The sequence below is a fragment of the Amycolatopsis rifamycinica genome (genome assembly GCF_000695625.1).
Lineage (GTDB): Bacteria > Actinomycetota > Actinomycetes > Mycobacteriales > Pseudonocardiaceae > Amycolatopsis > Amycolatopsis rifamycinica.
In genome coordinates this window covers 1-55,346 of the sequence record NZ_JMQI01000083.1, presented here as the reverse complement: position 1 = coordinate 55,346, position 55,346 = coordinate 1, and the positions used below count along the sequence as shown (strand labels likewise).

55 protein-coding genes (1 of these 55 running past the window's edge) are annotated in these 55,346 nt (G+C 70.7%); 29 read left to right on the top strand and 26 right to left on the bottom strand.

The window, feature by feature from the left end; translation table 11 throughout:
* The 3 genes in view from DV20_RS41480 to DV20_RS41470 are tightly spaced (at most 44 nt apart) and all read right to left on the bottom strand, a layout consistent with a single transcriptional unit that may run on beyond the window.
* Positions 1 to 110, bottom strand: partial view of a PLDc N-terminal domain-containing protein gene (locus tag DV20_RS41480; RefSeq protein WP_043789246.1) — the 5' portion only. It extends 250 nt beyond the left edge of the window; only the first 110 of its 360 coding nucleotides appear in the window; its start codon is at positions 108 to 110; its stop codon lies beyond the left edge, outside the window.
* A 37-nt stretch (positions 111 to 147) separates the two neighbouring features.
* Complete coding sequence (locus DV20_RS41475; RefSeq protein ID WP_235191156.1) at positions 148 to 906, bottom strand: cytochrome P450; 759 nt, start codon at positions 904 to 906, stop codon at positions 148 to 150.
* Positions 907 to 950: 44 nt separating this feature from the next.
* Positions 951 to 1,628 (bottom strand): GNAT family N-acetyltransferase, encoded by a 678-nt coding sequence (locus tag DV20_RS41470; RefSeq protein ID WP_043789244.1) that lies wholly within the window; start codon positions 1,626 to 1,628, stop codon positions 951 to 953.
* 52 nt (positions 1,629 to 1,680) lie between these two features.
* On the opposite strand from DV20_RS41470, the gene DV20_RS41465 reads away from it, so the two are divergent.
* Positions 1,681 to 2,523, top strand: a complete 843-nt coding sequence (locus DV20_RS41465; protein WP_043789242.1) for a PaaX family transcriptional regulator — start codon at positions 1,681 to 1,683, stop codon at positions 2,521 to 2,523.
* On the opposite strand, the gene DV20_RS41460 is transcribed toward DV20_RS41465, so the two are convergent.
* Positions 2,510 to 2,905, bottom strand: coding sequence for a RidA family protein (locus tag DV20_RS41460; protein ID WP_043789240.1), 396 nt, complete (start codon positions 2,903 to 2,905; stop codon positions 2,510 to 2,512). The two genes, DV20_RS41465 and DV20_RS41460, sit on opposite strands and share 14 nt — an antisense overlap.
* A 67-nt stretch (positions 2,906 to 2,972) precedes the next feature.
* On the opposite strand from DV20_RS41460, the gene DV20_RS41455 reads away from it, so the two are divergent.
* On the top strand, positions 2,973 to 5,315 hold the full coding sequence (locus tag DV20_RS41455) for a bifunctional salicylyl-CoA 5-hydroxylase/oxidoreductase (RefSeq protein ID WP_043789238.1): 2,343 nt from the start codon (positions 2,973 to 2,975) through the stop codon (positions 5,313 to 5,315).
* Positions 5,312 to 6,472, top strand: a complete 1,161-nt coding sequence (locus DV20_RS41450) for an acyl-CoA dehydrogenase family protein (protein WP_043789236.1) — start codon at positions 5,312 to 5,314, stop codon at positions 6,470 to 6,472. Before DV20_RS41455 ends, DV20_RS41450 begins: the two co-directional genes overlap by 4 nt.
* Here the strand turns inward: DV20_RS41450 and DV20_RS41445 are convergent.
* From DV20_RS41445 to DV20_RS41410, 8 genes are all read right to left on the bottom strand, one after another.
* On the bottom strand, positions 6,423 to 7,043 hold the full coding sequence (locus DV20_RS41445; protein ID WP_043789472.1) for a DUF2306 domain-containing protein: 621 nt from the start codon (positions 7,041 to 7,043) through the stop codon (positions 6,423 to 6,425). The genes DV20_RS41450 and DV20_RS41445 overlap by 50 nt on opposite strands.
* Positions 7,044 to 7,213: 170 nt before the next feature.
* Positions 7,214 to 8,617: a GH1 family beta-glucosidase gene (locus DV20_RS41440; protein WP_043789233.1), complete on the bottom strand. Its 1,404-nt coding sequence runs from the start codon at positions 8,615 to 8,617 to the stop codon at positions 7,214 to 7,216.
* A 34-nt stretch (positions 8,618 to 8,651) separates the two neighbouring features.
* Complete coding sequence (locus DV20_RS41435) at positions 8,652 to 9,653, bottom strand: ABC transporter ATP-binding protein (protein ID WP_043789231.1); 1,002 nt, start codon at positions 9,651 to 9,653, stop codon at positions 8,652 to 8,654.
* On the bottom strand, positions 9,650 to 10,636 hold the full coding sequence (locus tag DV20_RS41430) for an ABC transporter permease (protein ID WP_043789229.1): 987 nt from the start codon (positions 10,634 to 10,636) through the stop codon (positions 9,650 to 9,652). Before DV20_RS41430 ends, DV20_RS41435 begins: the two co-directional genes overlap by 4 nt.
* A 1-nt stretch (position 10,637) precedes the next feature.
* On the bottom strand, positions 10,638 to 11,618 hold the full coding sequence (locus tag DV20_RS41425) for an ABC transporter permease (protein WP_043789227.1): 981 nt from the start codon (positions 11,616 to 11,618) through the stop codon (positions 10,638 to 10,640).
* On the bottom strand, positions 11,615 to 12,754 hold the full coding sequence (locus tag DV20_RS41420; protein ID WP_043789470.1) for an ABC transporter ATP-binding protein: 1,140 nt from the start codon (positions 12,752 to 12,754) through the stop codon (positions 11,615 to 11,617). Before DV20_RS41420 ends, DV20_RS41425 begins: the two co-directional genes overlap by 4 nt.
* A 3-nt stretch (positions 12,755 to 12,757) precedes the next feature.
* On the bottom strand, positions 12,758 to 14,428 hold the full coding sequence (locus tag DV20_RS41415) for an ABC transporter substrate-binding protein (protein WP_043789225.1): 1,671 nt from the start codon (positions 14,426 to 14,428) through the stop codon (positions 12,758 to 12,760).
* 205 nt (positions 14,429 to 14,633) lie between these two features.
* Positions 14,634 to 15,821 (bottom strand): ROK family protein, encoded by a 1,188-nt coding sequence (locus DV20_RS41410; RefSeq protein WP_043789221.1) that lies wholly within the window; start codon positions 15,819 to 15,821, stop codon positions 14,634 to 14,636.
* 133 nt (positions 15,822 to 15,954) lie between these two features.
* Between DV20_RS41410 and DV20_RS41405 the strand changes: the two genes are divergently transcribed.
* The 5 genes from DV20_RS41405 (at position 15,955) to DV20_RS41385 (ending at position 23,574) form a co-directional block, all read left to right on the top strand.
* Entirely contained in the window at positions 15,955 to 17,190 is a 1,236-nt protein-coding gene (locus DV20_RS41405) for an ROK family transcriptional regulator (protein ID WP_043789218.1), read from the top strand.
* An 827-nt stretch (positions 17,191 to 18,017) separates the two neighbouring features.
* Positions 18,018 to 19,229: a glycoside hydrolase family 16 protein gene (locus DV20_RS41400; RefSeq protein WP_043789468.1), complete on the top strand. Its 1,212-nt coding sequence runs from the start codon at positions 18,018 to 18,020 to the stop codon at positions 19,227 to 19,229.
* A gap of 75 nt (positions 19,230 to 19,304) precedes the next feature.
* Positions 19,305 to 20,372 carry a glycoside hydrolase family 75 protein gene (locus DV20_RS41395; RefSeq protein ID WP_235191154.1) on the top strand — a complete coding sequence of 356 codons (1,068 nt, stop codon included), beginning with the start codon at positions 19,305 to 19,307 and terminating at the stop codon, positions 20,370 to 20,372.
* The gene (locus DV20_RS41390; protein ID WP_043789215.1) at positions 20,369 to 22,222 is read left to right on the top strand and encodes a ricin-type beta-trefoil lectin domain protein; all 1,854 of its coding nucleotides are present in this window, start codon (positions 20,369 to 20,371) and stop codon (positions 22,220 to 22,222) included. Before DV20_RS41395 ends, DV20_RS41390 begins: the two co-directional genes overlap by 4 nt.
* On the top strand, positions 22,219 to 23,574 hold the full coding sequence (locus DV20_RS41385; protein ID WP_043789213.1) for a chitinase: 1,356 nt from the start codon (positions 22,219 to 22,221) through the stop codon (positions 23,572 to 23,574). Before DV20_RS41390 ends, DV20_RS41385 begins: the two co-directional genes overlap by 4 nt.
* A gap of 292 nt (positions 23,575 to 23,866) precedes the next feature.
* Here DV20_RS41385 and DV20_RS41380 read toward each other — a convergent pair whose 3' ends face one another.
* On the bottom strand, positions 23,867 to 24,589 hold the full coding sequence (locus DV20_RS41380; protein ID WP_043789211.1) for a GntR family transcriptional regulator: 723 nt from the start codon (positions 24,587 to 24,589) through the stop codon (positions 23,867 to 23,869).
* A 117-nt stretch (positions 24,590 to 24,706) separates the two neighbouring features.
* Here DV20_RS41380 and DV20_RS41375 point away from each other — a divergent pair, with 117 nt between their 5' ends.
* Genes DV20_RS41375 through DV20_RS41355 form a run of 5 tightly spaced genes read left to right on the top strand, consistent with a single transcriptional unit; the run spans position 24,707 to position 28,945 of the window.
* A complete protein-coding gene (locus DV20_RS41375) occupies positions 24,707 to 25,948 on the top strand; it encodes an MFS transporter (RefSeq protein ID WP_043789209.1) in 1,242 nt (413 codons plus the stop codon).
* A gap of 10 nt (positions 25,949 to 25,958) precedes the next feature.
* On the top strand, positions 25,959 to 26,753 hold the full coding sequence (locus DV20_RS41370; RefSeq protein ID WP_043789207.1) for a putative hydro-lyase: 795 nt from the start codon (positions 25,959 to 25,961) through the stop codon (positions 26,751 to 26,753).
* Between the two features lies 1 nt (position 26,754).
* Complete coding sequence (locus DV20_RS41365) at positions 26,755 to 27,504, top strand: LamB/YcsF family protein (RefSeq protein ID WP_043789205.1); 750 nt, start codon at positions 26,755 to 26,757, stop codon at positions 27,502 to 27,504.
* Positions 27,501 to 28,112 carry a 5-oxoprolinase subunit B family protein gene (locus tag DV20_RS41360; RefSeq protein ID WP_043789202.1) on the top strand — a complete coding sequence of 204 codons (612 nt, stop codon included), beginning with the start codon at positions 27,501 to 27,503 and terminating at the stop codon, positions 28,110 to 28,112. Before DV20_RS41365 ends, DV20_RS41360 begins: the two co-directional genes overlap by 4 nt.
* Positions 28,109 to 28,945, top strand: coding sequence for a 5-oxoprolinase subunit C family protein (locus tag DV20_RS41355; RefSeq protein WP_043789198.1), 837 nt, complete (start codon positions 28,109 to 28,111; stop codon positions 28,943 to 28,945). The genes DV20_RS41360 and DV20_RS41355 overlap by 4 nt, the downstream gene beginning before the upstream one ends.
* Before the next feature lie 204 nt (positions 28,946 to 29,149).
* Here DV20_RS41355 and DV20_RS41350 read toward each other — a convergent pair whose 3' ends face one another.
* The 4 genes from DV20_RS41350 to DV20_RS41335 form a co-directional block, all read right to left on the bottom strand.
* A complete protein-coding gene (locus DV20_RS41350; protein WP_200876611.1) occupies positions 29,150 to 29,776 on the bottom strand; it encodes an alpha-ketoglutarate-dependent dioxygenase AlkB family protein in 627 nt (208 codons plus the stop codon).
* 246 nt (positions 29,777 to 30,022) lie between these two features.
* Positions 30,023 to 31,081, bottom strand: coding sequence for a zinc-binding dehydrogenase (locus tag DV20_RS41345; protein WP_043789466.1), 1,059 nt, complete (start codon positions 31,079 to 31,081; stop codon positions 30,023 to 30,025).
* A 21-nt stretch (positions 31,082 to 31,102) separates the two neighbouring features.
* Positions 31,103 to 31,432, bottom strand: a complete 330-nt coding sequence (locus DV20_RS41340; protein ID WP_043789464.1) for a hypothetical protein — start codon at positions 31,430 to 31,432, stop codon at positions 31,103 to 31,105.
* Between the two features lie 72 nt (positions 31,433 to 31,504).
* Positions 31,505 to 32,323: an LLM class flavin-dependent oxidoreductase gene (locus DV20_RS41335; protein WP_043789194.1), complete on the bottom strand. Its 819-nt coding sequence runs from the start codon at positions 32,321 to 32,323 to the stop codon at positions 31,505 to 31,507.
* A gap of 129 nt (positions 32,324 to 32,452) precedes the next feature.
* On the opposite strand from DV20_RS41335, the gene DV20_RS41330 reads away from it, so the two are divergent.
* Positions 32,453 to 33,061, top strand: a complete 609-nt coding sequence (locus tag DV20_RS41330; RefSeq protein ID WP_043789192.1) for a hypothetical protein — start codon at positions 32,453 to 32,455, stop codon at positions 33,059 to 33,061.
* Positions 33,062 to 33,069: 8 nt separating this feature from the next.
* Here DV20_RS41330 and DV20_RS41325 read toward each other — a convergent pair whose 3' ends face one another.
* Both DV20_RS41325 and DV20_RS41320 read right to left on the bottom strand, forming a co-directional pair.
* Entirely contained in the window at positions 33,070 to 33,753 is a 684-nt protein-coding gene (locus DV20_RS41325) for a metal-dependent transcriptional regulator (RefSeq protein WP_043789190.1), read from the bottom strand.
* A 40-nt stretch (positions 33,754 to 33,793) separates the two neighbouring features.
* Positions 33,794 to 34,234 carry a GNAT family N-acetyltransferase gene (locus DV20_RS41320; RefSeq protein WP_043789186.1) on the bottom strand — a complete coding sequence of 147 codons (441 nt, stop codon included), beginning with the start codon at positions 34,232 to 34,234 and terminating at the stop codon, positions 33,794 to 33,796.
* 56 nt (positions 34,235 to 34,290) lie between these two features.
* Here DV20_RS41320 and DV20_RS46045 point away from each other — a divergent pair, with 56 nt between their 5' ends.
* Positions 34,291 to 34,611: a hypothetical protein gene (locus DV20_RS46045; RefSeq protein ID WP_043789185.1), complete on the top strand. Its 321-nt coding sequence runs from the start codon at positions 34,291 to 34,293 to the stop codon at positions 34,609 to 34,611.
* A gap of 4 nt (positions 34,612 to 34,615) precedes the next feature.
* Here the strand turns inward: DV20_RS46045 and DV20_RS41310 are convergent, their stop codons facing one another.
* A complete protein-coding gene (locus DV20_RS41310) occupies positions 34,616 to 36,217 on the bottom strand; it encodes an amidohydrolase (RefSeq protein WP_043789183.1) in 1,602 nt (533 codons plus the stop codon).
* Positions 36,218 to 36,265: 48 nt separating this feature from the next.
* On the opposite strand from DV20_RS41310, the gene DV20_RS41305 reads away from it, so the two are divergent.
* From DV20_RS41305 to DV20_RS41290, 4 genes are read left to right on the top strand one after another with little or no spacing between them, the layout of a single operon-like run.
* Positions 36,266 to 37,003 (top strand): enoyl-CoA hydratase/isomerase family protein, encoded by a 738-nt coding sequence (locus tag DV20_RS41305; protein WP_043789180.1) that lies wholly within the window; start codon positions 36,266 to 36,268, stop codon positions 37,001 to 37,003.
* Complete coding sequence (locus tag DV20_RS41300; protein ID WP_043789179.1) at positions 37,000 to 38,550, top strand: ATP-dependent acyl-CoA ligase; 1,551 nt, start codon at positions 37,000 to 37,002, stop codon at positions 38,548 to 38,550. Before DV20_RS41305 ends, DV20_RS41300 begins: the two co-directional genes overlap by 4 nt.
* A complete protein-coding gene (locus DV20_RS41295; RefSeq protein ID WP_043789178.1) occupies positions 38,547 to 39,182 on the top strand; it encodes a TetR/AcrR family transcriptional regulator in 636 nt (211 codons plus the stop codon). The genes DV20_RS41300 and DV20_RS41295 overlap by 4 nt, the downstream gene beginning before the upstream one ends.
* 58 nt (positions 39,183 to 39,240) lie before the next feature.
* Positions 39,241 to 39,561, top strand: coding sequence for a hypothetical protein (locus DV20_RS41290; RefSeq protein ID WP_043789177.1), 321 nt, complete (start codon positions 39,241 to 39,243; stop codon positions 39,559 to 39,561).
* Between the two features lie 95 nt (positions 39,562 to 39,656).
* Here DV20_RS41290 and DV20_RS41285 read toward each other — a convergent pair whose 3' ends face one another.
* Positions 39,657 to 40,826, bottom strand: a complete 1,170-nt coding sequence (locus tag DV20_RS41285; RefSeq protein ID WP_043789176.1) for an acyl-CoA dehydrogenase family protein — start codon at positions 40,824 to 40,826, stop codon at positions 39,657 to 39,659.
* 225 nt (positions 40,827 to 41,051) lie between these two features.
* On the opposite strand from DV20_RS41285, the gene DV20_RS41280 reads away from it, so the two are divergent.
* Positions 41,052 to 41,738, top strand: coding sequence for a 4'-phosphopantetheinyl transferase family protein (locus DV20_RS41280; protein WP_200876615.1), 687 nt, complete (start codon positions 41,052 to 41,054; stop codon positions 41,736 to 41,738).
* A 4-nt stretch (positions 41,739 to 41,742) separates the two neighbouring features.
* Here DV20_RS41280 and DV20_RS41275 read toward each other — a convergent pair whose 3' ends face one another.
* Both DV20_RS41275 and mihF read right to left on the bottom strand, forming a co-directional pair.
* Positions 41,743 to 42,897: an isochorismate synthase gene (locus DV20_RS41275; RefSeq protein WP_152603828.1), complete on the bottom strand. Its 1,155-nt coding sequence runs from the start codon at positions 42,895 to 42,897 to the stop codon at positions 41,743 to 41,745.
* 84 nt (positions 42,898 to 42,981) lie between these two features.
* Positions 42,982 to 43,293 (bottom strand): integration host factor, actinobacterial type, encoded by a 312-nt coding sequence (gene mihF / locus DV20_RS41270; protein WP_167344432.1) that lies wholly within the window; start codon positions 43,291 to 43,293, stop codon positions 42,982 to 42,984.
* Positions 43,294 to 43,738: 445 nt separating this feature from the next.
* Here mihF and DV20_RS41265 point away from each other — a divergent pair, with 445 nt between their 5' ends.
* The 4 genes from DV20_RS41265 to DV20_RS41250 all read left to right on the top strand — a co-directional run bounded on the left by DV20_RS41265 (position 43,739) and on the right by DV20_RS41250 (position 48,462).
* Positions 43,739 to 45,367, top strand: coding sequence for a long-chain fatty acid--CoA ligase (locus tag DV20_RS41265; RefSeq protein ID WP_043789172.1), 1,629 nt, complete (start codon positions 43,739 to 43,741; stop codon positions 45,365 to 45,367).
* A gap of 100 nt (positions 45,368 to 45,467) precedes the next feature.
* Positions 45,468 to 46,757 carry an ABC transporter substrate-binding protein gene (locus tag DV20_RS41260; RefSeq protein ID WP_084093930.1) on the top strand — a complete coding sequence of 430 codons (1,290 nt, stop codon included), beginning with the start codon at positions 45,468 to 45,470 and terminating at the stop codon, positions 46,755 to 46,757.
* On the top strand, positions 46,754 to 47,650 hold the full coding sequence (locus DV20_RS41255) for a carbohydrate ABC transporter permease (protein WP_043789165.1): 897 nt from the start codon (positions 46,754 to 46,756) through the stop codon (positions 47,648 to 47,650). The genes DV20_RS41260 and DV20_RS41255 overlap by 4 nt, the downstream gene beginning before the upstream one ends.
* Before the next feature lie 29 nt (positions 47,651 to 47,679).
* Complete coding sequence (locus DV20_RS41250) at positions 47,680 to 48,462, top strand: carbohydrate ABC transporter permease (RefSeq protein ID WP_051736357.1); 783 nt, start codon at positions 47,680 to 47,682, stop codon at positions 48,460 to 48,462.
* On the opposite strand, the gene DV20_RS41245 is transcribed toward DV20_RS41250, so the two are convergent.
* Positions 48,350 to 48,847: a hypothetical protein gene (locus tag DV20_RS41245; RefSeq protein WP_200876610.1), complete on the bottom strand. Its 498-nt coding sequence runs from the start codon at positions 48,845 to 48,847 to the stop codon at positions 48,350 to 48,352. The two genes, DV20_RS41250 and DV20_RS41245, sit on opposite strands and share 113 nt — an antisense overlap.
* A gap of 55 nt (positions 48,848 to 48,902) precedes the next feature.
* Here DV20_RS41245 and DV20_RS41240 point away from each other — a divergent pair, with 55 nt between their 5' ends.
* Positions 48,903 to 49,496, top strand: a complete 594-nt coding sequence (locus tag DV20_RS41240) for a TetR/AcrR family transcriptional regulator C-terminal domain-containing protein (RefSeq protein ID WP_043789159.1) — start codon at positions 48,903 to 48,905, stop codon at positions 49,494 to 49,496.
* Positions 49,497 to 49,621: 125 nt separating this feature from the next.
* A complete protein-coding gene (locus DV20_RS41235) occupies positions 49,622 to 51,343 on the top strand; it encodes a TIGR03767 family metallophosphoesterase (RefSeq protein ID WP_043789157.1) in 1,722 nt (573 codons plus the stop codon).
* A 74-nt stretch (positions 51,344 to 51,417) separates the two neighbouring features.
* Here the strand turns inward: DV20_RS41235 and DV20_RS41230 are convergent, their stop codons facing one another.
* Entirely contained in the window at positions 51,418 to 52,182 is a 765-nt protein-coding gene (locus DV20_RS41230; RefSeq protein ID WP_043789155.1) for an SDR family NAD(P)-dependent oxidoreductase, read from the bottom strand.
* 210 nt (positions 52,183 to 52,392) lie between these two features.
* Between DV20_RS41230 and DV20_RS41225 the strand changes: the two genes are divergently transcribed.
* Complete coding sequence (locus DV20_RS41225; protein WP_043789462.1) at positions 52,393 to 52,794, top strand: PaaI family thioesterase; 402 nt, start codon at positions 52,393 to 52,395, stop codon at positions 52,792 to 52,794.
* A 71-nt stretch (positions 52,795 to 52,865) separates the two neighbouring features.
* Positions 52,866 to 54,128 carry a peptidase C39 family protein gene (locus tag DV20_RS41220; protein ID WP_200876609.1) on the top strand — a complete coding sequence of 421 codons (1,263 nt, stop codon included), beginning with the start codon at positions 52,866 to 52,868 and terminating at the stop codon, positions 54,126 to 54,128.
* A 39-nt stretch (positions 54,129 to 54,167) separates the two neighbouring features.
* Here DV20_RS41220 and DV20_RS41215 read toward each other — a convergent pair whose 3' ends face one another.
* Positions 54,168 to 54,599, bottom strand: coding sequence for a carboxymuconolactone decarboxylase family protein (locus DV20_RS41215; protein ID WP_043789151.1), 432 nt, complete (start codon positions 54,597 to 54,599; stop codon positions 54,168 to 54,170).
* 94 nt (positions 54,600 to 54,693) lie between these two features.
* Here DV20_RS41215 and DV20_RS41210 point away from each other — a divergent pair.
* The coding region (locus tag DV20_RS41210) for a sigma-70 family RNA polymerase sigma factor (protein ID WP_043789149.1) at positions 54,694 to 55,346 on the top strand (653 nt) is incomplete at its 3' end.

Sequence of the window (55,346 nt, the reverse complement as noted above, 5' to 3'; positions counted from 1 at the left end):
CCCTTCGGCAGGTTGCGGCACGACGATTCGTCCGTCGTGATCACGTCGACCAGGCAGAAGATCCACAACCCAAGCGTGACGATGCCGAGCAGGCCGTCGAAGTACAGCAATTCCCCGCCTTCCCCCAAGAAACGAACGCGGTAAGTCTTAGCAGAGCCCGCGGGCGGTTCCGCCGCGGGTCACCCGCAGCTTCGCGGGCATCCGGAGATTCGGCGACGAAACCCACGTCACTTCCCCTTCTGTCAGGCGGAAACCCCGCAATGCCCCGAGAACGCCGGCCGCGAGGGCGCGCGCGTGCCGCGACCCCGGGCACGCGCGCGGTCCGGCCCCGAACGGCGTCCCGGCGAGGGACACCGTGACGTCTTCGCCGTCGATCCGGCGGCGGGTGGCGAGCACCGGCTGCTCGGCGGGTTTTCCGGTCAGAGCCGCGAAAAGCTCGTTGCCGATGAGGCCCGCCGTGGCGTCGCAGGCTTGGACGAGCAGGCCGATCCGCGCCGCCGCGAGCTCGGCCGGCCCGCCGCAAGCCGCGATCAGCCGCGTCAACGCCGCTTCGGCGGCCGGGTCCGGCTCCACGTGCGGGTGGTACGCGGCCGCGACCGGGACGACGTCGGCCGAGACGTCCGGCAGGCCCAGGGCCTCGGCGAGCACCCCGACCGGCACCGGCCGCGCGAGCTCGGCCATCACGTCGACGACGTCGAGGCCGGCCACGATCGCGTCGGTACGCGCGAAAGCCTTGTGCTGCAGCGAATCCGCGTCGACCGAAGCCAGCTCCTCCACGGCGAGCGCCCGCCGGCGGACGTGGTCCGGGCCGTTGCTGAAGCGGGCCACGGACGCCCGCAGCCACGCGATGCTCCCCGGCGGAACGTCGACGGGCACCGGCGGGACGGGAGCGGAAAGCGAGGTCATCCGGCGAACCTAGCCGCGGAAAACGTCGGCAACGGCCGAAGTTTTCACAGGACCGAAGACATCGGGAACCACGTCGCCTGCGGCCCGCCGCACCGTGTCGCCCGGGGGACGTCGTGCTGAAACCACCACGCCTCGGTGACGCGGCCGTCCGGCAGCCGGTACGTCGGCGGGCCGGCGACGCGGACGAGCCCGGCGGCCTGCAGCGACCGCGCGCTGGCGACGTTGCCGACCTCCGCGCCGGCCCGCACCCGCGCCAGGCCGAGGTGGTCGTGCGCCAGCGTCAGCCCGGCCGCGAAGAGCACCCGCCCGTGGCCGCGGCCGCGGTAGTCCGGCGCGAGGTAGCCGCCGGTCTCCGGGCCACCGTCCTCGCCGGTGTGCACGCTCACCAGGCCCACGCAGCGGTTGGCCTCGACGTCGATCATCACCAGGTCGACGGACTGCGGATCGGGTGACGCCCAGTCCGGCCCGGTGCCGGGCACGACCCGCAGCGCGTCGGCCCGCGCCGGCTCGGCGACGATCGAGTCGCGCTGCCAGCCGAGCCACCGCTGCGCGGCCGGGTCGCTGCCGCCGGCCACCGCGGCGGCGTACTCCCACGCGGTCGGGGTGCGGAAGAGGAAGCGGCCGCTGCGCAGCACGTGGCCCTGCCGGTCGCAGGTCCGCTTGGTCATCAGACGCCCGCGGCGGGTGAGCCGGTCGAAGATCCCCTTGGTGGCTGGCAGCATCGCGGCGAAATCGTAGCGGAGCGAACCGGGCGGGAGTTGCTATCGTGGCGCGATGACGGCCGTACCCGAGGCAACCGAACTGGACGGCTCCGGCCGGTCCGCCCAGCCTCGCCAGCTCATCGTGACGGTGTACGGCCTCTACTCGCGCACCGAGGGCGGCTGGCTTTCGGTCGCCTCGCTGATCGACCTGCTCGCCGCCGTCGGCGTCGACGAGCCCGCGGTGCGCTCGTCGATCTCCCGGCTGAAGCGCCGCGGGATCCTCGAAGCGGTGCGCCGCGGCGCGACGGCCGGCTACGAGCTGTCGGACGAAGCCCGCGAGATCCTGCGCGAGGGCGACGAGCGGATCTTCCGCCGCGGCCGCGCGACCCCGGCCGACGGCTGGCTGCTCGCGGTGTTTTCGGTGCCGGAGACCGAGCGCCACAAGCGCCACCTCCTGCGCACGCAGCTGTCCCGGATGGGCTTCGGCACCGCCGCTTCCGGCGTCTGGATCGCCCCGGCCCACCTGCACGCGGCGACCGAGGAAGCGCTCACCCGGCTCGGCCTGGCCGGGTACGCCGACCTGTTCCGCGCCGAGCACCTGGCCTTCGGCGACGTCGCGGCGAAGATCCGCGAGTGGTGGGACCTCGACCGCCTCGACGAGCTGTACACGACGTTCCTCGAGGAGCACGGCCCCGCGCTGCACCGCAAGTCCGTGACGGACGAGCAGGCCTTCGCCGACTACGTCCGCGTGCTGACCGGCTGGCGGCGGATGCCCTACCTCGACCCGGGCCTGCCCGCGGAGTTCCTGCCCGCCGGCTGGTCCGGCATCCGCGCGGCCGAGCTGTTCTTCGAACTGCACGCACAGCTGGAGACGCCGGCCCGCGCGTACGTGGCGAAGGCGATCAACCTCGGCTGAGCACCGCGAAGCCCTGGACCTCGACCAGGGCCTCTTCGTCCCACAGCCGGGAGACGCCGATGCCCGCCATGGCCGGGTACTCCGTGCCCGCGAGCCGCCGCCAGACCGCGCCGATCTCGCGCGCGTGGGCGCGATAATCCGCCATGTCGACGATGTAGATCGTCACGCTGCACAGATCCGACGGGGTCCCGCCGGCCGCGCGCAGCGACGCCAGCAGGTTGCCGAGCGCTCGCTCGAACTGCTCGACGACACCGTCGCCGACGATCCGGTTCGACGCGTCCAGCGCGGTCTGCCCGGCGAGGAAGACGACCCGCCCCTCGGCCACCACCGCGTGCGAGAACCCGGACGGCTTGCCCAGCTCCGGCGGGTTGATGCGTTCCATGCCGGACACCGTACGCCATCTTTCGCGTTATTGACGGTCGTAGTCACCACGACATACCCTGGACGGCGTGCGAATCGCGGTCATCGGTGGCGGCCCGGCGGGTCTGTACTTCGCCGCGCTCGCGAAGCAGCTCGGCCCCGGCCACGAAATCACCGTCTGGGAGCGCAACGCGCCGGACGACACGTTCGGCTTCGGCGTGGTGTTCTCCGACGAGACGCTCGGCGGCATCGAACACGCCGACGCGGCGGTGCACGAGGCCATGAAGGCCGAATTCGCCCGCTGGGACGACATCGACGTGCACTACCGCGGCACGGTCACCACCTCGGGCGGCCACGGCTTCGCCGCGATGAGCCGCAAGCGCCTGCTCGGCATCCTCCAGAGCCGCTGCGGCGAACTCGGCGTCGGCCTGCACTTCCGCGAGGAGGCACCGGCCGATCTGAGCGGCTACGACCTGGTCGTCGCGGCCGACGGCGTCAACTCGGCGATCCGGAACCGGTACGCCGGAACGTTCCGGCCGAGCGTCGAAACCCGCCGGTGCCGCTACATCTGGCTGGGCACGGACCTGGTGTTCGACGCCTTCAAGTTCTACGTCCTCGAGACGCCGGCCGGGATCATGCAGATCCACGGCTACCCGTACGGCCGCGACGGCAGCACGTTCATCCTCGAGGTGCAGGAGGATGTCTGGCAGCGGACGTTCGGGCCGATCGCGGCGACGTCGCTGCCGCCCGGCGAGAGCGACGAGAAATCGATCGCGCTGATCCGCGAGCTGTGCGCCGACGTCCTCGGCGGGCACCGGATCATGGCGAACAACTCGAAGTGGGTCTCGTTCGGCACGGTCCGCTGCGAAACGTGGGTGCACGAGAACGTCGTCCTGCTCGGCGACGCGGCGCACACCGCGCACTTCTCGATCGGCTCCGGCACCAAGCTGGCGATGGAGGACGCGCTCGCGCTGGCCGCGTGCCTGCACGAGAACGACGGTGTCACCGAGGCGCTCAAGGCCTACGAGCTGGAACGGCGGCCGGTCGTCACGTCGACGCAGCGGGCCGCGCAGGCCAGCCTGGAGTGGTTCGAAAACATCGCGCAGTACGCCCACCAGGAGCCGCCGCAGTTCGCGTTCAACATCCTCACGCGCAGCCGCCGCGTCACCTACGACAACCTGCGCCTGCGCGATCCGGAGTTCGCGGCCGAGCTCGACCACTGGTTCGCCCGCAAGCTCGGGACGACGTCGCGGCCGCCGATGTTCCAGCCGTTCAAGCTCGGCGAACTGGAGCTGCCGAACCGGATCATCGTGTCCCCGATGGACATGTACTCCGCCGTGGACGGTGTGCCGGGCGACTTCCACCTCGTCCACCTCGGCAGCAAGGCCCTCGGTGGTGCCGGGCTGGTGATGACGGAAATGGTCTGCGTGTCCCCCGAAGGCCGGATCACGCCCGGCTGCGGCGGGTTGTACACGCCGGAACAGGAAACCGCGTGGAAGCGGGTCGTCGACTTCGTCCATGAGCGGACGCCCGCCCGGATCGGCGTCCAACTGGGACACTCCGGGCGCAAGGGTTCGACGAAACTCATGTGGGACGGCATCGACGAGCCGCTCCCGTCCGGGAACTGGGAGGTCTGCGCCCCCTCGGCGCTGCCGTACTCGGAACGCAACCAGGTCCCGCGTGAACTGTCCACATGGGAGCTTTCAGAGATTCGCGACCAGTTCGTCGCGTGCGCCGAAGCCGCCGCCCGCGCCGGGTTCGACGTCCTCGAGCTGCACTGCGCGCACGGCTACCTGCTGTCGTCGTTCCTCTCGCCGCTGACCAACCGGCGGACCGATGCCTACGGCGGCTCGCTCGAAAACCGGCTGCGGTTCCCGCTGGAGGTCTTCGACGCGGTCCGGGCCGCTTGGCCCGCTTTCCGGCCCATGACGGTCCGGATTTCGGCGACGGACTGGTGCGAGGGCGGTGTCGACGCCGACGACGCCGTCGAGATCGCCCGCGCCTTCGCCGCCCACGGCGCCGCGGGCATCGACGTCTCGACCGGCCAAGTCGTCAGCGAGGAACGCCCGCAGTACGGCCGCAGCTACCAGACACCCTACGCCGACCGCATCCGCAACGAAATCGGCGAGGAGTACGGGACCGCGGTGATCGCGGTCGGCGCGATCTCCTCCTACGACGACGTCAACTCGCTGATCCTGGCCGGACGCGCGGATCTGTGCGCACTGGGCCGCACCCACCTCTACGATCCACAGTGGACGTTGCACGCGGCGGCCGAGCAGGAGTATCCGATGCCGTGGCCGAAGCCGTTCGCCGCGGGCAGCCGCAAGCCGCAGACGGGCCGCTCGGACGGTCCGGAGCCGCGTCTCGACCTCGTCCGGTCCGGTCCCACCGGCACCGCCCACGCCCGCTGGCGACCGGGAGCGCCGTCATGACTTTCACGTTGAATCCCGCTCAGCAGGCCTTCGCCGCCGAAGTGCGGCGACTGGCGGCCGAGCACCTGCTCCCCCTCGCCGAGTCCGGGGTGGAGGGTGCGGTGAACCGCCCGCTGCTCAAGGAGATGGGCGCGCTCGGCCTGCTCGCGCGGCTCTTCCCCGGCGTCGCCTCGGGCACGCCGTCGAGGCAGGCGGCCGCGACGGACCTGTGCATCCTGCGCGAGAACCTCGCCACGGTGAGCACGGAGGCCGAGACGGCGCTGGCGTTGCAGGGCCTGGGAAGTTACCCGGTGCTCCAGTCCGGAAGGGACGAGCAGGTCGCGAAGTGGCTGCCCGCGGTGGCGGCCGGCGACGCGGTGGCGGCGTTCGCGCTGACGGAACCGGACGCGGGCTCGGACGCGGCCGCGCTGTCCCTGGCGGCCGAACCCGACGGCGACGGCTGGCGCCTGACGGGCACGAAGATGTGGATCTCCAACGCGCCGGAAGCCGACTTCTACACGGTGTTCGCACGCACGACACCGGACGCGGGCGCACGCGGGGTGAGCGCGTTCGTCGTCCCCGCCGACCGGCCGGGGCTCGGCGGGGAGCACCTGGACCTGGTCAGCCCGCACCCGATCGGCACGGTGACGTTCGACGGCGTCGAGGTCCGGCGCGAGGAGCTGCTCGGCGAGGAGAACCGCGGCTTCGCGGTGGCGATGCGCACGCTCGACCTGTTCCGCCCGAGCGTCGGCGCGTTCGCCGTCGGCATGGCCCAGGCGGCGCTGGACGCGACGGTGTCCTACACCGGTTCGCGTGAGGCGTTCGGCGGGCCGCTGATCAAGCAGCAGGCGGTGGCCCACACGCTGGCCGAGATGGCCACCCGCACGGAAGCGGCCCGGCTCCTGGTCTACGCGGCGGCGGGCGCGTACGACGCGGGCGAAGAGAACCTCGGCGGCCGCGCGGCGATGGCGAAGCTGTTCGCGACCGAGGCGGCGCAGTTCGTCGTCGACTCGGCGGTCCAGCTGCACGGCGCCCGCGCCCTGCGGCGCGGGCACCTGCTGGAGCACCTGTACCGGGAGGTCCGCGCGCCCCGGATCTACGAAGGCGCGTCGGAAATCCAGCGGACGATCATCGCGCGCTGGCTGGTTTCGGCTTCCGGTCGAGCCACCACTGGCTGAGCAGCAGCAGGGTGAGCACGCTCATCGTGCCCGCCAACGTGGACGCCGCTTGGATGAGCGCGCCCTGCTCCGGGTACCACGGGCCGAGGCCCAGGAACGCGAACGGCGCGTAGACCCGGCTGAGCAGGGTGTTCATCGTCATCGCGAAGCTGCGGACCATCCACTTCCGGTGGTCGGCGAACCGGCGCGCCCGGACCGCGCGCCAGCCCGCGATCGTGAAGCCGAGCCACAACAGCGCGGCGGCGACGTTGAGCGCGCCGGCGGCGGGACCGAACGGGCTGAACAAACCGATGGTCAGCGCCATCAGCGCCGACGGAATCGCCCCGCCGAAGTCGTAGACACGGCCGATCCTGCGGTGCACCACCGGGTGCGTCCGCCGCAGCCACGGCCAGACCTGCAGGATGACCCCGACGATGGCGACGCTGCCGAAGAGGATGTGCCCGACGAGGAACCAGTAGTGCGCGGCAAAGCCGGTGGGCGCGGGAACGCGCGACCGCGCCGGGTCGAAAGTGAGGTAGGGCGGCAGAGAGTACGCGAGGAACGCGGCGACGAGCAGCGCGAGCGGCACCACCCAGGGCCGCCGCCACCACCGCGGTCCGGCCGGGGCGGGCGCGGGTCTGAACTCGGTCCGGACGGTCATGACTCCCCCTTCGTCGGCTGCTTTCCGACGCTAGGGAACGCTCCGGGGAGGAGCCATGGGGTGGGCCACCACTACCCTGGTGGGGCCCACCCCACCGCCGTTCAGCTGCCCCGCACCCGCCGGACGGTGTCCCGGTAGAAGTACCCGCTCTGCTTGATCGTCCGCTCCTGCGTCTCGTAGTCCACCCGGATCAGCCCGAACCGCTTCGCGTACCCGTACGCCCACTCGAAGTTGTCCAAAAGGGACCAGGCGAAGTACCCCCGCACGTCCACCCCGGCCTGGCGGGCCGCCGCCACCGCCGCGATGTGGGAAGCCAGGTACGCCGTCCGGCCGTCGTCGCGGACGTAGCCCGTCGAGTCCGGGTCGTCGTCGAACGCCGAGCCGTTCTCCGTGATGTACATCGGCAAGCCCGGGTAGTCGCGGCCCAGGCGCGTCAGGAGCTCGGTGAACTTGCCCGGGAGGATCTCCCAGCCCATCGCCGTCGTCGGCTCGCCGAACGGGACCGCCCGGGAAGCCGGGGCTCCGTCCGCGTCCACCGGCGAGCCGTTCTCGTCCACGCCGGAGAACTGCTGGCCGAAGTAGTAGTTCACGCCCAGGAAGTCCAGCGGCGTCGAAGTCACCGACAGGTCGCCGTCCTGGATCGGGAGGCGCACTCCCCGCGAGGCCAGGTCCTCCACCACGTCCGCCGGGTACCGGCCGTGGACCAGCGGGTCCAGGTAGACGCGGACGCCGAGGCCGTCCGCCTGGCGGGCCGCGCGGACGTCCTCCGGCGAGTCCGTCGCCGGGTCGGCCGTGCACATGTTGAGCGTGATGCCGAACTGCGTGTCCGCCGGCGCGGCCTCGCGCATGCGCTGCACCGCGAGCCCGTGGCCGAGCAGCAGGTGGTGCACCGCGTGCAACCCCGCCGCGTAGTCACGACGGCCCGGCGCCATCACGCCGTGGACGTACCCGTGCATCGCCGAGCACCACGGCTCGTTCAGCGTCGTCCAGTGCCGCACGCGATCCTTCAGCCGGTCGAACACCAGCATCGCGTAGTCCGCGAACCGGTACGCCGTGTCGCGCGCCGGCCAGCCGCCCGCGTCCTCCAGCTCCTGGGGGAGGTCCCAGTGGTACAGCGTCAGCCACGGCGTGATGCCGCGGCTCAGCGTCTCGTCGACGAGCCGGTCGTAGAACCCGATGCCCGCCTCGTTGACGCCGCCGCGGCCGCGCGGCTGGACCCGGGGCCACGCCACCGAAAACCGGTAGGTGTCCGCCCCCAAGGAGCGCACCAGCTCGATGTCCGACGGCATCCGGTGGTAGTGGTCGCACGCCACGTCCCCGGTGTCGCCGTTGTCGATCGCCCACGGCTCCCGGCAGAAGGTGTCCCAAATGGACGGAGTACGGCCGTCCTCCGCGACCGCGCCTTCGATCTGGTACGCGGCGGTCGCCACGCCCCAGCGGAAGTCCGGCGGCAGGGTGTCGATCAGCGCCTGCTGCTCGGCGGTCGCGGCTGTGGTCTCGGTCAAGGCGGCTCTCCTCCAGAGGTACCGGACAGGACGGTCAGGGAGCGGTATCGGCGGCCACCGGGTGCAGCCAGCACGCCACCTCGCGCGCCGGGTCACCGGGCGTGCCCAGCAGCGGCACCCGGTCGGGGCACGGCTCGAAGGCCTTCGGGCACCGCGGGTGGAACGCGCAGCCGGACGGCATCCCGCGCGTGTCCGGCGGCGAACCGGGGATCCCGGCCAGCTCGCGCCGCGGCCCCCGCAGCGCGGGGAACGAGTTCAGCAGGCCGTGGCTGTAGGGGTGCAGCGCGTCCCGGTAGAGGTCCGCCGCCGGCGCCTGCTCGACGATCCGGCCGCCGTACATGATCGCGATCCGGTCCGAGAACTCCACCAGCAGCGAAAGGTCGTGCGTGATGAACAGGACCGAGAAGCCCAGCCGTTCCCGCAGTTCCACGAGCTGGCCGAGGATCTGGCGCTGCATGACGACGTCGAGCGCGGTCGTCGGCTCGTCCATGATGACGATCCGCGGCTCCAGCGCGAGCGCCATCGCGATCATCACCCGCTGCCGCATCCCGCCGGACAGCTGGTGCGGGTAGGCCTCCAGGCGGTCGGCCGCGATGCCGACGAGCTTGAGCAGGTCCTTCGCGCGGGCGACGCGGCCCGCCTTCGTGGTCCGCGGTTCGTGCGCCTTGATGACGTCGACGAGCTGCGTGACCACCTTGTGCACCGGGTTCAGCGAGTTCATCGCGCCTTGGAACACGATGGACGTCTCCGCCCACCGGAAGTCCCGCAGCTGCCGGTCCGTCAGGCGGAGGACGTCGTAGGGCTCGCCGTCCGCGGGGTGGTAGACCACCTCGCCGCCGCGGATGACGCCGGGCGGCGCGAGCAGCCGCGTCAGCCCGTAGGCCAGCGTGGACTTGCCGCTGCCGCTTTCCCCCGCGAGGCCGAGGACTTCGCCGCGGTGCAGGGTCAGGTGCACGTCCCGGACCGCGCGCACGGCCTCGTCGCCGACGCCGTAGTCGACGTCCAGGCCCTTGATCTCCAGCACCGGGTCCATCATGGCTTTTCCTCTCGCCCGAGCACGGGCGTGAAGCCCACCCGCATACGGTGCGTCCGTCCGTCGGCGCCCTTGACGCGGGCCTTGCCGCTGCCGCGCAGCCGGGGGCTGACGAACTCGTCGATGCCGAAGTTGAGCAGGGACAGCGCGGTGCCGAGGATGGCGATCGCCAGGCCGGCCGGCACGAACCACCACCACGCGCCCTGCGCCAGTGCCTGCTGGCTCTGCGCCCAGAACAGGATCGTGCCCCAGTTCCAGTTGGACAGCCCGGAGACGCCGACGAAGGCGAGCGTGATTTCCGACATCACGGCGAAGATCACCGTGCCGACGAAGCTGGACGCGATCACCGCGGTCAGGTTGGGCAGGATCTCGAAGAAGATGATCCGCCACGTCGACTCGCCGGTCGCCCGGGCCGCCTCGACGTACTCGCGTCCGCGCAACGAAAGGGTTTGTGCTCTCAGGACGCGCGCGCCCCACGCCCACGACGTGAAGCCGATGATGACCGCCACCAGGATGTCGCCGCCGGTGGGCACCGCGCTGCCGATGATGATGATCAGCGGCAGGGCCGGGATCACCAGGAACACGTTGGACAGTGCGGAGAGCCCTTCGCCCGGCGTGCCGCCGAGGTAGCCGGACGTCACGCCGACGATCACGGCGAGGATCGTCGCCACGATCCCGGCGGCCAGCCCGACCAGCATGACGCTGCGCGTGCCGACCACGACCTGGCTGAAGATGTCCTGGCCGAGGTGGGTGGTGCCGAACCAGTGCCGCGCCGACGGCGATTCCAGCAGGTCGCTGCTGCGCGCCGACGGGTCGTACGGCGCGATCCACTCGCCGATCACGGCGATCACCAGGAAGAAGACGATGACGGCGAGGCCGGTGACCGTCTTGCCGCCGGTGAGGAACCGGAACCGGCGCCGCCGGGCGGCGACCGCTTCGAGCGGGAGGGCTTGGGCGGCTTTGACGTCCGCCGCGGGTACGGCCATGTCAGCCCTCCTTCCGGGTGCGCGGGTCGAGCGCCAGGTAGGCGACGTCGGCGAGCAGGTTCGCCACCAGCACCGACAGCGTGATGATCAGGAAGATGCCCTGCATCAGCGGGTAGTCCTGCGAGCCGACGGCCTGGAACAGCTGGTAGCCGACGCCCGGGTAGGAGAAGACGATCTCCACCAGCAGCGTGCCGCCGACGATGAACCCGAGGGCCAGCGCGAAGCCGGACACGCTGGGCAGCAACGCGTTGCGGGCGGCGTACCCGACCATCACCCGGCGTTCCGGGAGGCCCTTGGCGTGCGCGACGGTGACGTAGTCCTCCGAGGCGACGGTGACCATCATGTTCCGCATGCCCAGGATCCAGCTGCCCATCGAGCTGATCAGGATGGTCAGCGCGGGCAGCAGGCTGTGCTGGATCGCGCTGCCGATGAACGAGCCGTCCCAGCCCGGGATGGTGCCCGGGTCGTACCCGCCGGACGACGGGAAGAAGCTGTCCGGGCCGGCCAGCAGCGTCAGCGCGATCAGGCCGAGCCAGAAGTACGGGATCGACGAGAGGAACGTCGTCACCGGCAGCAGGCCGTCGACCCACGAGCCGCGCTTCCAACCGGCGACCACGCCGAGCCCGGTGCCGATCGCGAAGCCGACGACCGTGGTGATGCCGACCAGGATGATCGTCCACGGCAGGCTGTCGGTGAGCAGGTCGGACACCGGCGTCGGGAAGAACGTGAACGAGATCCCGAGGTCGCCGCGGAAGAGCTGGCCCCAGTAGTCGAAGTACTGGGAGATCAGGCTTTCGTTCTTGTCGAGTCCGAACAGGACGTACAGCGACTGCATCGCCTCGGCGCTGATCATGCCCTGGTTCCTGGCGATCAGCGACTGCACCGGGTCGCCGGGGATCAGCCGCGGGATGAAGAAGTTGATGGTGACGGCGGCCCACGCGGTGAAGAGGTAGAAGCCCAGCCGTTGCAGCAGGTACCTCATCGGGCGGCCCCGTCGTACAGCCAGCACGCGGCCCAGTGGCCGGGCGCGTCGCCGACGTCGAACCGCGGCGGCAGCTCCGTCGTGCACCGCTCCATCGCCACCGGGCACCGCGGGTGGAACCGGCACCCGGCCGGCGGTTCGATCAGGCTCGGCGGCTCCCCACCCGAATCCGCCACTTTCACGTGAAAGTGGCGGTTGTCCACACCCGGGGCCGCCACTTTCACGTGAAAGTGGCGGTTGTCCACAGTGGGGTCGGGGGCGGCGGTGATGCGGTCCGGGTCCGGGGCGGATTCGATGAGCAGCCGGGTGTACGGGTGCGCCGGCCGCTGCGTGATGGTCTCGCTGTCGCCGCCTTCGACCATCCGGCCCGCGTACATCACCATGGTGTCGTCGGCGAAGTAGCGCGCGGACGCGATGTCGTGCGTGATGTACAGGATGGCCAGGTGCAGCCGTTCCTTGAGGTCACGCAGCAGGTTCAGCACACCGAGCCGGATGGAGACGTCCAGCATGGACACCGGCTCGTCGGCCAGCAGCGCCTCCGGGTCGGCGCCGAGCGCCCGCGCGATCGCGACGCGCTGGCGCTGGCCGCCGGACAGCTCGTGCGGGAACTTGTCGATGTACCGCTCGGGCGGGGTCAGCTGGACGCGCGAGAGCAGCTCACGCAGCGACTTCTCGAGGTCTTCGCCCGCGCGGCCGTGGATCTTCAGCGCCCGCGTCAGGTGGTAGCGCACGGTGTGCACCGGGTTCAGCGAAGCGAACGGGTCCTGGAAGATCATCTGCACGCGGCGGGCGTAGGCGCGGAACGCCTTTCCGCGCTTGACGTTCACCGTCTCGCCGTGCAGCCGGATGTCGCCGCCGGTGCGCGGGTACAGGCCCGCGAGCAGGCGCGCGACCGTCGACTTGCCCGAGCCGGACTCGCCGACCAGCGCGGTGACGCGGCCGCGCTGGAGCGTCAGGGAAACGTCGTCGACGGCTTGGATGCTGCGTCGCGGGCCGGTCAGCGCGGCCCGGCCCGTGCGCCGGACCGGGAAGTGCTTGGTGAGGCCCGTGGCTTCGAGGACCACGGGGAGGTCCCCCTCCGGCCCGGCGGCGACCGGGTCGGAGGGGGACTGCTCGGTCAGTGCTGAGTCCGTCATCACTCAGGCCGCGGGCTTGAGGTGCAGGACGATGTCGAGCGCGTTGCGCAGCGTCGGCTGGGCCGGCGCGTACGGGTTGGCGTCGTCCGGCCAGCCGACCCAGTTCTTCGTGCTGTACTCGCCGCCGGAGTTGGCCGCCGACGTGGGGATCATCGGCTGCTGCTCGATCATGATCTTCTGCAGCGTCGCCATGGCCGCGGTGCGGGCGGCGTCGTCCTCGGCGTTCGCGTAGGTCTCGAGCGCCTTGGTCGCCTCGTCGTTCTTGTAGCGGCCGTAGTTGCCGTTGATGCCGCCCTGGCCGGTCGGCTTGTAGCGGTTGCCGTCCATGACGTCGCGGTACATGTCGTACGGCGTCTGCCCGTCGTTGGTCCAGTGCATCAGGCCTTCGAAGTCACCGGTGTCGACCGACTTCATCCACGCGTCCTGGTTCATCTTCTCGACCGTGGCGGTGATGCCGATCTGCGCCAGGTTGTCCTTGATGATCTCCAGGTCGGTGATGTAGTCCGACCAGCCCGACGGCACGGTGAGCTTGATGGTGACCGGCTTGCCGCCCGGGTCGGCCAGCTTGTCGCCGGTGAACTTGTACCCCGCGCCCGTCAGCAGCGACTTTGCCCCCTGGACGTCGACCTGGACCGACTGACCCTTGTACTGCGGAGCGATGAACGGGTCGCCCGCCGGTGTCGGGATGCCGGTGACCTGGTCGTTCTTCGGGTAGAAGTAGCCGGCCTCGCCCTGGTTGAAGATGTCTTCGCGGTTGATCACCTTGTTGACGGCTTGGCGCAGCTTCGCGTCGTTCCAGGGCGCCTTCTCGGTGTTGAACCACAGACCGTGGACCGCCAGCTGCGCGGGGAACCACAGCTTGTAGTGCTGCGGGTTCTTGTTGGTGTAGACGGCCTTGTAGTTCGGGATGAAGACGAAGCTCCACTCGGAAGCGCCGTTGACCAGCGCGCTGACCTGCGCGTTGTTGTCGGTGTAGGAGGTGTAGCGGATCTCCTTGACCTTCGGCGCTTCCTGCCAGTAGCCGCTGTCGCGCCGCGTGACGATCATCGTCTGCGGGGTGGCCGACTTGAGCGTGTACGGCCCGGTGCCGATCGGGTTCTTCACCAGGTCGAGCGCCGGGTCCTTGACGTCCTTCCAGACGTGCTTCGGCACGACGAGCGTCTGCAGGATCTTGACCTGGTTGACGAACTGCGAGCCGGCGAAGCCCAGGGTGACCTGGTTGCCGGCCGCGGTGATGTCCTTGTACGGGACGGCGTCGACGTTCAGCGCCTTGTTGTCGCGCAGCAGCTGGAAGGTGTAGGCGACGTCTTCGGCGGTCATCGGCTGGCCGTCGGAGAACTTGACGCCGTCACGGATGGTGAGGACCAGCTTCTTGAAGTTGTCCGACCAGTCCCACTTCGTGGCCAGCCACGGCTTCGCCGGCTCCTGCGGCTTGACGCGGTTGTGCATGGCGAGGGGCTCGTAGATCATCCACCGGTAGCCCATGTTGGACAGGGCGGAGGTTTCCAGGAACGGGTTGTTGTTTTCCGCCTGCGGGCCGTCCGGCTTGCCGACGCTCAGCACGGCGTCCGGGTTGCTCTGGGCGGCGTTCGAGCTGCCGCCGCTGCACGCGGTCAGGCCACCCAGGGCCATCATGGCTGCTAGCGCTGCGACGATGGAGCGCTTGACTCGCATCGGTTCCTCCTGGTCATCGACGACTGCTTGCTGTCGACTGGTAGCGAGCCCCGACCGCCGGCGACCGAACGACGTCCCGAAGTCAACTCGGGTGACTCGGGTCACGTCAATAACACGGCGGTAACTTTTTGTGTCTAAGTTTAAGTGCTGAAAGAATAGCTGGTCTGGACCTGTTGATCGAATTACTCCTTGCGGGGCAAGGGTTTCAGCCGGTCCGGCCGCCGTTGGCGAGCAATTCGGCGATCGGCAGGGTCGCCGCGCCGAGGGCCACGGCCTCGGGCCCGAGCCTGCCGAGGACGACCTCGGTGCGCTCGGCCAGGTAGCCGAGCGCGTGCCGGCCCACGGCGTCGCGCACCGCGGGCAGGATCGCCGGTCCCATGATCGCCCCCGCCGAGCCGGAAAGCACCACCCGATCGGGGCTGAGCAGGTTGATCAGGTTCGCGATGCCGATGCCCAGGTACTCGCCGGTTTCGGCGAGCACCTCCGCGGCCGGGCCGCCGTTACGGGCTTCGGCGACGATCCGCGCCAGTTCGCCGTCGCTTTCGTCCCCGATGACGGGTTCCTTGCCGGCCTGATCGGCGTAGCGGCGGACGACCGCCTCGGTGCCGACGTAGGCCTCCAGGCAGCCGTGGGAGCCGCACCGGCAGGCCGCCCCGGCCGCCTTGACGACGGTGTGGCCCCACTCGCTGGTCGTGATGCCGGGGTGCGAGCGCCCGGCCGTCGCGACGGCCGCCCCGACGCCGACGCCGAGGAGGGCGACGATGGCGCGTTCGGCGCCGCGGCCGGCGCCGCGCCAGGCCTCGGCCTGCCCGAGGGTGCGGGCCCGGTTGTCCAGGTGGAGGGGCGCCTGGATGTGCGGGTGGATCAGTTCGGCGAAGTCCACGCCGCGCCAGCCGAGGGTGGGGGCGTGCACGATCCCGCCGTCGCGGACCGCACCCGGCACGCCGATGCCGACGCCGAACACCGCGTCCGGCTGGCCGCCCTCGAACACTTCGGCGATGCCGGTGCGCACCAGGCCGGCCACTTCGTCCGGGTCGAGCCGGGTGCCGACCAGCGGGTGGCGGACGGTCCCGAGGGTGCCGAGCGTGAAGTCGAAGAGGCCGACTTCGACGTGCGTCTCGCTGACGTCCACGCCCACGACGTGCCCGAACTCCGGGCGCACCGCCAGCAGCGTGCGCGGCCGCCCGCCGTCCGATTCGACCGATCCGGCCTCGGCGACGACGTCGTCCGCGATGAGCTCGGAGACGACGTTGGTAACGGTGGCGGCCGACAGTCCCGATTCAGCTACCAGTTCCAGTCTGCTGACGGGACCGCGGAGGTAGAGCGAGGAGAGCAGTGCCGCGCGGTTGTGCCGCCTGAGGTCACGGGTCGTCTGGCGCACCACCTGGGTCACCGGGAGGATTCTGCCAGACCGCGGCCCCGCCACCATGGGTTCGGGACTTAGTTCACCACTTAATACATAGCCACAACTTACGGTGATCGGGCATCCTGTCAGTGAGCCGGTAAGAAGTTCAGATGGGTTGCCCATGGCGAGCAAGCGCACCACCGTCCGCGATCTGCGGCGGCACAACCGATCCCTGCTGCTGTCGAAACTGTACTTCGACGGCCCGCTGTCGAGGCACGAACTCAGCCAGCTCACCGGATTGAGTGCCGCCACGGTGAGCAACGTGACCGCCGAACTGGGCGACGAACGCCTGATCACCGAAGCCGGCCAGGTCGAGTCGGACGGCGGCCGCCCCCGGGTGCTGCTGCGCGTGGACCCGGCGTACGGGCACGTCGCAGGCGTCGACATCGGCGAAACGGGCGTCAAGGTCGAGCTGTTCGACCTGGCGATGAACCGCCTGGCGACGGTCGAGCACCCCCTCCCGAAGGCCCCGGACCCGGCGACCGCGGTCGAGCAGGTGACGTCCGGGCTGCGGGAGGTGTTCGCGAGCACGGGCATCGACGAATCGGGCGTGCTCGGGGTGGGCATCGGCGTCCCGGGAACGGTCGAGCAGGGCGCGCGGGTGCTGGTCCACGCCCCGACGGTCGGCTGGGACGCGGTGCCGCTCGTGGCCCTGCTTGAGGAGGCCGGAGTGGCTCTCCCGCTGTTCGTCGACAACGGCGCGAAGACCCAGGGCCAGGCGGAGATGTGGTTCGGCGCGGGCCGCGGAGCCCGCCACGCGGTGATAGCGCTGATCGGCTCGGGCGTGGGCGCTGCGGTGGTGACGGACGGAACGACGTACCGGGGTTCGACGAGCAGCGCGGGCGAGTGGGGCCACACGACGATCGCGTACGGCGGTCAGGAGTGCCGCTGCGGTTCCCACGGGTGCCTGGAGGCGTACATCGGCGCGGGCGCGGTCCTCGCCCGGTACCGCCGGGCACGGGGCAAGGACATCACGGGCGAGGACGAGCAGGCCCAGTTCTCGGCGCTGCTGGCGGCGGCCCCCAAGTCCAAGACGGCCGCGCGGGTCCTCGACGAAACGGCGGGTTACCTGGGCGCGGGCATCGCGAACTTGATCAACTTGTTCAACCCGGAGCGCATCGTGATCGGCGGCTGGGCGGGCTTGGCCCTGGGCGAGCAGCTGCTGCCGAACATCCGCGCGGCGGCGGGGGCGCACGCGCTGAGGCACCCGTTCAGCCAGACGTCGATCCAGCTGGGGTCGCTGGGCCTCGACGCGGTGGCCACGGGGGCGGCGACGCTGCCGGTGGCGGACCTGCTGGAGCAGGGGGCGACGTCGCGGATCGCCAAACCGGGGGCCCCGGACTCCGACGCGGCCTGACCCACGGGCGGCCGTCCTCTGCGGGCGGGGGTTCCGGCAGGGGCGATCGTCGGGGGGGCCGTTCGCCGGGCGGCGGCGGTTCCCGGGCGGCGGTCTTCCCCGGGGGCCCTTGGCGGGTCGCCTCTCGCTGGGCGGCCGTTGCTGCGTCGGGCCGCCTTCGCCGGGCGGCCGTTGCCGAGTCAGGTCGCCCTTCACCGGGCCACCCTTGCCGGGGTGCCCTTCGGTGGCGGCCCTCGCCGGGTCACTTCGCCGCGCGGCCGTTGCCGAGTCGGGTCGCCCTTCACCGGGCGGCCGTTGCTGCGTCGGGTCACCTTCGCCGGGCGGCCGTTGCCGAGCCGGGTCGCCCTTCACCGGGCCACCCTTGCCGGGTCGTCTCTCGCCGGGTCGCCTTCGCCCCGCCCGCGGGGGCGCCCCCCGGGTCCAGCGTATCGGCGCCCCCGGACAAAAAGGCCCCGGCAGCACACCCCCGAGCCATCCTGTCCACATCACCGCCTCCCTGTGGACAAGGCGCCACCGCACAACCGGAGCCCGTTCCCAAGCTGAGCCGAGCCCGGACCAAGCCCAGCCTGCCCAACCCCCCAGGGGCACCACCGACCAACCCTTAATTCGGGTTGAAAAAAATGACCGCCTCGACTGTTGCCCGGCTTGTCTGGACCATGCATACTTTGTTGCCAGGCACAACAAAGGCACCCGGGCAAGGTCGCACGGGTGTCGGCGAACACGCACGGCCACGCCTGCCGCCGCCCCGGCATGCGCGGCCTTCTCCCCCTCCCCGCGTTCCGTGCTGCGCGCGGAACGCCGTCCCCACGGTGAGAGAGGCGACAATGATGTCCACCTCCAAGAAGAAGCGCTGGGCGGCACTCCTCGCCGCCTGCTCGCTGCTGCTCCTCGGGCAGCAGGTCCTCACGATGGCCCCGGCGGAAGCCGCCGCCACCTTCACCGACGACTTCAACGGGGCCGCCGGTGCCGCCGTCGATGGGTCGAAGTGGCAGCTCGAAACCGGCGACAACGTCAACAACCACGAGCGGCAGTACTACACCTCCGGCACCAACAACGCCCAGCTCGACGGCCAGGGCCACCTCGTCATCACCGCCAAGAAGGAAAACCCCGGCAACTACAACTGCTGGTACGGCCGCTGCGAGTACACCTCCGCGCGCCTCAACACCGCCGGCAAGTTCAGCCAGGCCTACGGCCACTTCGAGACGCGCATGAAACTTCCGCGCGGGCAGGGCATGTGGCCGGCGTTCTGGATGCTCGGCGGCGGGAACTGGCCCACCGACGGCGAAATCGACGTCATGGAGAACGTCGGCTTCGAACCGAACACCGTGCACGGCACCATCCACGGCCCCGGCTACTCCGGCTCCGGCGGCATCGGCGCGGCCTACAACGGCCCGAACTTCTCCGACGACTTCCACACCTACGCCATCGACTGGGCGCCGAACCAGATCAAGTGGTACGTCGACGGCAACCTCTACCAGACGCGCACGCCGTCGGACCTGAACGGCAACCGCTGGGTGTACGACCACAACTTCTTCCTCATCCTCAACCTCGCCGTCGGCGGGTACTGGCCCGGCGACCCCAACAGCAGCACGCAGTTCCCGCAGCAGCTGGTCGTCGACTACGTGCACGTCACGAACACCTCGAGCAGCGGCGGCGGCCGGACCGGCACCATCACCGGCATCGGCGGCAAGTGCGTCGACGTCGCCGGCGCCAACTCCGCCAACGGCACGCCCATCCAGATCACCGACTGCAACGGCAACGCCGCGCAGAGCTGGACCATCGGCACCGACGGCACGATCCGCGCCCTCGGCAAGTGCATGGACGTCTCCGGTGCGGGCACCGCGGACGGGACAGCGGTCCAGCTCTACGACTGCAACGGCACCGGCGCGCAGCAATGGGTCGTTTCCGGTGCGAAGGACATCGTGAACCCCAACGCCAACAAGTGCCTCGACGCCACCGGCAACTCCAGCGCGAACGGCACCCGCCTGCAGATCTGGACCTGCACCGGCGGCGCCAACCAGAAGTGGACCACTCCCTGACCCCACACCGTCGCGAGTGGTAAGGCGGGTCAGCACCCGCCTTACCACTCATGACCTGTTTCCCTAGGAGTCCCCGTGCGGCGAATCGTCGTCGCGCTGATGGGGTGTGCCCTGTTAGCGCTTTCTTTCCTCACCACCGGCTCGGCCCAGGCGGCGGTCGAAGCGGGTCCGTCGGCGAGCCAGCTGCTCGCCAAGACCCAGAACTGCCAGCAGATCTCCAACGGCAAGTATTCCTTCGACGAAGGCGGCGCGGCCACCGTCCCCGTCTGCCAGGCCAACGGCGCGGTGTTCTTCACGGCCGACATGGACATCGACTGCGACGGCGTGCGCACCACGCAGTGCAACGAGAACACCGACTGCTGCTTCTACCCCGACACCGCGTTCCACACCTCCACCGACCAGCCGCTGAACGCGGCACAGCTGCCCTACATCGTCCTGCCGCAACCGACGTCCACTTGGGACTACCGCAACCACGGCATCGACGGCGGCTCGGTGGTCGCGGTCGTCTACAATAACCAGGTCACCTACGCCGTCGTCGGGGACACCGGTCCGACGAGCATCATCGGCGAGGCCTCCTACGCCACCGCCGTCAGCCTCGGCATCAACCCCGACCCGAAGACCGGCGGCACCGAGGGCCCGGTCACGTACATCGTGTTCCCCAACACGCACGTCAACCCGATCGAGAACCACGCCACCGCGGTCAGTCTCGGCGAGCAGGTCGCGACGCAGTTCGCGGGCGGCACGACCACGCCGCCCACGCAGCGCACGGGGCAGATCACCGGTATCGGCGGCAAGTGCGTCGACGTCGCCGGGGCGAGCAACGCCAACGGCACGGCCGTCCAGCTGTACGACTGCAACGGCACCAACGCTCAACAGTGGACAGTCGGCAGCGACGGGGCCGTGAAGGCGCTCGGCAAGTGCCTCGACGTCACGAGTGCGGGCACGGCGAACGGCACGCAGACCCAGCTGTGGGACTGCAACGGCAGCAACGCCCAGAAGTGGTCGGCCAACGGGTCGCAGAACCTCGTGAACGCCGGCTCCGGCAAGTGCCTCGACGCGACCGGCAACTCCAGCGCCAACGGCACCCGGCTCCAGATCTGGACCTGCGGGTCCGGCGCGAATCAGAAGTGGACGCTCCCATGAAGAAGCTGCTCACCCTGGCGAGCGTGACCGCGCTCGCCGTAGCCACCTTCGCCGCGCCTGCGCAGGCCGCCGGCGAGACGGTCAACGTCTGGCTCACCACGACCAGCGACTCCGGCGGCCGGACGGTCACCCGCGGCCTCGAGCAGCAGACGCCGGTGACGTTCGCCGCCGGCACCGGCAGCGGTGGTGTCACCATCAACGTCAACGAAAACACGACCTACCAGCAGTTCGAGGGCGGCGGAGCGTCCTTTACGGACACCGCGGCGTGGCTGCTGAACTCCAGCGGGGCGCTGTCCCCCGCCACCCGCGACGACACCATGCGCAAGCTGTTCGACCCGAACACCGGCATCGGGCTCAGCTTCATCCGCAACCCGCTCGGCGCGTCCGACCTGGCCCGCTACAGCTACACCTTCGACGACTTGCCGGCCGGCCAGACCGACCCGAACCTGACGCACTTCTCCATCGCCCACGACCAGGCCGACGTGCTGCCGCTGACCAAGCAGGCCAAGCAGCTCAACCCGCAGGCCAAGGTGATGGCGTCGCCGTGGAGCGCGCCGCCGTGGATGAAGGACAACGACAGCTACCTGCTGGGCTGGGTCGAATCGCAGTACTACCCGGCCTACGCGCAGTACTTCGTCAAGTACCTCCAGGCCTACCAGGCCGCGGGCGTGCCGATCGACTACGTCTCGATGCAGAACGAGCCGACGTGCTGCGCGAGCTACCCGTCGACCAACTGGAACGGCGCGGGACTGGCCTACTTCGCGAAGAACAACCTGCTGCCCGCGCTGCAGGGCGCCGGACTGTCCACCAAGGTCCTCGCCCTCGACTGGAACTGGGACACCTACGCCTCGTACGGCGCGCCCACGATGGACGATCCGGCGATCCGCAACCACCCGAACTTCGGTGGCGTCGCCTGGCACGGCTACGGCGGCGACATCGCCCAGCAGACGACCACGCACAACCAGTACCCGAACGTCAACGCCTACTCGACCGAGCACTCCGGCGGTACCTGGATCTCGAACCAGCAGGCCGAGGACATGAACAACATCGTCGACTACACCCGGAACTGGTCGAAGAGCTTCGTCAAGTGGAGCCTCGGCGTCGACCAGAACATGGGCCCGCACAACGGCGGCTGCGGCACCTGCACCGGTCTGATCACCGTCCACAACGGAGACTCGCGCAGCGGGCAGGTCGACTACACCGTCGAGTACTACACGATGGGCCACCTGACGAAGTTCGTGAAGCCGGGCGCCTACCGGATCGACTCGAACGACAACTCGACCGTCCGCAACGTCGCCTGGAAGAACCCGGACGGCTCGAAGGCGCTGATCGCGTACAACTCGAGCACCGGGAACCAGAGCGTCCGGGTGAACTGGGGCAACTCCTCCTTCACCTACACCCTGCCCGGCCACACGTCGGCGACGTTCACCTGGAACGGCACCCAGGGCAGCGGCGGCACCACCGGCAAGACCGGCCCGATCACCGGCCTGGGCGGCAAGTGCGTCGACGTCGCCGGGGCGAGCAGCGCCAACGGCACCGCCGTTCAGCTCTACGACTGCAACGGCAGCAACGCTCAACAGTGGACAGTCGGCAGCGACGGAACCCTGAAGGCACTCGGCAAGTGCCTCGACGTCACCGGACAGTCCACCGCGGACGGAGCGCAGCTCCAGCTCTGGGACTGCGGTGGCACGGCCAACCAGAAGTGGGCGGCCACCGCGGCCCGCGACATCGTCGGCGCGGGGTCGAACAAGTGCGTCGACGCGACCGGCAACTCCAGCGCCAACGGCACCCGCCTGCAGATCTGGACCTGCACCGGTGCGGCCAACCAGAAGTGGAGCGTTCCCGCATGAGGAAGACGGCAGCATGGGGCGCGCTCGTCGCCGCGTCGGCGATGGTGCTCGCCCCGGGGGTGGCGCAGGCGGCGACCGGGCCGATCACCGGCATCGCCGGCAAGTGCGTCGACGTCGCCGGGGCGAGCAGCGCCAACGGCACCGCCGTCCAGCTCTACGACTGCAACGGCAGCAATGCTCAGCAGTGGACGGTCGGCAGCGACGGAACCCTGCAGGCGCTGGGCAAGTGCCTGGACGTCACGGGTGCGGGCACGGCGAACGGCACGCAGGTCCAGCTGTGGGACTGCAACGGCTCCAACGCCCAGAAGTGGACGGCGAACGCGGCGAAGAACCTGGTCAACACCGGGTCCGGCAAGTGCCTCGACGCCACCGGCAACTCCAGTGCCAACGGGACGCGGCTGCAGATCTGGACGTGCGCGAGCACAGCCAACCAGCAGTGGACGCTCCCGGGCGGGACCACGACACCGCCCGGCCCGGGCGTGATGGCCGTGGCGCCGTACCTCTACAACGGCTGGGGTGACCCGCCGAACCCGGCGACGATCCAGAACGCCACCGGCGTCAAGTGGTTCACGCTGGCCTTCATCCTGTCCAACGGCTACTGCAACCCGCAGTGGGACGGCGCCCGGGCCCTCACCGGCGGCGTCGACCAGAACACCATCGCCACGGTCCGCGCGGGCGGTGGCGACGTGATCCCGTCGTTCGGCGGCTACTCCGGCAACAAGCTGGAATCCTCGTGCGGCAGCGCGGCCGAGCTGGCGGCCGGCTACCAGAAGGTGATCAACGCCTACGGCCTCAAGGCGATCGACATCGACATCGAGGCCGACGCCTACAGCAACCCGACGGTGCAGCAGCGCACGGTCGACGCGCTGAAGACGGTCCGGGCGAACAACCCCGGCATCAAGCTGTACGTCACCTTCGGCACCGGCCAGTCGGGCCCCGACAACAGCCTGGTGAACCGGGCGGCGCAGTCCGGTCTCACGGTCGACGGCTGGGTGATCATGCCGTTCGACTTCGGCGGCGCGGGCCAGAACATGGGCACGTTGACGCTGCGGGCGGCCGAGGGCCTCAAGAACGTCGTCAAGAGCGCGTACGGCTACGACGACGACACGGCCTACCGGCACATGGGCATCTCGTCGATGAACGGCACCACCGACGACAGCGAGACGGTCACGCTCAACGACTTCACCACCATCCTGGGCTACGCGAACTCCCACCACCTGGCCCGGTTGACGTTCTGGTCGGCGAACCGCGACCGCCCGTGCCCCGGCGGCTACCCGAACAACGACACCTGTTCCGGCGTCTCCCAGCAGGCCTGGGACTTCACGAGGATCTTCGCCCGCTACGCCGGCTGACCCGGCCGCTCGCGGCGCGAAGCTCCGGAATGGCCCGTTCACGGCGTTGAAGGCCGTGAACGGGCCATTCCCGGCTTCGCGGTGAAAGGGCTGCCGGGCCGCGGCCCTGGGGAAGCGGCGACCCGGCAGCGTGGGGTCCCGCGGCCGCTGGGGGTACTCCGGCGGCGGAACCGCCTCCGAGGTTATCGACCGGGTGTCGCGCACGGCTGGTGCTCGGACCGTCCGGACGCTCAACCCTGCCCGAACGCCCCAAGGCGGCCTTCGCACCGAAGACCAGCTCGGGGCGTTTCGGTCACTCCGCCGCGATGGCCGCGCGGGCCGCCTCGGCCCGTTCGGCGTACGCGCCGACCAGCTGTTCTTCGGCGTCGTCGAGATACTTCAGCAGCAGCTGCTCCGCGCCCGGGCCGTCGCCGGCCTCGATGCGGTCCAGGATTTCGTGGTTGCGCGGCAGGTAGCGCTCGTGGAAGCGCCGCGGCTCGGCCATGATGTGGAACACCAGCCGCAGCTCGGCGGTCAGCCTGCCGACCAGCTCGTTCACCCGCTCGCTGCCGGACAGCGCGGCGAGCTCCTGGTGGAACCAGACGTTCGCGGTGCCGAGGTCCTTCCAGTTGCCGGTGCGCGCGGCCTCGTCGCCGATGTCGACCTTCTCCTTGATCCGCGCGAAGGACGCCGGCTTGGCCTTCAGCCCGCGGACCGCGGCACACTCGATGATCTTGCGCACCCGGTAGATGTCGACGACGTCCTCGACGCTCGGGATGCGGACGAAGACCCCGCGGTTGAGCTCGTGGGCGAGCAGCCGTTCGTGCGTGAGCAGCCGGAACGCTTCGCGCAGGGTGTTGCGGGAGACGCCGAGCGCGTTGCCGATGTCCTGCTCCGACAGCCGGCCGCCGGGCAGGAAGAACCCCTCCGCGATGCGTTTGCGGAGGACGCCGGCGACCCGCTCGGCCGTGCTCTGGCGCGTGACGAGGCCGCGATCGGCTTCGAGGCCCGTGACGCCGCTGTCTTCGATGACCACATCACCGAGGGTACCCGGGACGGAAAGAACGATCCGAGCGGAGTCTTGTGGAATTGTTCAACAATCCTTATCGTGTGAGGCACGCCACGATGAGAGACACTGGCCAGGAGGTGCCCCATGACTGCCACAGCTACCGAGGCCCGGCCGTTCGACTGGTTCCGCACGCTCGGAAAACGCGGACGCCGCGCCTTCCTGGGGGCGTTCGGCGGGTACGGCCTCGACTCGTTCGACTACCAGACCCTGCCGCTCGGCCTGGCCGCGATCACCGCGTTCTTCGGCATCTCGAGCGGCGAAGCCGGGCTGCTCAGCACGACGACGCTGGTCGTGTCGGCCATCGGCGGCATCGGCGCCGGCATCCTCGCCGACCGCATCGGCCGCGTGCGGACGCTGCAGATCACCATCGCGATGTACACGATCTTCACCGTGCTCTGCGGCTTCGCGCCCAACTTCGAAACGCTGCTGGTCTTCCGCGCGCTGCAGGGCCTGGGCTTCGGCGGCGAGTGGGCCGCGGGCGCCGCGCTGGTCGCCGAGTACTCGCAGGCGAAGTACCGCGGCCGGACCGTGGCGTTCGTGCAGAGCGCGTGGGCCGTCGGCTGGGGCCTCTCGGTGATCGTCTACACGATCGTCTTCAGCTTCGCGAGCGACGACGTGGCCTGGCGGATCATGTTCTGGACCGGCGTCATCCCGGCGCTGCTCGTGCTGTGGGTCCGCCGCAGCGTGCAGGACGCCCCGCGCGCGGAGGAGCGCCGGGCCACCGAACGCACCCGCGGCTCGCTCGGCCGGATCTTCCGGGGCGGCCTGCTGCGGACCACCTTCTTCGCGTCCTTGCTGGCCACCGGCGTCCAGGGCGGGTACTACGCGATCAACACCTGGCTGCCGTCCTACCTGAAGAAGACGCGCGAGCTGACCGTGATCGGCACCGGCGGCTACCTCGTCTTCCTCATCAGCGGCGCCTTCGTCGGCTACGTCTGCGGCGGCTACCTGACCGACCTGCTCGGACGCAAGAAGACCTTCATGACGTTCGCGATCCTGTCCGCCGTGCTGATCGTCGCGTACACGCAGATCCCGAAGGGCGCCAACGGGCTGATCCTGGTGCTGGGCTTCCCGCTCGGCTTCTCGATGTCCGCGATCTTCAGCGGCTTCGGGGCGTTCCTCGCCGAGCTGTACCCGACCGCGCTGCGCGGCACCGGGCAGGGCTTCACGTACAACTTCGGCCGCGCGGTGGGGGCCATCTTCCCGACCATCGTGGGCTACCTCGGCGCGGGCGGCGCGATCGTGTTCGGCGCGATCGGGTACGGCATCGCCGTGCTGGCCCTGCTCGGCCTTCCGGAAACCCGCGGTATCGAACTCGTCGACTGAGGGGGAACTCATGACGACCTTCGACCAGCCGGCCACGTACACGCCGGCGCAGGCCCGGGCGGCGTTCCGCACCGGCATCGCCCACCCCACGACGGGCTGGGCCACCGGCTTCACCCAGACCAACCTGATCGCCGTGCCCGAGGACTGGGCCTACGACGTCCTGCTGTTCTGCACCCGGAACCCGCAGGCGTGCCCGGTGCTCGACGTCACCGACCCCGGCGACCCGGCCACCCGGCTCGCCGAGGACGCCGACCTGCGCACCGACCTGCCGCGCTACCGGATCTGGCAGAACGGCGTGCTCGCCGGCGAGGTCTCGGACGCGACCGGCCTGTGGCGCAGTGACATGGTCGCGTTCTCCCTCGGCTGCAGCTTCACGTTCGAGACGGCACTGGCCGCCGAGGGCGTCCCGCTGCGGCACGTCGACCAGGGCCGCAACGTCGCCATGTACGTGACGAACCGGCCGTGCGAGCCCGCCGGCCGGCTGTTCGGCCCGCTGGTGGTGTCGATGCGGCAGATCCCGGAGGACCGCGTCGCCGACGCCATCCGGATCACCCGCGCGATGCCCGCCGTGCACGGCGGCCCGGTGCACATCGGCGACCCGGGCGAGCTGGGCATCGAGGACCTCGCCCGGCCGGACTTCGGCGATCCGGTGGACGCCGAGCCGGGTGACGTCCCGGTGTTCTGGGCCTGCGGGGTCACCCCGCAGGCGGCGCTGATGGCGTCGCGGCCCCCCTTTGCGATCACCCACGCACCGGGGTACATGTTCATCACCGATCGGTACGACAGCGAATACCGGGTGGGCTGAAATGGATCTGAACAGCGATCTCGGCGAGGGCTTCGGCGCCTGGAAGATGGGCGACGACGAAGCCATGCTCGACATCGTGACCAGCGCGAACATCGCGTGCGGCTTCCACGCCGGCGACCCGTCGGTGATGCGGCGGGTGTGCGAGCTGGCGGCCGGACGCGGCGTCGCGATCGGCGCGCACGTCGGCTACCGCGACCTGGCCGGCTTCGGCAGGCGCGCGCTCGACATCGCACCGGACGAGCTGGCCGACGAAGTCCTCTACCAGATCGGCGCGCTCGACGCGTTCGCGCGCGCGGCGGGCAGCCGCGTGACGTACGTGAAGCCGCACGGCGCGTTGTACAACACCGCGGCGGTGTCCACCGAGCAGGCGGCGGCGATCGTCGAGGGTCTGCGCCGGTACGACCCCGCCCTGGCGCTGCTGTGCCTGCCGGACTCGGAAATGCAGCGCGAGGCGGAGAAAGCGGGCGTCGTCGCCTACGCGGAGGCGTTCGCGGACCGGGCGTACACCGCCGACGGCAAGCTCGTGTCGCGCAAGCAGCCGGGCGCGGTCCTGCACGACGCCGACCTGGTGGCCGAGCGCGCGGTCGGCATGGCGACCGGCGGCATCGTGACGGAGGCGGGCACCAAGCTCGACGTGCGCCCGGATTCCCTGTGCGTGCACGGGGACACGCCGGGCGCGGTGGAGCTGGCCCGCCGGATCGAGGCGGCGCTGACCGAGGCGGGCATCCAGCTCGGCGCGTTCACCGGATGACGGTCCGGCTGCTGCCGTGCGGGCGCCGCGCGGTGCTGGTGGAACTGGACGACGTGCTGGGTTTCCAGGCGGCACTGACGCAGTCGCCGCCGGACGGGGTGGTCGAACTCGTCCCGGCGGCGCGGACCCTGCTGGTGCGCTTCGACCCGTCGGTGACGAACGCGGAACGGCTTGGCGCGCTGCTGCGTCAAGTGTCCCCTGTGGACAGGGTGGTGGCGGACGCGGGTGAGGTGGTGATCCCGGTGGTGTACGACGGCGAAGACCTGGCCGACGTCGCCGCGGAGACGGGGCTGAGCGTGCCGGCGCTGGTCGCGCGGCACACCGCGGGCACCTACGTTTCGGCGTTCTGCGGGTTCGCGCCGGGATTCGCCTACCTGACCGGGTCGGACCCCGCGCTGCACGTGCCCCGGCGGTCTTCGCCGCGCACCCGCATCCCGGCGGGTTCGGTGGCGATCGCCGGCGAGTACAGCGCGGTCTACCCGAGCGCGTCCCCGGGTGGCTGGCGGTTGCTGGGCCGGACGGACGTGCCGGTGTGGGACGTCGAGCGCGACCCGCCGAACCTGCTGCCGCCGGGCACCCGGGTCCGGTTCACGGCGGTGCCGTCGTGAAGCTCGAAGTGGTCCGGCCCGGATTCGCGACGACCGTGCAGGACCTCGGCCGCCCGGGGCACGCGGCGCTCGGCGTCGGCCGCTCCGGCGCCGCCGACCGCGCGTCGTTCCGGCTGGCCAACCGGCTCGTCGGGAACCCGGAGGGAGCGGCGGCCCTGGAGGTCACGCTCGGCGGGCTGGTGCTGCGCGCGACGGGCTTGACGACGGTGGCGGTCACCGGGGCGGCCTGCCCGCTGTCGAAGGGCGGCCCGGACGGGCCGATCACGTTGTGGCCCGGCGAGGAGCTGTCGCTGGGCACAGCGGTGTCGGGGCTGCGGTGTTACGTGGCCGTGCGCGGCGGGATCGACGTGCCGCCGGTGCTCGGTTCCCGGGCGACGGACACGCTCGGGAAGCTGGGGCCGCCGCCGGTGACGGCCGGGATGCTGCTGCCGATCGGCCCGGCCCCGCGCGCGTTCCCGGTGGTGGACCTCGCGCCACGGGCGGCGTTGCCGGCGGAACCGGTGTTGCGCGTGACGCCGGGACCGCGTCGCGACTGGTTCGCCGCGCCGGCCGAGCTGTTGTCCACTGTGTACACGGTGTCCCCGGACTCCGACCGGGTCGGCATCCGGCTGACCGGGCCGGCACTGGCCCGGGCGCGGCACGACGAGCTGCCGTCGGAGGCGTGCGTGCCGGGATCGCTGCAGGTGCCGCCGTCGGGCCGCCCGATCCTGTTCCACGCCGACCACCCGACGACCGGCGGCTACCCGGTGATCGCCGTCGTCGAGGAGGACGACCTCGACCTGGCGGCCCAGCTGCGGCCGGGTCAGACAGTGCGCTTCCGTCCCGCGTCGTGAGTGACCCCGATCGCGAGCCACGCCGCCCAGGCCGCGGCTCAGACATGGGCCGCCACCGGCCGCGGCGCGGCGCGGCGCGGCGACCGACAGGAACGCCAGCGCCAGGGGCACATCCAGACGGCCATGAGCAGCGAAAACACCACGCCGTCGCCGGCCGTCACGACCTCGAATTCATCGTGGTGCCGGAAAAGAGTCCACAGAGGACTAGAGCCCGGACACCCGCAGCGTGATGTTCAGCCGCCCGTCGAGGCCCAGGGCCGGGTCCGCCGTGCCCGGCAGCGTCCTCGGCACGCCGTGGTAGGCGAGCCGGGACGGGCCGCCGAACACGAACACGTCACCCGACCGCAGCTCGACGTCGGTGTACGGCCGGCCGCGGGTTTCGGTGTTGCCGAAGCGGAACACGCAGGCGTCGCCGAGGCTGAACGACACCACCGGTTCCAGGCTGCGCTCGTCCTTGTCCTGGTGCAGCCCCATTTTCGCGGTGGCGTCGTAGAAGTTCACCAGTGCGATGTCCGGCGCGTATCCCTCGGCCGGCCTGCCGTACGCGGCCGCCAGCGCACGGCGGCCGAGGTCGCCGAGCCAGTCCGGGAAGGGCAGGACCGGCGTTCCCTCGCCGGTCGTGCGCGAGTAGCCGTACGGGTACCAGTGCCAGCCGAGGCAGACCGACTTCACCGACATCACGCCGCCGTTCGGCAGCCGGGTGTGGCGGTAACCGGACCAGCCGCGGCAGGCCGCGACCAGCTCGCGCTGCTCGTCGAAGCCGAGCCAGTCCGGCAGGTGCACCGCTCCGGGCGCGAGCTCGGCGCGCGGGCGAGGCAGGAGGGCGTCCATCACCTCGATTGTGCCGGAGACTCCCGCCGCACACGGACGGTGATCGTCGAAGGCACCACGCGATGACCGCGGAACGTGACGCCCGCGGCGGCGGACAGCCACAGGAGCCGTCCCAACGGACCAGCGGGACGGTCCTGCGGCCGCATTCCCTCCCGTTGGGCCACCATGACCCGACGTTCCCACACCTGAATGCTCCAAGCCAGCGTGGATCAGCTACGAACGGGTCTCTTGACCCGCCGCCGCCGATCAGTCACCGAACGTCACGACGGTGACGCCCGCCTGCGCCGGGACGGGGTCGTTCATCGCGGCCAGCGCGGCCGGGACGTCGTCGAGCCCGATGCGCCGTCCGATCAGCGCGCCGAGGTCGATGCCCGCCGTCTCCACGACCCGCAGCAGCTCCGGGTACTCGTGGGCCTGGAGCCCGTGGATGCCCACCAGCTCCAGCTCGCCGCCGATGACGCGGTGCATCGGGATCGGCGCGATGCCCTGCGCGGGCGGCATCAGCCCGGCCTGGACGTGCCGTCCGCGCTTGCGGAGGCTGCCGACCGACGCCGCGCAGGTCGAGGGTGAGCCGAGACAGTCGAGCGAGACGTGCGTGCCGCCACCGGTCAGCTCGCGCACGTGCGCGGCGACGGCTTCGGGCCCGTCGAACGCCGAGGAGTCGACGGTGACGGCGGCGCCCGACTCCGCGGCCAGCCGGAGGGCCGCCGCGGAGACGTCGACGGCGACGACCTTCGCGCCCGCCGCGACGGCCAGCAGCACCGCGGAGATCCCGACGCCGCCGCAGCCGTACACCGAGACCCACTGGCCCGCGGTGACGCGCCCCTGCCGCAGCACCGCCCGGAACGCCGTGCCGAACCGGCAGCCGAGGGCGGCGGCCTCGGCGGCGCCGAGCGAGTCCGGCAGCGCGACCAGGTTCGTCTCGGCGTGTTCGACGGCGACGCGCTCGGCGAACGACCCCCAGTGCGTGGCGCCGGGCTGGAACTCGCGGTCGCAGATCTGCTGGTCGCCGCGGGCGCACTGGGCGCAACTGCCGCAGGCGCAGACGAAGGGCACGGTGACGCGCGCGCCGAGCTCCCAGCCGCGCACGCCCTCGCCGAGCGCGACGATCCGGCCGGCGAGCTCGTGCCCGGCGACGTGCGGCAGCGTGACGGCGCTGTCGTGGCCCTGCCAGGTGTGCCAGTCGCTGCGGCACACGCCGGTGGCGTCGACCTCGATCACCGCACCGCCCGGCGCGGCCATCGGCTCCGGCACGTCCCGCACGACGGGCGGGACGCAGAACTCCTCCATCACGACAGCTCGCATGGGCGCGAGCTTAGCCATTGCTCAGTTGAGCGCGTGGAACCTCGTCCTCCGCGGCGGCCCGAGGAGTTTGCTGAGCGAGCCGTCCGGCACGTTCAGGATGTCCTCGAGATTCCGCAGGGCCTCCAACGATTCCGGCCGCTCGGGCCGGCACCGTCCCGACTGCCAGTGGCTGAGGGTGGCCAGGCTGACCGTGGTTCCCCTGCCGCGCAAGCGATAGCGGATCCGCTCGAGGCCGAGGCCGCGGGCCCGGATCGCCGCCCGCAGGGCCACGTCGAACGGTCCGGCTGCCAGCAGCCGGCTCAGCTCCGCCTGTTCCCCCCGGTCGATGGTGCGTGTTCGCTGACCGGTCATCACAACGCTCCGAAGCACTCCCGATTACGAACATTGGAGCGTAGGCGCAGCTTCCCAAGATCGGAAGGCCCCTCACCCACCTGCCTTGCGCGTCTCGTCGGCGATCGCGGCGAACGGTTCCGCGTAGCCGGAGTTGATCGTGACGTAGGAAATCCCCCACCGCTCCCGCCAGCCGAGAAGCTTTTCCGCGGCCAGGACGGGATCCTCGGGCACCACGGTGACGGCGCCCGCGGCGGCCAGCTCGGGCACGTCCGCCCCGGCCCACCGCGCGATCGCGGGCGACGGCGCGTCCCCGACGGCCATCAGGTTCAGGCCGAGCTCGATGTCCGGCAGCCGCGGCCCGGCGAGCTCCCGGAAGTGATCCACAATGGACTGCGCCGCGGTTTCGGTGGTCCGCGGCGACCAGGCGAAGGTGACGGTGTCGGCTTCTTGCGCGGCGAGCGCCAGCATTTTCGGTCCGGCGCCGGCGAGCACCAGCGGCGGCCGGTCGGGAGTGCGCTTGAGGTGCGCGATGGTGGCGGCCATCCGTGTGATGCGCTCACCCGGTGAGGGGAATTCCCGCCCGAGCGCTTCGGCGTGCGCACCGGCACCGGGCCGCCCGACGCCCAGCCCGAGCTCGAACCGGCCGCGGGTCTGCCGGTGGAGGGTCTGCGCCTGCCAATCGAGGGCGGCGGCGTCGCGGAAGGGGTCGGCGAGCACGAAGGTCCCGACGGTGAGGTCGAGGGTGACCGCGGCGGCGGCCCCGAGCAGGACGAAGGGATCGGCGGTGCCGACGGGATCGGTGGCGAGCAGGGTGTCGAAGCCGAGCTTCTCGACCCGCTCGGCCTGGGCGGCCCACGAGGTGAGGTCAGGAGCGTGACCGGCGACGATGCCGAAGCGGAAGGGTTTCATGCCCTCATGGTCTGGCGGCGGGGGTGGTCACCACATCCGCTCCACGACGTCACCCGCGCGTACGTCCCTGAGCGTCGTAACGACGAGACGGCAGCTCGCGACTCTTGATCACACGGCAAAGGGGTACGAATGATCAAGCGCACCATCTTCCTCGTGGTGGCCGCGATCGCCGCCACCGGGCTTGCGGCCTGCGGCAACGAGGCAGCCCCGGCGAGCGGGATGGCCCCGGCCGCGGCTCCCGCCAGCGTGACCTCGCCTGCCTCCACCGCACCGGCCTCGGCGACGCCGGCGTACATCACGAAGAAGGTCGGCGAGCGGGCCGGTATTTCGAACACCGACGGCAGCCTGGCGGTCGAGTTCTGGGTCACCAAGATCGCCGTCGACCCGAAGTGCGGCCCTTACGCCTCTCGCCAAGCGGGCAAGCACACACTCTTGCTCGACGTGACCGTGAAGACGTACACAGATCTCGACGCTGACAGCGGTGTTGGTGCCTTCACCGTCCTGCCGGGCTTGATCAACCCGTTCGCGTTCTCGACGACCGGCGCCGACGGTGTCACGAACCAGGCGGAGACCGACTCGTGCACGAATCCGAAGCAATTGCCGCCGGCGTACGCACCCAGTCGTACCTACACCGGACAGGTCGCGATCTCGACCGCGACGAAGAGCGGCACCCTGCAGCTCACGGACAGTTCAGGACTGTTCGGCCCCGGCGCGCACGGCTGGGAATGGTCATACTGAGCGGTCCCTCAGCGCAGGGTGACCGACAACGCCTGCGCGATCTCCTTGCCGATGGCGTGGGTGGCGGCATCCGGCGGCGACCCGACCTTCACCACCATCGGCCCCCCGAACGGCTGGCGTTCCACGACCTCGATGCGTTCGCCCAGGTTGATCGCGTGTTCCGTCAGGTACCTCAGCAGCTCCGGGTCGGTGTCCCAGACCCGCACGATCTCGCCCACCGCGCCCGGCGGGAGGTCGTCGAGGATCCGGACCGGGAGCTCCTCCACGCTGCCGTCGGGCGCCGGGATCGGGTCGCCGTGGGGGTCGCGGACCGGGTTGCCGAGCTTCGCCGCGATGCGCTCGACCAGGCGATCCGACACCGCGTGCTCCAGCGCGTCCGCCTCCGCGTGGACCTCGTCCCACGTGTAGCCGAGCTCCGACACCAGGTACGTCTCGATCAGCCGGTGCCGCCGGAGCACCGAGCGCGCCAGGAGCCTGCCCTCGGCCGTGAGCTCGATGCCGCGGTACGGCACGTGGGTGACCAGGCCGAGCTGGGACAGCTTCGTGACCATCCCCGACGCCGAGGACGGGCTGACCTCCAGCCGGCCGGCGAGCGACGCGTTGGTGACCGCCTCGCCCCGCTCGACCAGGCCGTAGATCACCCGGACGTAGTCCTCGACCGACGAGGACCTCCGGACCGAACCATCTCCCATACCGCATACGATACGGGGCCGGGTTCTTTCTCGTGAAAGTTCACGGCCGCCAGCGGTAGCGGATCCAGCCGGGCACCGGCTCCGCGCCGAGCTGGGCGTAGAACGCCGCGCCTTTTTCGTTGCCCTCCTGCATGTCCCACTCGACGCGCCCGCTCGTGCGGTTGCGCAGCTCGTCCAGCAGCTCGCTGCCGAGACCGAAGCGCCGGTGGGCGGGCCGGACGAACAGGTCGTCCAGCCAGATCCCCGGCCGGGCCTCCCACGTGGAGAAGTTCCAGCTGCAGAAGGCGAACCCGGCCACCGTCCCCGGCTCGCCCGGCGGGGTCGCGATCAGCACCCACGCCTTCGGGTCCGGCCCGAACAGGTGCCCGCTCATCTCGGCGCGGTCCAGCTTCAGGTCGTGGTTGTCCTCGTAGACCGCGTGCTCCTCGATGAGCGCGCAGATCTCCTCGATGTCGTCGAAGACAGCGTCGCGGACGGGCATCTCGCCTCCCGGTTTTTGTCGGTGGTGGTCGTTACGGTCGGGCGTGGAGGTGGTCGATGTCACCAGAGGAGAAGTTCGAGGACCTGGTCGACGAGTTCACCGGACGTCCGGGCGTCACGCCACCCGGCACGACCGGCGGGTTCGGGCGCACGGCGCTGCGCGCGCACGGCCGGATCTTCGCGATGTTCGTCCGCGGGCAGCTGGTGCTCAAGCTGCCCCGGTCCCGGGTGGACGAGCTGGTCGAGGGTGGGCACGGCGTGCGCTTCGACGCCAACAAGGGCACGCCGATGAAGGAATGGCTGGCGCTGGACGCGGGGTCGCCACAACCCTGGGCCGCGCTGGCCGAGGAAGCACTCGGATTCGCCGGAAGGAGGTGAGTCATCAGGCTTGATAACGCAGTTCGCCGCCGACGGCGGTGCCTTGCACGCTGAGCTCTCCGGAAGCGAGCGCGTCCAAAGCGGACTCGTCCAGGGGTGAACCGGACAGCACGGCGAAGTCGGCGAGCTTCCCGGGTTCGAGCGTGCCCAGGTCACGCTCGGCGAAGGTCGCGTACGCCGAGCCGTACGTGTACGCGCGCAACGCCTGCTCCGGCGTCAACGCCTCTTCGGGTGCGAAGGGGGCGCCTGACGCCGTGCGCCGACGCACCATGTCGGCCAGCGCGAGCAGCGGAGCGCCGTTCACGACGGGCCGGTCCGAAGACGCGGGCAGCACGCAACCCGCGTCGAGGACGCTTCGCAGCCGGTAGCACCAGGGCACGCGGGACTCACCGAGCGCGGCGCGCATGCCGTCGCCGAGCTCGTTGACGAACCGTCCCTGCGGCGACGGGATGATGCCGAGCGAGACCAGCCGGGACAGCTCCGCGGGCTGGAGCACCGCGCAGTGCTCGATGCGGTGCCGGTGGTCCGTGCGCGGCGAAGCCGCCAACGCGGCTTCGTAGGCGTCGAGGACGACGGTGATCGCGCGGTCGCCGATCGCGTGCGTCGCGATCTGCCAGCCCGCTTCGTGGGCGCGGCGGATCGTGCGGGCCAGCTCGTCCTCGGGCACCTGGAAGTAGCCGCGGTTGTCCGGCTCGCCGTCGAAGCTGTCGTGCATCGCGCAGGTGCGCCCGACCAGGGAGCCGTCGGCGAACAACTTCATCGGGCCGACGCGCAGCCACTCGTCGCCGAGACCGGTGCGCAGGCCGAGGTCGAGGCCGAAGCCGGCGTCGTCGGGCAGGTCGTGCAGCACGCTCGCGGCGACCATCACCGTGCTCCGCACGCGCAGCACGCCGCGGTCGCGCGCCTCCTGGTAGGCGGCCAGCTCGGCGGGTGTCTCCCCGACCAGGCCGCCGCCGATGCCGGCCTCCTGGACGCTGGTGATGCCCTCGGCCAGGTACCGCTCGGACGCCCGCTCGAGCCCGCGCACGACCCGCGCGACCGGCGCCGGGTACGTCAGCGGCCGAAGCAGCAGCTGGGCCTGCTCGCGCAGCAGGCCGGTCGGCGAGCCGTCGGCCGCGAGCACGACGTCGCCGCCGACCGGCACGTGCGCCAGGTCGAGCTGGTCGAGCACGGCCGAGTTGACCACGGTCATGTGCCCGGACGTGTGCTTGAGCCGCACGAGCATGCCCGGCGCGGCGCGGTCGAGGCCGCGCCGGTCCGGGTGCCCGCCCACGAGCTTGTTCTGGTCGTACCCGCTGCCGACCACCCAGCTCCCGGGCGGCAGCGTCGCGGCGCGCGCGGCGACGGCGTCGTAGACCTCCTCGACGCTGCGGCAGTCGCTGAGCGGGACGTCGTCGAGGCCCATGCCGAACCAGGCCATGTGGTTGTGCGCGTCGTGGAAGCCGGGCACGACGAACCCGCCGGCGAGGTCGACCCGGGCGCGCGCGGACAGCTCGCGGGCGTCGTCGCCGAGCGCGACCACCCTGCCGTGCAGGACGGCGAGCGCGCTGGTGATGCCCGCGCCCGTCCACACCGTGGCGTTCTCGTAGACCGCATCGACTCGCACAAGTTCAGAGGCTATCGATCGATCGATCGAACGTCTAGCATCGGCGCCATGCCCACCGTGGACTTCGCCGTCGAGGACGGCATCGCGCAGATCCGGCTGAACCGGCCCGAGCGGCTGAACGCGGTCGCCGCCGTCCTGGTCGACGACTTCCTCGCCGCCCTCGACGCGGCCGCGCGCAGCGACGCCCGCGTCGTCGTGCTGTCCGGGAACGGGCGGGCCTTCTGCGCCGGCCACGACCTCAAGGAGCCCACCCCCGCGGGTGACTCGCGGGCGCGGCTGGACCGGCTCCAGGACGTCACGCGGCGGCTGCGCGGGCTGCGTCAGCCGGTGATCGCGGCGGTGCACGGCTACGCGATCGGCGCCGGCGCGGAGTTCGCGCTCGGCTGCGACCTGATCCTGGCCGCCGAGGACGCCGTGTTCGCGTTTCCCGAGGTTTCGCTCGGCCTGAGCGTCACCGGTGCGGCGTCACGGCTGCTCCCGCTGCTGGTCGGGCCGCTCAAGGCGAAGGAGCTCCTGCTGCTGGGCGAGCGCTTCGACGGCCGGAAGGCCGCCGAGCTGGGCATGGTCAACGCCGCCGTCCCGGCCGAGCGGCTTCAGGCCGAGGCGCTGAGCTGGGCCAAGCGGATCGCCGAGCACCCGCCGGCCGCCGCGGCGATGGCGAAGCGGGTGCTCGACGCGAGCACCGACATCGAGCCGGCGCTCGAGCTCGAGGTCAGCCACGCCCTGATCACCGAGCACTCGGCCGCGGTCGCCGCGTCCACCGAAGCCTTCCGGAGCCGGGCGTGACGCCGCTCACCGAAGTCGGGACCCTCGCCCAGCTCGTCACGCGCGCGGCCGCGCTGTGGCCCGAGCGCACAGCCTGGGTGTTCGACCACCTGGACCGCACGTTCACGTTCGCCGAGGTCGACCGCGAAAGCTCACGCATCGCCGCGGCGCTGGCCGAGCGCGGCATCGGCCCCGGCGACCGGGTCGCCGTCATGCTGCGCAACCAGCCGGAGTTCCCGCTGATCTGGCTGGCCTTGGCGAAGATCGGCGCGCAGCTGGTCCCGGTGAACACGAACTACCAGGAGTTCGACGGCGCGCACGTCCTGCGCCACTCCGGCGCGAAGCTGACCGTCGCCGCCCCCGAGTTCACCCCCCTCCTCACCCGCATCGCCCTCACCGAAGTCATCACCCCAGCGGCACTTTCACGTGAAAGTGCCCACCTGGGGGCGGCACTTTCACGTGAAAGTGCCGCCTTCACGCCGGTGCCGGAGACGCCGGTCAACATCCAGTACACCTCCGGTACCACCGGCGCGCCCAAGGGCTGCGTGCTGCCCAACCGCTACTGGACGACCCTCGCGATCAGCCTGGCCACCGACTTCCCCGCCGTCGGCGAGGAGGACGTCATCCTGACCGCGCAGCCGTTCCACTACATCGATCCACAGTGGAACGTCGCGTTGGGGCTCGCCGGCGGCGCGACCCTCGTCGTCCTCGACCGGTTCCACCCCAGCACGTTCTGGGCGAAGGTGCGCGAACACGGCGTGACCTGGTTCTACTGCCTCGGCCTGATGCCGACGCTGCTGCTGCGGCAGGACCCGTCCGAAGCCGACCGCGACCACCGGGTGCGCGCGATCTGCGCGTCCGCCATCCCGCACGACCGGCACGCCGAGCTGGAGGCCCGCTGGGGGGTGCCGTGGTACGAGGCGTTCGGGATGACCGAGACCGGCGGCGACATCCGGATGACCGCCGCCGACCACGACGAGACCGTCGGCACCGGCTGCATCGGGCGGCCGAGCCGCGACCGCGAGGTGCTGATCGCCGGCGACGACGGGAAGCCGGTGCCCCGCGGGGAAACCGGGCAGCTGCTGATCCGCGGGATCGGGCTGATGCACGGCTACCACGACGACCCGGACGCGACGGCGAAAGCGTTCGAAAACGGCTGGTTCCACACCGGCGACCTCGCCCGGATGGACGCCGACGGCCGCGTCTACTACGTCGGCCGGACCAAGGACATGATCCGCCGCAGCGGCGAAAACGTCTCCGCCGACGAGGTCGAGCGCGCGCTGCTGCTGCACCCGGCGGTGCGGCTGGCGGCCGTCGTCGCGGTGCCCGACGAGCTGCGCGGCGAGGAGATCAAGGCCTACGTCGTCTGCGACGGCGACCGGCCGGACCCGGCCGAGCTCGTCGCGTTCTGCGCCGGGAAACTGGCCTACTTCAAGGTTCCGCGGTTCTGGGCGTTCGCCGACGCGCTGCCGATGACGCCGTCGGAGCGGGTCGCCAAGGGCGAGCTGCGGAAGGTCGCGGACCCGCGCGCCGGCTCCTGGGACGCGAAGGCGGAAGCGTGGCTGTGAGCACCCGGGACCGGGTCCGCGCGGCCGCGGTGAAGCTGTTCGCCACCAAGGGCTTCCACGGCACGGGCATCCGGGATCTGGCGCAGGAGGCGGAACTCTCCTCCGCCAGCCTGTACCACTACATGGGCACCAAGGAGGATCTGCTCGCCGAAATCATGCACACGGCGCTGAACCGGCTGCTCGACGCGGCCCGCGAGGCGACCGCGGGCGGCGGCGACCCGGTGCACCGGCTGCGCACGCTGGTCGCGCTGCACGTCCTCGCGCACGCCGTCGGACCGGCGGAAACCCGGGTGGTGGACAACGAAGTCGACGTCCTGTCCCCCGCCGCGCGCGAGCCGGTGGTGGCCCTGCGGGACGCCTACGAACGGCTGTGGGCGGCCGCGATCGACGAAGGCGTGACGGCCGGGGTGTTCCGTGTGGAGCACCCGGCGGTGACCCGGCTCGCTCTGCTCGAGATGTGCAGCGGCGTCGCGAGGTGGTATTCCCCACGTGGCCCGCTGGCGCTGGACGAGCTGGCGGAGCACTACGCGGAGCTGGCGTCCAGGGCGCTGGGCTGCACGTCCGCGCCGGGCGTGACCGACTTGCGACGGTGCCGGGAAATCGTCGCGAAAGAGTGGGGAGTGTCCGTTTAGCGGCGCTTTTACCTGTGTACGCCTTGCCCAGACGGCGTGCGTGGGGGACGCTCGAAGGGTGACTGAGGAAACGATCCAACTGGAACTGGACGACTCGGGTCTCGCGCCGGGCCTCCCGGCGCCGGAAAACCCCCGCGATCAGGTGCAGGATGTCCCCTATCGCCCCGTCGAGTTCCGCGATGACGATCTCCCCACCGCCCTGGAACGGTGCTCCGCTTGGCTACGGCAGGCGCAGGAGTGGCTCGGCGAGCCGCTCGACGTCCTGGCCATTCACCTCGACTACGACGACCGCCAGGGTTCGCCGTACTACGACGTGAAGCTCCTCTGCAACGAAGAGGACCTCGCGGGCGTCCCGATCGCCATCCGCAACAAGAAGTAAGCAAGCCGAAGCGCCGTCAAGGCCGCCGGGAAGGGCGGCCTTGACGGCTTCGTCATGCGGGGGCCGGGGGCGCCGAACTGCCGCCGGTCGCGTTCTCAGCCCAGCGTGCCGCCGACCTTGACGTGCCCCTTCAGCAGGTTGCGGGCGATGGTCCGGCGCTGGATCTCGTCGGTGCCCTCGTAGATGCGCAGCAGCCGCAGCTCGCGGTACCACCGCTCGACCGGCAGCTCCCGCGTGTAGCCCATGCCGCCGTGGATCTGCAGGACGCGGTCGACGATCTCGTTGGCCTTCTGGCCGCCGTACAGCTTCGCCATCGACTGCGCGTGCCGCGAGTCCATGCCCTGGTCGACCTGCCAGGCGGCGTGCAGCACCAGCCAGCGCAGCGCCTCCAGCTCGACCCCGGAGTCGGCGATCATCCACTGGATGGCCTGCCGCTCGGCGATCTTCTGCCCGAACGTCTCGCGGGTGTTGGCGTGCTCGATGGCCATCGAGATCAGCCGTTCGCACGAGCCGATCGCGCGGGCGGGCAGCAGGTAGCGGCCCTGGCCGATCCACTGCATGGCCAGCTCGAAGCCGCGGCCTTCCTCGCCGAGGATCTGCGTCTCCGGAACGCGGACGTCCTGGAAGATCAGCGACGCCGGGCCCCACTCGCCCATGGTGTCGATGTACTCGGACTTCCAGCCGGCCTCGCGGTCGACGAGGAAGCAGGTGACGCCGCCGTTCGCGCCCTTCTCCGGGTCGGTGATCGCGAAGACCATGGTGAAGTCGGCTTCGTTGCCGCCGGTGATGAAGGTCTTCTCGCCGTTGATGATCCAGTCGGTGCCGTCCTTGCGGGCGGTGGTCCGGATGGCCTTGGCGTCCGACCCGGCACCCGGCTCGGTGATCGCGAAGCAGGACTTGCGCTCGCCGGAGATCGTGGGCAGCAGGTAGGTCTGCTTCTGCTCTTCGTTGGCGTGGAACAGGATGTTGTCGGCGGCGCCGCCGAAGCGGAACGGCACGAAGGTGCGGCCGAGCTCGGCCTCCAGCAGCGCGGCCATCACGGCGGACAGACCCATGCCGCCGTACTCCTCGGGGGTCAGCACGCCCCAGAAGCCGGACTCCTTCGCCTTCAGCTGGAGGTCCTTGAGCTCCTCGCCGGTCAGGCCGGGCTGGTGGGCGCGCTCGCGCCGGAGGACTTCCTGCTCGAGCGGCACCAGCTCCCGCTGGACGAACGTGCGGACCCAGTCGCGCACTTCCCGTTCTTCGGTGCTGAGTGAAAAGTCCATGGGTGAGCTGCTCCTCCGACCAACACTGCCACTGGCTAAGCGCTTGCTTACTTGCCATTGTGCGCGGCGCGTCCCCCACGCGCAAGAACCCGGCCGGCCCAGCGCGGCCACCCGGCGCCGCGCTTCGCCGAGAGCTTCGTCACAGCGGCGGCCCTCGACCCTCGCTCGTGTCCTGATCGCGAACCTCGTGACAACGGCTGCCCGGCCCGGAAGGATCGAAGCGTGATGGAGATCGAGGTCCGCTGGTCGTCGCCGTTGCCCACCGAAGAACGCTTCATGCGCCTGCTCGACGACGTCGAGCAAGAACGCTTCGCGGCCTACCGGCAGGAGGCGGACAAGCGGCGGTTCCTCACCGGCCGGGTCCTGGCGAAGACGGTCGCGGCCGAGCGGCTCGGCCTGGCGGTCGAGGCGGTGAAGTTCGACGCGACCTGTGAGGACTGCGGCAAGCCGCACGGGCGTCCGCGCATCCCGGGCGCGGACCTGACGCTGTCGATCTCCCACTCGGGCGACCTGATCGGTCTCGCCGCGACCCCCTCGGTCCCGGTCGGCCTGGACGTCGAGACGGCCACCCGCCGCGCGGACGACGGCCTGATCGAGTACGCGCTGAGCCCGGCGGAGGCGGCGCACCTGGCCGGCCTTCCTCCGGAGGAGAAGGCGGCGGCGTTCTTCGTCTACTGGACCCGCAAGGAGGCGGTGATGAAGGCCACGGGCAAGGGCCTGCGCATCCCGCTGCAGAGCATCACGTTCTCCCGCTACGACGAGCCGGCCCGCTTGGCCGCCTCGGGCGACCCGGCCCTGGACCCGGCGACGACCCGCTTGGCGGACCTGAAGGCCGTGGACGGCTACCGCGCGGCCATCGCGGTGCTGACCACCCAGGAGCTGTCGGTCACCGAGCAGCACTGGGTCCCCTGACCGCTCAGACCGGGAGGTCCGCCAGGCCCATCGCCGCCAGCAGGGTGCGGAACTTCGCCGTCGTCTCGTCCAGCTCCGACCGGGGGTCCGACGCCGCCACGATCCCGCCGCCCGCGTACAGGCGCATCGACGTCGACGCGATCTCCGCGCAGCGGATCGCCACCGCCCATTCGCCGTCGCCCGCCGCGTCCACCCAGCCCACCGCGCCCGCGTAGTAGTCGCGGTCGAACGGCTCCAGCTCCTGCACCAGGTCGCGGGCGCCCTCGGTCGGGGTGCCGCAGACCGCCGGGGTCGGGTGCAGGGCCGCCGCCAGGTCGAGGGCCGTGATGTCCGGGTCGGCCAGCTCGCCCGTGATCGGCGTGCGCAGGTGCCAGATCGCCGGCGTCGTGACCAGCTCCGGGCCCGCCGGGACGGCCAGCGTCCGGCAGAACGGCCGCAGGGCCTCGACCACGTAGTCGATCACCACCGCGTGCTCGAGCTGGTCCTTGCGGGACGTCCGCAGCGCCTCGCCGTTCGCGCGGTCGGTCGCCGGGTCGGCCGAACGCGGCATGGAGCCGGCGTGCGGTGACGAGAACACCGTTCGGCCCGTGCGACGCAGCAGCAGCTCGGGCGTCGCGCCGACGAGCGAGCGGCCGCCGGGCAGCTCGGCCGCGTACGTGAAGTGCCGGGGATTGCCGACGGCCAGGTTCCGCACGATGCTCTCGGCGGGCACCGGCGCGGCGAACTCGAGGTCCAGGGCGCGGGCCAGGACGGCTTTGCGCAGGTCGTGGGAGGCCAACGCGGCCACCGCGGAACGCACGGCCGCCATGTGCCGGTCGGGAGACGGCACCGCACGCACTCGCACGGGGGCCGGCAGGACCGCCCGTGGCAGCGAAGGCGCCCCCGAGGACCGGTGGACGGTCCGGGGCACGACGAGGTGACCCGGCACCTTCGTGTCGGGCCCGGTGTCGAACGGGAGCACGCCGGCGGCCAGCGGAGCGCCGGTCTCGGCGAGGACACCGGGGATCGCCGCGGCGAGCCGGCGGGGGTCCGTCTCGGTGACGGTCCGGAGGGTGCCCTGCGCGAGGAGTGCGCGCTCGGCCGTCGTGAACAGGAAGTCGCCTCGCTGGTAGCGGGCGGCGAGGTCGAGTGCCGGGATCGCCGGGTCGGGAGAACTCACAAGACCCAGCGTCCCAGGCTCCGGAGGATCCGCGAGGGGAGTGTCGCCAGCGACACTCCCCTCGCGGTCAGCTCCTGGTGACGGCTACTTGAGCGCGTCGATGAGCGCCTCGCGCTGGCGCTCGCCCAGGCCGGCCGCACGCCGGTCCGGGTCGATGCCGGCCTGCTCGAGCAGGGCGGCGACCTTCACCGCGCCGAGGCCGGGGACGGCCTTCAGCAGCTGGGTGACCTTCGTCTTCCCGATGGTCTTGTTCTCCTTGGCCTGCTTGAGCACCTTCTCGATGCTCTCCTGGCCGGACTTGATCGACGCGAGCAGCTCCGAACGCGCCTTGCGAGCCTCGGCGGCCTTGGCCAGGGCCTCGGCGCGCTGCTCCGGAGTCAACGTAGGCAGAGCCAACGTAGTGTCCTTTCCTCTCAGGTCTCCGCTTTCGCGGCCGACAGCTTTTGTGAGCGCTTGCTCCTGCAAGCGCTGCTCAGCCGTCTCTTGCCACGGGCCCAGTAAACGCCACCCGCTTCGTGGCCGTGCAACCGACACGCACTTATTACCCCCGGAGGTGATACCGGGCAACCCGCTCCGGCCTGCGGAAACGCTCCCAAGAAGGGTTCCGGGTGGCCTCTCTCACCCGGAAGTGGACCCTCCGTTACCGGCTGTTCTCGCGCACATTTCCTTGCATATAAGGAAAAGCCGAAAAAGAGATGATCTTGATCATCGGCCGGTCGTCGCCCGATCGCGCGACGACCGTGACCGAACGGAGCCGTAGTCGACCATGCTCGCTTCACCCGATCCGCACTAGAGTCGGCGCAACCCCAGTTCACCGGCGAACGACCCCCCGGGAGCGACCATGTTGAGCACCATGCAGGACGGCCAGCTGTCGCTGGCCAACCTGCTCCGCCACGGCACGTCGGTGCACTCGGCGAGCGAAGTCATCACCTGGACCGGTTCAGAAGCCCGTCGCGAGAGCTACGGCGACCTGGGCAAGCACGCCGCACGGCTCGCGAACGCCCTCCGGACCCTCGGCGTGACCGGCGACCAGCGCGTCGGCACGTTCATGTGGAACAACGCCGAGCACATGGCCGCCTACCTGGCCGTCCCGGCGATGGGCGCCGTGCTGCACACGCTGAACATCCGGCTGTTCCCGGAGCAGCTGGTGTTCGTCGCCAACCACGCCGAAGACCACGTCGTCATCGTCGACGGCACCCTCGTCCCCCTGCTGGCCAAGCAGCTGCCGCAGTTCAAGACGGTCCGGCACGTCGTCGTGGCCAACGGCGACGCCGCGGCCCTCGAGGCGCCCGACGGCGTCGAGGTGCACTCCTACGCCGAGCTGCTGGCCGCCCAGCCCGACACCTTCGACTGGCCGGACGTCGACGAGCGCTCGGCCGCCGCGATGTGTTACACCTCGGGCACGACCGGTGACCCCAAGGGCGTCGCCTATTCGCACCGGTCGATCTGGCTGCACTCGATGCAGGTCTGCATGACCGACAGCATGAAGCTGGCCCAGGAGGACACGGCGCTGGCCATCGTGCCGATGTTCCACGCGATGGCGTGGGGCCTGCCGTACGCGGCGCTGATGGTCGGCGCGTCGCTGCTGATGCCGGACCGGTTCCTCCAGCCGGCGCCGATCTCGGCGATGCTGGCCGCGGAGAAGCCGACGTTCGCCGGCGCGGTGCCGACCGTCTGGCAGGGCCTGCTGGCCCACCTCGAAGGGCACCCGCAGGACATCTCGCACCTGCGCGAGGTCGTCGTCGGCGGGTCGGCGGTGCCGCCGTCGCTGATGCACGCCTTCCAGGAGCGGCACAACGTCCCGATCCTGCACGCGTGGGGCATGACCGAGACGTCGCCGCTGGGCAGCGTCGCCCGCCCGCCGGCCTCCGCGACCGGCGACGACGTCTGGAGGTACCGCTACACGCAGGGCCGCTTCCCGGCGTCCGTGCGGGCGCGGCTGATCGACGACGACGGCGCGGTGCTGCCCTGGGACGACGAGGCCGTCGGCGAGCTCGAGGTCCAGGGCCCGTGGATCGCGGCGTCGTACTACGGCGGGGCCGAGGTCGACCCGGAGAAGTTCCACGACGGCTGGCTGCGCACCGGCGACGTCGGCCGGATCAGCCCGGACGGCTTCCTGACGCTGACCGACCGCGCCAAGGACGTCATCAAGTCCGGCGGCGAGTGGATCTCCTCGGTCGACCTGGAGAACCAGGTGATGGGCCACCCGGCGGTCGCCGAGGCCGCGGTCGTCGGCATCCCGGACGAGAAGTGGGACGAGCGGCCGCTGGTCGCCGTCGTGCTCAAGGAGGGCCAGAGCGTCACGCCGGAAGAGCTGCGGGACTACCTGTCCGGCAAGGTCGCGAAGTGGCAGCTGCCGGAGAACTGGACGTTCGTCGACGAAGTGCCCAAGACCAGCGTCGGCAAGTTCGACAAGAAGCGGATCCGCGCGTCCTACTCCGAGGGAAAGCTCGACATCGCCCAGCTCTAACGGGTAAATCTCCGGCGAGTCTTCATGCCTCCGGTGGTCACCATAGGGGACCCTGACCCCCCTATGGTGGCCTTCGGAGCACGTCGGAGGGGTTCTGGGGATGCAGAGGAACAGGCGTAGCTTTCTGGCGCTCGCGGGGATGGGCGCGCTGGCGACGGCGTGCGGGTCGAACACCGGGCGGCAGGGTGACCCGCCGCCCTCGACGGCGTACTCGGCGGGGCCGCCGCCGTCGGACGCCCCGAAGGTCGCGCTCCAGCAGTGGTACCACGCGTACGGCGAGGACGGCGTCCAGGACGCCGTCAAGCGGTACGCCGCGAGCTACCCCGGCGCGGCCGTCACCGTGCAGTGGAACCCGGGCGACTACGACTCGAAGATCGTCACCGCGCTGCAGAACAGCAAGGTGCCGGACGTCTTCGAGGCCCAGGTCAAGATCGACTGGGTGCGGCAGAACCAGGTCGTCTCGCTCGACGACGTCATCGGGCCGGCCAAGGGCGACTTCAGCCCGGCCGTGCTGGCCGCGCAGACCGTCGAAGGCAAGGTTTACGGCGTCCCGCAGGCCACCGACACGCAGGTGCTCTTCTACCGCAAGAGCCTGCTGCGGGCGGCGGGCGTGCAGCCGCCGCAGACGGTCGACGAGCTCGTCGACGCGGCCGCGAAGCTCACCAAGGACGGCGTCAAAGGCCTCTTCGCCGGCAACGACGGCGGCGTCGGCGTGCTCACCGGCCCGTTGCTGTGGTCGGCGGGGCTCGACTACCTGAAGAACGGCAACCGCGAGGTCGGCTTCGACGACCCGCGCGCGGCGACCGCGCTGGCGAAGCTGCACACGCTGAACGCCAACGGTTCCCTGCTGCTCGGCGCGCCGTCGGACTGGTCGGACCCGGGTGCGTTCATCGACGGGCTGACGGCGATGCAGTGGACCGGCCTGTGGAACGTGCCGAAGATCCGGCAGGCGTTCGACGACGACTTCGGCGTCCTGCCGTTCCCCGAGCTGGACGGCAGCGGCGCGCCCTCGGTGCCGGTCGGCGCGTACGGCGCGATGGTGAACGCCAAGAGCGAGCACGTCGCCGAAGCCAAGGCCTTCGTGAAGTGGCTCTGGGTCGACCAGACGCAGAACCAGCTGGAGTTCGCGACGAAGTTCGGCTTCCACGTGCCGGCCCGCCAGAGCCTGATCGACCGCGCGGACAACCTCAAGTCCGGCCCGGCCGCCGACGCGGCCCGGTTCGTCAAGGAGCACAGCCACCTCGTCGGCGGCCCGGTGTGGACGCAGCAGGCGAACACGGCGCTGTCCGACGCGGCCGCGAAGATCGCCAAGGAGGGCGCGGACCCCGCGGCGCAGGTGAAAACGGCGGTCGAGGTCGCGAAAGCCGAGCTGAAGCGCCTCTTCGGATGAAGCGGCGCGATGCGCGCGCGTTCTGGCTGTTCGTCGGGCCGTTCCTGATCGGGCTGGCGGTCTTCGCGTACCTGCCGATCGGCTGGAGCGCGTACCTGTCGTTCTTCGACGCGCGCAACACGGTGACGCCGACCGAGTTCGTCGGCCTGGACAACTACGGGCACATGCTCACCGACGAGCCGTTCCTGTCGAGCCTGGGCACGTTCAGCGTGTTCGCGGTGTTCATCGTCCCGCTGACGTTCGTGCTGTCGCTGGCGCTCGCGCTCGGCGTGAACCAGCTGCGGTTCGCACGGGCGTTCTTCCGGTCGGTGTTCTTCCTGCCGTTCGCGTGCTCGTACGTGGTGGCGTCGCTGATCTGGAAGACGTCGCTGTTCTCGGGTGTCCGCTACGGACTGGTGAACACTCTTCTTTCCGCGGCCGGCCTCGAGCCGGTGGCCTGGACCGGGACGGTGGACCCGCCGCTGTACTGGATCGTGCTGGTGACGGCGCGGCTGTGGCTGCAGCTGGGGTTCTACATGATCCTGTTCATCGCGGCGCTGCAGCGCATCCCGGCCCAGCTGTACGAAGCGGCGTGGCTCGACGGCGCCAAACCGGGCTGGCAGGTGTTCCGGCACATCACCCTGCCGCAGCTGCGCGCGACGGCGGCGGCGGTGCTGCTGCTCAACCTGATCAACGCCTACCAGGCGTTCGACGAGTTCTACAACATCATGGGCGACGCCCGCGGCTACCCGCCGTTCGCCCGGCCACCGCTGGTGTACCTGTACTACACGTCGCTGGGTTCGGGCGGCCAGGACCTCGGCCGCGGCAGTGCGGGCGCGGTGATCCTGGCGCTGATCATCGCGCTGGTGACGTTGCTGCAGGGCCGGGTGCTGCGCTTCGGGCGGGCGTCGTGAGGACGTTCCTGCGGTGGACGTGCCTGGTGGTGGCGGCGGCCCTCTTCCTGCTGCCGTTCTACCTGCTGCTGCGCAACGGCCTGGCGTCGCGAGCGGACCTCACGTCTCCACAGTGGACGTTCTTCCCGTCCACTGTGCACTGGGAGAACTTCTCGCGGCTGTTCTCGCTCGCCGACGTGCCGTTCGCGCGCAGCCTGTTGAACTCGGCGCTGGTCGCGACCGCGCAGACGGCCGGCCTGCTGGTGATCTGCTCACTGGCGGGCTACGGGCTGGCCCGTATCCCGTATCGGCGTTCCGGGATCGTGTTCTACGCGGTGCTGGCGACGCTGATGATCCCGACGTCGGTGACGTTCGTGCCGAGTTTCGTGGTTGTCTCGTCGCTGGGCTGGCTGTCGGACTTCCGCGGGCTGGTGATCCCGGGGCTGTTCAGCGCGTTCAGCGTGTTCCTGTTCCGCCAGTACTTCCTCGACTTCCCGCGCGAGCTGGAGGAGGCGGGCCGGGTCGACGGGCTCAGCCGCTGGGGCGTGTTCTGGCGGATCGTGGTGCCGAATTCGAAGGGCTTCTTCGCGGCGATCGCGGTGATCACCGTGATCGGCAGCTGGAACGCGTTCCTCTGGCCGCTGATCATCGCCCAGTCACCGGATTCCTGGACGGTCCAGGTGGCGCTGTCCGGGCTGCTGACGGCGCAGAACCCGCAGCTCAACCTGCTGTTCCTGGCGGCGGCGGTGTCGATCCTGCCGATCGTGCTGCTGTTCGCGTTCCTGCAGCGGTACCTGGTGCGCGGGGTGGCGGAGTCCGGCCTGAAGGGCTGAACCGCCACCACAGCAGGGCCAGCGTCAGCACCAGCGCCCCGCCGTCGGTGACCAGCGAAGGCAGCAGCCCGATCGGGCCGTGCAGGTCGAGGGTCGCCTGCCACACCGACGGCGGGATCGCGAACACGCCCGCCGCCTGGGTGGCGTTGACCGCCAGCACCAGCCAGAACACCCACGCGCGGCCCGTCAGGGCGAGCAACCCCAGCAGGTTCCCGGCCAGGTAGCCGTCGCCGACCAGCCGCAACCCGGTCAGGAAGCCGTCCGACAGGGGCGCACCCGCCAGGAAAGCCGCGCGCGCCACCAGGTCGTGGTCGATCACCACGAAGTTCTGCACCGCCGTGCCGACCGCGAACACCAGCGAACAAACCGCCACCCACCAGCGCATCTCCGCCCCCTCTATCAGCGATAGAGAACAATCTATCACTGATAGAGTCAACCGGGTGCCGCTCGATCGCCGTCAGATCACCGAAGCCGCGCTCGCCCTGCTCGACGAGGTGGGCCTCGCGGAGCTGAGCACCCGGCGGCTCGCCGCACGGCTCGGTGTCAGCTCGCCGACCCTCTACTGGCACATCAAGGACAAGGCGCAACTGCTCGACCTGCTCGCCGAAGCCGTCTGCGCGGACGCCTTCGACATCGACGCCACGAAACCGTGGCGGAACCAGCTCGAAGAAGGACTGCGCCAGTTCCGCGCGCTCCTCCTGAAGCACCGCGACGCCGCGACGCTGCTCCGCGAACGGCCGCCGGGCCCGAACCGGCTCGCGCACATCGAAACGACCGTCCGGATCCTCCGGGGAGCCGGCTTCACCCCCGAGGACACCGCGGGCATCGCCCGCCTCCTGACCGCCCACGTGCTCGCGTCCGCCGAGACGCCGCCGCGACCGGATCCGGAAGCGGCGCAGGCCTTCCAGGACCGGTTGGAGGGCTTCCCCGCCGTCAAGGAACTCGGCCCGGCCTTCGCCCGCACCACGGCCGACGAACTCTTCGCCCTCGGCACCGAGGTGATCCTCGACGGCCTCGCCGCACGGCGGAAATGACCACGACCTTCGGCGGTACACCCACCCCGATGCCCGTGACAGGCTGGCTCGAAATGTCACGTTCACCGTCCGGTCACCGACGTCCGGCACGGTGCTGGGCAACCGAGAAGACTGGGGAGCGAACCATGGCCGAACTCACCCGGCGCACCGTCGTCACCGCGGGCGCCGCCGGTGTCGGGCTCTTGCTCTGCACGCCCACCGCGAACGCCCTCGACCGCGCCCTGCGGCTGACGAGCACCCGCTCGGTCACCACCGCCGGCACCACGCTCGAACAGGTCGCCACGGGCGGCGCCACCAGCACCTACTCGCGCCTCTCCGCGGGCCCCGGCTGGCCGCTCGTCGTCCGCGGCGAGCTCGCCACGCCGAAGAGCGGGCGCGACGACCGGCGGCGGGCGCTGTCCGCCTTCGTCCAGTTCACCGACCTGCACATCACCGACGCCGAAAGCCCCGCGCGCTTCGAGTACCTGCACCCCTTCATCGGCTCGGCGCACCGGCCGCAGGAGGCGCTCGGGACCGTCGCCACCAGCGCGCTGGTCGAGCGGGTCAACAGCGTGCGGCAGGGGCCGTTCACCGGGCGGCCGTTCGACCTCATGGTCACCACCGGCGACAACACCGACAACCACCAGCTGATCGAGCTCGACTGGTTCCTCAAGGTCCTCAACGGCGGCACCGTCACGCCGAACTCCGGCGACGCGAACGCCTACGAAGGCGTCCAGAGCTCGGGCAACCACGAGTACTGGAACCCGGGCGCTCCGGGCGGCGACGCCTACACCGCCAAAGGCTTCCCGCAGATTCCCGGCCTGCTGGAGGCGGCCATGAAGACGTTCACCGCGCCCGGCCTCGACGTCCCGTGGTTCTGCACCTTCGGCAACCACGACGACAGCATCGTCGGCTCCCTGCCGGCGCGGATCCCCGGGATCGACGCCTGGTACACCGGGAAGTACAAGGTCATCGGCAAGGACGAGACCACCGCGAAGAAGCTCGCCAACGCCATCGAACAGGGCTCCAGCGTGCCGGTCGCGGAGCTGTTCGGCGGCAGCGGCACCATCCGCGAGGTCACGCCGGACGCGCGGCGCCGCCCGTTCACCACCGGCGAGTTCGTCCGCGCCCACCTCGACGCGGCCAACACCGGCCCCGGCCCGGCCGGCCACGGCTTCACCAGCGCGAACGCCGACGGCAAGAACGTCTACTACACGTTCCGGATCGCCCCCGGCATCACCGGGATCAGCCTCGACACGACCACCGACGCCGGCTTCGCCGACGGCTCGATCGGCCTGGCGCAGTACTCCTGGGTCGAGTCGGCGCTCAAGCGCAACAGCTCGACGTACTACGACTTCTTCGGCCGCAAGATCACCCACGCCGTCACCGACGAGCTGTTCATCCTGTTCAGCCACCACACCAGCGGCTCGATGACGAACCTGCTGCCGGACTCGCGCCACCCGCTCGACCCGCGCCTGGACGGCAACGCCTTCGTGGCGCTGCTCAAGCGGTTCCCGAACGTGCTGGCCTGGGTCAACGGCCACACGCACCTCAACAAGATCACCCCGCACACCGGGAACACCCCGCAGCAGGGCTTCTGGGAGATCAACACCGCGTCGCACATCGACTTCCCGCAGCACGCCCGGATCGTCGAGGTCGCGGACAACGCCGACGGCACGTTGTCGCTGTTCACGACGCTGATCGAGGCGGAGGCGCCGTACGCCGTGGACTACGGCGCCCGGACGCCGCAAGCGCTTGCGTCGCTCTACCGCGAGCTGTCCTACAACGACATCCACACCGACCTCGGCCGCGTCGGCGCGGCGGCCGACCACAACACGGAACTGCTGCTGGTGAATCCGCTGAGCTGAAAGCCGATTTCGAAAGGGCACGAAAAATGCTGCCGTCCGGTGAACGGGCGGCAGCATTCGGCCGTGGAACAGGGTCAGGCGGGAATCTCGATACTCTGACTGATTCCCCCGTCGACCGTCAGGCGCTCGCCCGTCGTGTAGGTGGCGTCGAAGCCGAGGAACAGCACCGCGTCCGCCACCTCGTCGACCGAGCCGTGGCGTTTCATCGGGGTGATCCGGTCGCCGGTCTCCATGAAAGCCGCCCGTTCTTCGTTGTTCAGGCCGACGATGCCCATGGTCGGCGTGTCGATGAAGCCGGGGCAGACGACGTTGACGCGGATCTTGCGCGGGATCAGCGCACCGGCGATGCCACGGGCGAGCCCCAGCACCGCCGCCTTGGCGCCCGAGTACGTGACCAGCGCCGAAGTGCCACCGACGTCCGCGACGGACGAGGTGAACACGACACCGCCGCCCTCGTTGATGATCGATGCGAGCTTCTGCACGGTGAAGAACGCGCCCTTGGTGTTGATGTCGAACGCGAGGTCGTATGACTCCTCGGTGACCAGCTCGAACGGCTCGAGGGCGGCGAGACCCGCGTTGTAGTGCACGAAGTCGATGGTTCCGAACCGGTCCGCGACGGTGGCCGCCAGCTGCTCGATCTGCGCGAGACTGCGCATGTCGGAGCGGACAACGTGAGCGGCCTCGGACGCGAGCTCCCGCTCGGCGGCCTCGACGTTCCTCTCGTTGTTGCCCGTCAGCAGCACCTCGGCGCCGCCCTTGAGCAGCTTCTTGACGACCGCGAGGCCCATACCGTGAGTACCACCGATGACCACGGCCTTCTTACCGGCGTAGTTTTCCACAGTTGCTCCCCCAGGAATGCGGACGATGCCACGTGCTGATTCGACCGTAGATCGAGGCCAATGACCGGGCAAGTACGCACAAAAAAGTAAGCGTGCCTCGCCGTACCGCGAACGTCACGACGACGGAACTGCTGCTGGTTAACCCGCTGAGCTGAGCGCATTACCCCGGAGGTAATCGTCCTCGGGCCCGGCGTGCGGCACAGTGACCGCATGGCCGATCCCGAGGGCACGCAGCTCTTCCACCGCTCCATGCCGTTCTCCGAACGCCTCGGCGTCGAGGTGCTGGAGCACGGACGCGAACTCGTGCGCAGCCGGCTGAAGTGGGACGAGAGCCTCTGCACGCTCGGCGGCGCGCTGCACGGGGGCGCGCTCATGGCGCTGGCCGACGCGACCGGCGCCGTGTGCGCGTTCCTCAACCTCCCCGAGGGCGGCCAGGGCACGACGACCGTCGAGTCGAAGACGAACTTCCTGCGTGCGGTGCGTTCGGGCTACGCCGTTGCGTCGTCCAGACCACTGCACGCCGGCCGCAGGTTCGTCGTGGTGGAGACCGAGGTCCACGACGACGACGGCAAGTTGGTCGCGAAAGTGACACAGACGCAGGCCGTCCTGTAGGTACCTGTTTACACGAAGGCCCGGAGCGGCGAAAATCCCTGGCTACTGGGTGGGTCTATCAGGGAGCCGGGATGCGCGCACGCAAGTTGTTCACCTTATTGTCCGTGGTCGTGTTATCTGCCGTAACCACGCAAGCCGCCGAAGCCGGGCCGGTCCGGCCCCGTGACGACGAGGCGATCGACTACCACGAGTGGACCGGCGGCCGCTTCCACGAAGGCGGCTTCGCCGGGGTCGCGCTCGCCCACGACGGCCTGCGCATCACGCACCCGGCCGGCACGGTCGAGCACACCGAGCCGGAGCTCGGCACGACGAGAACGTACGAGTACGGCCAGTGGACGTCACCGGAGTACCGGCAGGGCTTCGGCGCGACGCAGCTGGTCGCGTCCTGGAACGCGCGGACGCCCGCGAAGACCTGGCTGCAGGTCGAAGCGCAGGGCCGGACGTCGGCGGGCGCGGAAACCGCGTGGTACGTCATGGGGCGCTGGGCCAGTGGCGACGCCGACATCCTGCGCACCAGCGTCGACGGCCAGGACGACGCGAACGCCCTGGTGGACGTCGACACGCTGGTCATGAAGACCGGCGTGACGCTGACGTCGTACCACCTGCGGATCAGCCTCTACCGCGAAGCCGGGTCGGGCGCGACGCCGTCGGTGAGCCTGCTGGGCGCGATGACTTCGGCCGTTCCGGACCGCTTCGAGGTGCAGCCGACGAAACCGGGGCGCGCCACCGGGATCGAGCTGAAGGTGCCCGCGTACGCGCAGAACCTCCACAAGGGACAGTTCCCGCAGTACGGCGGGGGCGGCGAGGCCTGGTGCAGCCCGACGTCGACCGAGATGGTGGCCGAGTACTGGGGCAAGAAGCCGTCCGCCGAGGAAATGGCGTGGATCCCCGCCGGCTACGTGGACCCGCAGGTGGCGTTCGCGGCCCGCTACACCTACGACCACGCCTACGACGGTACCGGCAACTGGCCGTTCAACACCGCGTACGCGGCGTCGCGCGGGCTGCGCGGCCACATCACGCGGCTGCACTCGCTGAACGAGCTGGAGAACTACATCGCGCGCGGCATCCCGGTGATCACGTCGCAGTCGTTCCTGTCGTCGGAGCTCGACGGCGCCGGCTACGGGACGGCGGGCCACATCATGGTCGTCGTCGGCTTCACGAAGGACGGCGACGTGATCGCCAACGACCCGGCTTCGAGCAGCAACGACAAGGTCCGCAACGTCTACCAGCGCGACCAGTTCGAGAAGATCTGGCAGCGGACGAAGCGCTACCGCGCGGACGGCACCGTGGCGGGCGGCCCGGGCGGCATCGCGTACATCATCACGCCGGCCTGACCCGGCACCGGCGGGGCGCCTCGCGGCGCCCCGCCGTGCTCACCACGTCTTGCCGGCCTGCTCCCGGATCGCGCGGTTGACGTGGTTGAAGAACCCGGTGAGCGCGATGTGGGTGACGAGCGCGGACAGCTGCCGCTCGTCGAAGTGCTCGGCGGCGGCCGCCCAGACCTCGTCGGTCACGCCGGGACGGCCGTCCTGGATTCGCGTCGCGGCCTCGGTCAACTCCAGCGCGGCCCGCTCCGGCTCGGTGAAGAACGGCGTCTCCCGCCACACGGCGACGCTGTGCAGCCGGTCCTCCGTCTCGCCCCGCTTCTTCGCCGCCTGGACACCGGCGTAGGCGCACGGGGCGCAGCCGTTGATCTGACTGGCCCGCAGATGGACCAGCTCGAGCAGCAGCGGCTCGAGACCGGCCGAGTGCATCACCTTGAACAGCTGCTGGACCGCGCCCGTCACCTCGGGCGTGCTCTGCATCTCAGCCGGGGTTCCATCGTTCCTCCATCGGTTACCTGTGCCCCTCCGGGCCCGTCATGTCCACGACGGAGCAGAACCGAGGAAGGTAACGACCATGGCCGACCGGTTGACCGAGACGTTCGAAGCGCAGCGCGACCGGCTGCGCGCGGTGGCCCATCGCGTACTCGGCTCCCACGCCGACGCGGAGGACGTGGTCCAGGAGGCCTGGCTGCGCCTGTCCCGCCAGGACCCGGCGTCGATCGAGAACCTGGAGGGCTGGCTGACGACGGTGGTCGGCCGGATCAGCCTGGACGTGCTGCGCTCGCGCCGATCACGACCCGAAGCGCCGTACGAGGAGATCGTCGTGACGGCGGACGACGGCCCGTCCCCGGACGAGGACGCCGAGCTCGCCGATTCGGTCGGGTTGGCCCTGCTCGTGGTCCTGGAGTCCCTCGGCCCGAGCGAGCGCTTGGCGTTCGTGCTGCACGACCTGTTCGCGGTCCCGTTCGAGGAGGTGGGCCGGATCCTGGGCAAATCCACGGCGGCGGCGAAGATGCTGGCCAGCCGCGCCCGCCGGAAGGTTCAGGCACCGGCCTCACCGCCGGCGACCGGACACTCGCGGCGAGAGGTCGTCCAGGCGTTCCTGACAGCCGCCCGCGACGGCGACTTCGAGGAGTTGCTGCGGGTCCTGGACCCCGAGGTGCGCCTGACGGTGGACACACCCGACGGAGTGGTGGTGGTCCTGGGGGCGACGAACGTAGCGGCGGG

What these genes read in the sequence shown, in the direction of transcription:
- DV20_RS41475 (WP_235191156.1), bottom strand. Translation starts at nt 906, where the DNA reads ATGACCTCGCTTTCCGCTCCCGTCCCGCCGGTGCCCGTCGACGTTCCG.
- DV20_RS41470 (WP_043789244.1), bottom strand. Translation starts at nt 1,628, where the DNA reads ATGCTGCCAGCCACCAAGGGGATCTTCGACCGGCTCACCCGCCGCGGG.
- DV20_RS41465 (WP_043789242.1), top strand. Translation starts at nt 1,681, where the DNA reads ATGACGGCCGTACCCGAGGCAACCGAACTGGACGGCTCCGGCCGGTCC.
- DV20_RS41460 (WP_043789240.1), bottom strand. Translation starts at nt 2,905, where the DNA reads ATGGAACGCATCAACCCGCCGGAGCTGGGCAAGCCGTCCGGGTTCTCG.
- DV20_RS41450 (WP_043789236.1), top strand. Translation starts at nt 5,312, where the DNA reads ATGACTTTCACGTTGAATCCCGCTCAGCAGGCCTTCGCCGCCGAAGTG.
- DV20_RS41435 (WP_043789231.1), bottom strand. Translation starts at nt 9,653, where the DNA reads ATGATGGACCCGGTGCTGGAGATCAAGGGCCTGGACGTCGACTACGGC.
- DV20_RS41430 (WP_043789229.1), bottom strand. Translation starts at nt 10,636, where the DNA reads ATGGCCGTACCCGCGGCGGACGTCAAAGCCGCCCAAGCCCTCCCGCTC.
- DV20_RS41425 (WP_043789227.1), bottom strand. Translation starts at nt 11,618, where the DNA reads ATGAGGTACCTGCTGCAACGGCTGGGCTTCTACCTCTTCACCGCGTGG.
- DV20_RS41420 (WP_043789470.1), bottom strand. Translation starts at nt 12,754, where the DNA reads ATGACGGACTCAGCACTGACCGAGCAGTCCCCCTCCGACCCGGTCGCC.
- DV20_RS41415 (WP_043789225.1), bottom strand. Translation starts at nt 14,428, where the DNA reads ATGCGAGTCAAGCGCTCCATCGTCGCAGCGCTAGCAGCCATGATGGCC.
- DV20_RS41405 (WP_043789218.1), top strand. Translation starts at nt 15,955, where the DNA reads ATGGCGAGCAAGCGCACCACCGTCCGCGATCTGCGGCGGCACAACCGA.
- DV20_RS41400 (WP_043789468.1), top strand. Translation starts at nt 18,018, where the DNA reads ATGTCCACCTCCAAGAAGAAGCGCTGGGCGGCACTCCTCGCCGCCTGC.
- DV20_RS41390 (WP_043789215.1), top strand. Translation starts at nt 20,369, where the DNA reads ATGAAGAAGCTGCTCACCCTGGCGAGCGTGACCGCGCTCGCCGTAGCC.
- DV20_RS41385 (WP_043789213.1), top strand. Translation starts at nt 22,219, where the DNA reads ATGAGGAAGACGGCAGCATGGGGCGCGCTCGTCGCCGCGTCGGCGATG.
- DV20_RS41375 (WP_043789209.1), top strand. Translation starts at nt 24,707, where the DNA reads ATGACTGCCACAGCTACCGAGGCCCGGCCGTTCGACTGGTTCCGCACG.
- DV20_RS41370 (WP_043789207.1), top strand. Translation starts at nt 25,959, where the DNA reads ATGACGACCTTCGACCAGCCGGCCACGTACACGCCGGCGCAGGCCCGG.
- DV20_RS41365 (WP_043789205.1), top strand. Translation starts at nt 26,755, where the DNA reads ATGGATCTGAACAGCGATCTCGGCGAGGGCTTCGGCGCCTGGAAGATG.
- DV20_RS41360 (WP_043789202.1), top strand. Translation starts at nt 27,501, where the DNA reads ATGACGGTCCGGCTGCTGCCGTGCGGGCGCCGCGCGGTGCTGGTGGAA.
- DV20_RS41350 (WP_200876611.1), bottom strand. Translation starts at nt 29,776, where the DNA reads ATGGACGCCCTCCTGCCTCGCCCGCGCGCCGAGCTCGCGCCCGGAGCG.
- DV20_RS41345 (WP_043789466.1), bottom strand. Translation starts at nt 31,081, where the DNA reads ATGCGAGCTGTCGTGATGGAGGAGTTCTGCGTCCCGCCCGTCGTGCGG.
- DV20_RS41340 (WP_043789464.1), bottom strand. Translation starts at nt 31,432, where the DNA reads ATGACCGGTCAGCGAACACGCACCATCGACCGGGGGGAACAGGCGGAG.
- DV20_RS41335 (WP_043789194.1), bottom strand. Translation starts at nt 32,323, where the DNA reads ATGAAACCCTTCCGCTTCGGCATCGTCGCCGGTCACGCTCCTGACCTC.
- DV20_RS41330 (WP_043789192.1), top strand. Translation starts at nt 32,453, where the DNA reads ATGATCAAGCGCACCATCTTCCTCGTGGTGGCCGCGATCGCCGCCACC.
- DV20_RS41325 (WP_043789190.1), bottom strand. Translation starts at nt 33,753, where the DNA reads ATGGGAGATGGTTCGGTCCGGAGGTCCTCGTCGGTCGAGGACTACGTC.
- DV20_RS41320 (WP_043789186.1), bottom strand. Translation starts at nt 34,234, where the DNA reads ATGCCCGTCCGCGACGCTGTCTTCGACGACATCGAGGAGATCTGCGCG.
- DV20_RS46045 (WP_043789185.1), top strand. Translation starts at nt 34,291, where the DNA reads ATGTCACCAGAGGAGAAGTTCGAGGACCTGGTCGACGAGTTCACCGGA.
- DV20_RS41305 (WP_043789180.1), top strand. Translation starts at nt 36,266, where the DNA reads ATGCCCACCGTGGACTTCGCCGTCGAGGACGGCATCGCGCAGATCCGG.
- DV20_RS41285 (WP_043789176.1), bottom strand. Translation starts at nt 40,826, where the DNA reads ATGGACTTTTCACTCAGCACCGAAGAACGGGAAGTGCGCGACTGGGTC.
- DV20_RS41280 (WP_200876615.1), top strand. Translation starts at nt 41,052, where the DNA reads ATGGAGATCGAGGTCCGCTGGTCGTCGCCGTTGCCCACCGAAGAACGC.
- DV20_RS41265 (WP_043789172.1), top strand. Translation starts at nt 43,739, where the DNA reads ATGTTGAGCACCATGCAGGACGGCCAGCTGTCGCTGGCCAACCTGCTC.
- DV20_RS41260 (WP_084093930.1), top strand. Translation starts at nt 45,468, where the DNA reads ATGCAGAGGAACAGGCGTAGCTTTCTGGCGCTCGCGGGGATGGGCGCG.
- DV20_RS41255 (WP_043789165.1), top strand. Translation starts at nt 46,754, where the DNA reads ATGAAGCGGCGCGATGCGCGCGCGTTCTGGCTGTTCGTCGGGCCGTTC.
- DV20_RS41245 (WP_200876610.1), bottom strand. Translation starts at nt 48,847, where the DNA reads ATGCGCTGGTGGGTGGCGGTTTGTTCGCTGGTGTTCGCGGTCGGCACG.
- DV20_RS41235 (WP_043789157.1), top strand. Translation starts at nt 49,622, where the DNA reads ATGGCCGAACTCACCCGGCGCACCGTCGTCACCGCGGGCGCCGCCGGT.
- DV20_RS41225 (WP_043789462.1), top strand. Translation starts at nt 52,393, where the DNA reads ATGGCCGATCCCGAGGGCACGCAGCTCTTCCACCGCTCCATGCCGTTC.
- DV20_RS41220 (WP_200876609.1), top strand. Translation starts at nt 52,866, where the DNA reads ATGCGCGCACGCAAGTTGTTCACCTTATTGTCCGTGGTCGTGTTATCT.
- DV20_RS41215 (WP_043789151.1), bottom strand. Translation starts at nt 54,599, where the DNA reads ATGCAGAGCACGCCCGAGGTGACGGGCGCGGTCCAGCAGCTGTTCAAG.